Annotated in this window: 45 protein-coding genes and 1 pseudogene; 24 read left to right on the top strand and 22 right to left on the bottom strand. The window is 40.2% G+C overall.

The features are described 5' to 3' along the window. Positions 1–571 precede the first annotated feature (571 nt). Complete coding sequence (locus EXE29_RS13840) at positions 572–871, bottom strand: hypothetical protein (protein WP_120364853.1); 300 nt, start codon at positions 869–871, stop codon at positions 572–574. 214 nt (positions 872–1,085) lie between these two features. On the opposite strand from EXE29_RS13840, the gene EXE29_RS13835 reads away from it, so the two are divergent. After that, positions 1,086–1,721 carry a YczE/YyaS/YitT family protein gene (locus EXE29_RS13835; protein WP_120364852.1) on the top strand — a complete coding sequence of 212 codons (636 nt, stop codon included), beginning with the start codon at positions 1,086–1,088 and terminating at the stop codon, positions 1,719–1,721. A gap of 439 nt (positions 1,722–2,160) precedes the next feature. On the opposite strand, the gene tyrS is transcribed toward EXE29_RS13835, so the two are convergent. Beyond that, complete coding sequence (gene tyrS, locus EXE29_RS13830) at positions 2,161–3,393, bottom strand: tyrosine--tRNA ligase (protein ID WP_162368848.1); 1,233 nt, start codon at positions 3,391–3,393, stop codon at positions 2,161–2,163. Positions 3,394–3,456: 63 nt separating this feature from the next. On the opposite strand from tyrS, the gene EXE29_RS13825 reads away from it, so the two are divergent. Beyond that, complete coding sequence (locus EXE29_RS13825; protein WP_106986164.1) at positions 3,457–4,584, top strand: anhydro-N-acetylmuramic acid kinase; 1,128 nt, start codon at positions 3,457–3,459, stop codon at positions 4,582–4,584. Positions 4,585–4,645: 61 nt separating this feature from the next. Here the strand turns inward: EXE29_RS13825 and EXE29_RS13820 are convergent, their stop codons facing one another. The 4 genes from EXE29_RS13820 to EXE29_RS13805 all read right to left on the bottom strand — a co-directional run bounded on the left by EXE29_RS13820 (position 4,646) and on the right by EXE29_RS13805 (position 8,777). Further along, complete coding sequence (locus EXE29_RS13820) at positions 4,646–5,926, bottom strand: lytic murein transglycosylase (protein WP_106986165.1); 1,281 nt, start codon at positions 5,924–5,926, stop codon at positions 4,646–4,648. Between the two features lie 654 nt (positions 5,927–6,580). Beyond that, complete coding sequence (locus EXE29_RS13815; RefSeq protein ID WP_106986166.1) at positions 6,581–7,702, bottom strand: 5-(carboxyamino)imidazole ribonucleotide synthase; 1,122 nt, start codon at positions 7,700–7,702, stop codon at positions 6,581–6,583. A gap of 27 nt (positions 7,703–7,729) precedes the next feature. Next, positions 7,730–8,242 carry a 5-(carboxyamino)imidazole ribonucleotide mutase gene (purE, locus tag EXE29_RS13810; RefSeq protein WP_106986167.1) on the bottom strand — a complete coding sequence of 171 codons (513 nt, stop codon included), beginning with the start codon at positions 8,240–8,242 and terminating at the stop codon, positions 7,730–7,732. A gap of 193 nt (positions 8,243–8,435) precedes the next feature. Further along, the gene (locus EXE29_RS13805) at positions 8,436–8,777 is read right to left on the bottom strand and encodes a DMT family protein (protein ID WP_106986168.1); all 342 of its coding nucleotides are present in this window, start codon (positions 8,775–8,777) and stop codon (positions 8,436–8,438) included. A gap of 243 nt (positions 8,778–9,020) precedes the next feature. Here EXE29_RS13805 and mpl point away from each other — a divergent pair, with 243 nt between their 5' ends. Continuing rightward, complete coding sequence (gene mpl, locus EXE29_RS13800; protein ID WP_120364851.1) at positions 9,021–10,385, top strand: UDP-N-acetylmuramate:L-alanyl-gamma-D-glutamyl-meso-diaminopimelate ligase; 1,365 nt, start codon at positions 9,021–9,023, stop codon at positions 10,383–10,385. A 74-nt stretch (positions 10,386–10,459) separates the two neighbouring features. On the opposite strand, the gene EXE29_RS13795 is transcribed toward mpl, so the two are convergent. Further along, positions 10,460–10,930, bottom strand: a complete 471-nt coding sequence (locus tag EXE29_RS13795) for a BLUF domain-containing protein (RefSeq protein ID WP_117008001.1) — start codon at positions 10,928–10,930, stop codon at positions 10,460–10,462. 205 nt (positions 10,931–11,135) lie between these two features. Here EXE29_RS13795 and EXE29_RS13790 point away from each other — a divergent pair, with 205 nt between their 5' ends. Beyond that, positions 11,136–11,483 carry a hypothetical protein gene (locus EXE29_RS13790; protein ID WP_106986171.1) on the top strand — a complete coding sequence of 116 codons (348 nt, stop codon included), beginning with the start codon at positions 11,136–11,138 and terminating at the stop codon, positions 11,481–11,483. A 91-nt stretch (positions 11,484–11,574) separates the two neighbouring features. Here EXE29_RS13790 and EXE29_RS13785 read toward each other — a convergent pair whose 3' ends face one another. After that, positions 11,575–11,859, bottom strand: a complete 285-nt coding sequence (locus tag EXE29_RS13785) for a GNAT family N-acetyltransferase (RefSeq protein ID WP_106986172.1) — start codon at positions 11,857–11,859, stop codon at positions 11,575–11,577. Between the two features lie 413 nt (positions 11,860–12,272). Next, positions 12,273–12,554: a GNAT family N-acetyltransferase gene (locus tag EXE29_RS13780; RefSeq protein ID WP_120364850.1), complete on the bottom strand. Its 282-nt coding sequence runs from the start codon at positions 12,552–12,554 to the stop codon at positions 12,273–12,275. Positions 12,555–12,702: 148 nt separating this feature from the next. Between EXE29_RS13780 and EXE29_RS13775 the strand changes: the two genes are divergently transcribed. The 5 genes from EXE29_RS13775 (at position 12,703) to EXE29_RS13755 (ending at position 17,890) form a co-directional block, all read left to right on the top strand. Further along, entirely contained in the window at positions 12,703–13,884 is a 1,182-nt protein-coding gene (locus EXE29_RS13775) for a sugar transporter (protein WP_106986174.1), read from the top strand. 331 nt (positions 13,885–14,215) lie between these two features. Then, complete coding sequence (locus EXE29_RS13770) at positions 14,216–15,181, top strand: TerC family protein (RefSeq protein WP_117007999.1); 966 nt, start codon at positions 14,216–14,218, stop codon at positions 15,179–15,181. A 213-nt stretch (positions 15,182–15,394) separates the two neighbouring features. After that, complete coding sequence (gene guaD, locus EXE29_RS13765; protein WP_120364849.1) at positions 15,395–16,711, top strand: guanine deaminase; 1,317 nt, start codon at positions 15,395–15,397, stop codon at positions 16,709–16,711. A gap of 215 nt (positions 16,712–16,926) precedes the next feature. Further along, positions 16,927–17,454, top strand: coding sequence for a hypoxanthine phosphoribosyltransferase (hpt, locus tag EXE29_RS13760; protein ID WP_117007997.1), 528 nt, complete (start codon positions 16,927–16,929; stop codon positions 17,452–17,454). A gap of 178 nt (positions 17,455–17,632) precedes the next feature. After that, positions 17,633–17,890, top strand: coding sequence for a GlsB/YeaQ/YmgE family stress response membrane protein (locus EXE29_RS13755; protein ID WP_120364848.1), 258 nt, complete (start codon positions 17,633–17,635; stop codon positions 17,888–17,890). 79 nt (positions 17,891–17,969) lie between these two features. Here the strand turns inward: EXE29_RS13755 and EXE29_RS13750 are convergent, their stop codons facing one another. Then, a complete protein-coding gene (locus tag EXE29_RS13750) occupies positions 17,970–18,671 on the bottom strand; it encodes a DsbC family protein (RefSeq protein ID WP_120364847.1) in 702 nt (233 codons plus the stop codon). A 234-nt stretch (positions 18,672–18,905) separates the two neighbouring features. Here EXE29_RS13750 and EXE29_RS13745 point away from each other — a divergent pair, with 234 nt between their 5' ends. Continuing rightward, positions 18,906–19,172, top strand: a complete 267-nt coding sequence (locus tag EXE29_RS13745; protein ID WP_120364846.1) for a metal/formaldehyde-sensitive transcriptional repressor — start codon at positions 18,906–18,908, stop codon at positions 19,170–19,172. A 122-nt stretch (positions 19,173–19,294) separates the two neighbouring features. Next, entirely contained in the window at positions 19,295–20,479 is a 1,185-nt protein-coding gene (locus tag EXE29_RS13740; protein ID WP_120364845.1) for an MFS transporter, read from the top strand. Between the two features lie 71 nt (positions 20,480–20,550). Here the strand turns inward: EXE29_RS13740 and mnmE are convergent, their stop codons facing one another. The 5 genes from mnmE to rpmH all read right to left on the bottom strand — a co-directional run bounded on the left by mnmE (position 20,551) and on the right by rpmH (position 24,662). Then, positions 20,551–21,906, bottom strand: coding sequence for a tRNA uridine-5-carboxymethylaminomethyl(34) synthesis GTPase MnmE (gene mnmE, locus EXE29_RS13735; protein ID WP_106986182.1), 1,356 nt, complete (start codon positions 21,904–21,906; stop codon positions 20,551–20,553). Positions 21,907–21,999: 93 nt separating this feature from the next. Beyond that, entirely contained in the window at positions 22,000–23,766 is a 1,767-nt protein-coding gene (gene yidC, locus EXE29_RS13730) for a membrane protein insertase YidC (protein ID WP_106986183.1), read from the bottom strand. A 5-nt stretch (positions 23,767–23,771) separates the two neighbouring features. Further along, on the bottom strand, positions 23,772–24,092 hold the full coding sequence (gene yidD / locus EXE29_RS13725; RefSeq protein ID WP_106986184.1) for a membrane protein insertion efficiency factor YidD: 321 nt from the start codon (positions 24,090–24,092) through the stop codon (positions 23,772–23,774). A gap of 9 nt (positions 24,093–24,101) precedes the next feature. Then, positions 24,102–24,497, bottom strand: a complete 396-nt coding sequence (gene rnpA, locus EXE29_RS13720) for a ribonuclease P protein component (protein ID WP_106986185.1) — start codon at positions 24,495–24,497, stop codon at positions 24,102–24,104. 30 nt (positions 24,498–24,527) lie between these two features. After that, positions 24,528–24,662 carry a 50S ribosomal protein L34 gene (gene rpmH, locus EXE29_RS13715; RefSeq protein ID WP_000831329.1) on the bottom strand — a complete coding sequence of 45 codons (135 nt, stop codon included), beginning with the start codon at positions 24,660–24,662 and terminating at the stop codon, positions 24,528–24,530. Positions 24,663–25,322: 660 nt separating this feature from the next. Here rpmH and dnaA point away from each other — a divergent pair. The 5 genes from dnaA (at position 25,323) to EXE29_RS13690 (ending at position 32,117) form a co-directional block, all read left to right on the top strand. Next, positions 25,323–26,702: a chromosomal replication initiator protein DnaA gene (gene dnaA, locus EXE29_RS13710; RefSeq protein ID WP_117007991.1), complete on the top strand. Its 1,380-nt coding sequence runs from the start codon at positions 25,323–25,325 to the stop codon at positions 26,700–26,702. Between the two features lie 112 nt (positions 26,703–26,814). Beyond that, positions 26,815–27,963, top strand: coding sequence for a DNA polymerase III subunit beta (dnaN, locus tag EXE29_RS13705; protein WP_106986187.1), 1,149 nt, complete (start codon positions 26,815–26,817; stop codon positions 27,961–27,963). A gap of 24 nt (positions 27,964–27,987) precedes the next feature. Continuing rightward, positions 27,988–29,070 (top strand): DNA replication/repair protein RecF, encoded by a 1,083-nt coding sequence (recF, locus tag EXE29_RS13700; RefSeq protein ID WP_106986188.1) that lies wholly within the window; start codon positions 27,988–27,990, stop codon positions 29,068–29,070. Between the two features lie 48 nt (positions 29,071–29,118). Then, entirely contained in the window at positions 29,119–31,587 is a 2,469-nt protein-coding gene (gene gyrB / locus EXE29_RS13695) for a DNA topoisomerase (ATP-hydrolyzing) subunit B (protein WP_120364844.1), read from the top strand. Between the two features lie 167 nt (positions 31,588–31,754). After that, positions 31,755–32,117 carry a hypothetical protein gene (locus EXE29_RS13690; RefSeq protein WP_106986190.1) on the top strand — a complete coding sequence of 121 codons (363 nt, stop codon included), beginning with the start codon at positions 31,755–31,757 and terminating at the stop codon, positions 32,115–32,117. A gap of 398 nt (positions 32,118–32,515) precedes the next feature. Here the strand turns inward: EXE29_RS13690 and EXE29_RS13685 are convergent, their stop codons facing one another. Next, positions 32,516–34,453, bottom strand: coding sequence for an ATP-binding cassette domain-containing protein (locus EXE29_RS13685; protein WP_120364843.1), 1,938 nt, complete (start codon positions 34,451–34,453; stop codon positions 32,516–32,518). Between EXE29_RS13685 and EXE29_RS13680 the strand changes: the two genes are divergently transcribed. The 5 genes and pseudogenes from EXE29_RS13680 (at position 34,452) to erpA (ending at position 38,650) form a co-directional block, all read left to right on the top strand. Further along, complete coding sequence (locus EXE29_RS13680) at positions 34,452–34,640, top strand: hypothetical protein (RefSeq protein WP_117007989.1); 189 nt, start codon at positions 34,452–34,454, stop codon at positions 34,638–34,640. The genes EXE29_RS13685 and EXE29_RS13680 overlap by 2 nt on opposite strands. Positions 34,641–34,684: 44 nt before the next feature. Continuing rightward, positions 34,685–35,694 (top strand): annotated as a pseudogene (locus EXE29_RS13675) (putative solute-binding protein). A 249-nt stretch (positions 35,695–35,943) separates the two neighbouring features. Continuing rightward, on the top strand, positions 35,944–36,954 hold the full coding sequence (locus EXE29_RS13670) for a putative solute-binding protein (protein ID WP_117007988.1): 1,011 nt from the start codon (positions 35,944–35,946) through the stop codon (positions 36,952–36,954). A gap of 224 nt (positions 36,955–37,178) precedes the next feature. Beyond that, positions 37,179–38,192, top strand: coding sequence for a putative solute-binding protein (locus EXE29_RS13665; protein ID WP_106986193.1), 1,014 nt, complete (start codon positions 37,179–37,181; stop codon positions 38,190–38,192). Between the two features lie 122 nt (positions 38,193–38,314). Further along, positions 38,315–38,650: an iron-sulfur cluster insertion protein ErpA gene (gene erpA, locus EXE29_RS13660; protein ID WP_106986194.1), complete on the top strand. Its 336-nt coding sequence runs from the start codon at positions 38,315–38,317 to the stop codon at positions 38,648–38,650. Positions 38,651–38,707: 57 nt separating this feature from the next. Here the strand turns inward: erpA and EXE29_RS13655 are convergent, their stop codons facing one another. From EXE29_RS13655 to grpE, 4 genes are all read right to left on the bottom strand, one after another. After that, positions 38,708–39,091, bottom strand: coding sequence for a hypothetical protein (locus tag EXE29_RS13655; RefSeq protein WP_162368850.1), 384 nt, complete (start codon positions 39,089–39,091; stop codon positions 38,708–38,710). Between the two features lie 103 nt (positions 39,092–39,194). Further along, positions 39,195–40,106 (bottom strand): matrixin family metalloprotease, encoded by a 912-nt coding sequence (locus EXE29_RS13650; RefSeq protein ID WP_120364842.1) that lies wholly within the window; start codon positions 40,104–40,106, stop codon positions 39,195–39,197. Between the two features lie 170 nt (positions 40,107–40,276). Beyond that, positions 40,277–42,223 carry a molecular chaperone DnaK gene (gene dnaK, locus EXE29_RS13645; RefSeq protein ID WP_120364841.1) on the bottom strand — a complete coding sequence of 649 codons (1,947 nt, stop codon included), beginning with the start codon at positions 42,221–42,223 and terminating at the stop codon, positions 40,277–40,279. Between the two features lie 155 nt (positions 42,224–42,378). Further along, a complete protein-coding gene (grpE, locus tag EXE29_RS13640; RefSeq protein ID WP_120364855.1) occupies positions 42,379–42,918 on the bottom strand; it encodes a nucleotide exchange factor GrpE in 540 nt (179 codons plus the stop codon). Between the two features lie 802 nt (positions 42,919–43,720). Between grpE and EXE29_RS13635 the strand changes: the two genes are divergently transcribed. After that, a complete protein-coding gene (locus tag EXE29_RS13635; RefSeq protein ID WP_106986198.1) occupies positions 43,721–43,954 on the top strand; it encodes a hypothetical protein in 234 nt (77 codons plus the stop codon). Between the two features lie 300 nt (positions 43,955–44,254). Here EXE29_RS13635 and EXE29_RS13630 read toward each other — a convergent pair whose 3' ends face one another. Beyond that, complete coding sequence (locus EXE29_RS13630; protein WP_106986199.1) at positions 44,255–44,740, bottom strand: hypothetical protein; 486 nt, start codon at positions 44,738–44,740, stop codon at positions 44,255–44,257. Positions 44,741–44,937: 197 nt separating this feature from the next. Between EXE29_RS13630 and EXE29_RS13625 the strand changes: the two genes are divergently transcribed. Next, the gene (locus EXE29_RS13625) at positions 44,938–46,011 is read left to right on the top strand and encodes an alpha/beta hydrolase (RefSeq protein ID WP_120364840.1); all 1,074 of its coding nucleotides are present in this window, start codon (positions 44,938–44,940) and stop codon (positions 46,009–46,011) included. A 25-nt stretch (positions 46,012–46,036) separates the two neighbouring features. On the opposite strand, the gene EXE29_RS13620 is transcribed toward EXE29_RS13625, so the two are convergent. Then, the gene (locus EXE29_RS13620; RefSeq protein ID WP_120364839.1) at positions 46,037–46,708 is read right to left on the bottom strand and encodes an acetoacetate decarboxylase family protein; all 672 of its coding nucleotides are present in this window, start codon (positions 46,706–46,708) and stop codon (positions 46,037–46,039) included. Positions 46,709–46,798: 90 nt separating this feature from the next. Here EXE29_RS13620 and EXE29_RS13615 point away from each other — a divergent pair, with 90 nt between their 5' ends. Beyond that, a complete protein-coding gene (locus EXE29_RS13615) occupies positions 46,799–47,371 on the top strand; it encodes a peptidylprolyl isomerase (RefSeq protein ID WP_120364854.1) in 573 nt (190 codons plus the stop codon). Positions 47,372–47,518 lie beyond the last annotated feature (147 nt).

Raw genomic sequence — 47,518 nt, 5'->3', positions numbered from 1 at the left:
GAAATCATTGCAAGTACTAATTAACGATATATTTCACGTATGTACTTTTTTTCTACAGAAATGATAAAAAAAGCGCTTTTTTATCTATTTTTTAACCATTTTTATTTAAAAAAAACCTTTTATTAGGATTTTATTTTTCAAATTATCCATTTCACGCAAAATCATATTCGAGCTAATTTAGCCATAAAATGTATAAGTGATCAAAAAGACATCACATCCAACTATCAGAACTAGTTTTATATCTTCCCACGTGCTTCATAACATCAAATATTCAATCCATTTCAAGTTTTCACTAGACTAAAAACGCTTTGTTTAAATATTTTGAAGACATTGTGCTTTCAAGTCCTATTTTTAAAGCTCATATTTATTCTTCCCACAAATTTAATTTGCCACTCAATCTATACATCACATCCTTAATGCATCTATTCACGTATAGATATTTTTTAGGCTTGATTTGCATCTTATTCAGCTAACTTGATAGCAATAGACATTAAAAAAACAAAAGCATTTTAACGCCCATGTAGCCAAAACGCGTGAATCACCCTTTCTTCTTTATGCCTTCTGACTGACTCTATGTAGTCATCAAACATCGCTCAGCGACCGGTCGCTTACATACATGCGCCATCACTTCCAATACCGTCTGATGCTTGCCTTGATAATCCTCAGCACAAAACATCATTTTTGCCCGCATGGGTAAACGCTCATGAATAAAAGCAAACAGCTGATAATGCGCGCCAACATCCATATTTAAGAAGATTTCTTGTATTTGCTTATATTGTGCCTGTTTCACTGCTTCTGGCTGATATTGAAATAAACAACGCATCACTGCATCAATCTGTTCATCATTATTGTCTGTATTGTAATACGCCATGTCTCCCCCGCTTTTTTATTGATTTATTTATCTATAAAGCCAAAGCTTCTGCCTCAGAAGCTTTGATTGCACGATCTTCTAGCGTGCAGATCGCATGTGCAATCATCATATATAACAATGGTTCGATAAAAACCGCCATATTTTATCCTTAAGGCGCATAGAGCCGATTTATTTTTTTACATAGACTGCTTTTTATTTTTTTGAACCCAAACTTATGCCTGTGCATTTCATCCCCCGCTTGATCCTACTACTGAGTGGCCTTGCGCTGATGGCATTTGGTGTCACGATGTCTATTCATTCCAATCTTGGCACATCGCCTATTTCGTCCGTTCCTTATAGCTACAGCTTCATCTTGAATATGAGTATTGGCACATTGACCGTGCTCATGCATATTCTGATGATTCTGATACAAATGGTACTACTCGGTAAACGGTTTCAATGGCATCAATGGTTGCAATTACCTGTAGGCATGATTTTTGGCACGTTCATTGATGTACTAATGTGGGCGACGCAAGGCTGGTCTATGCGTGTTTATGCGCTACAAATAAGCGCCTGCTTATTCAGTTGCCTCATCACAGCCATCGGAGTATGCCTTGTCGTGAAAGCAAATTTGGTGTTTTTAGCAGGTGAAGGCTTATATGCTGCCATCTCACAACGCTTTGGCTTTGAGTTTGGTCGCTGTAAAACCTATGGTGATATTGTATTGGTGTTGATTGCAGTCATCAGCGCATGGTCTGTACTGGGTGAAATTATTGGAGTTCGCGAAGGCACAATCATTAGCGCACTGGCCGTCGGCAGTCTAGTTAAACAAATGCTACCCAAGTTCGGCTTTCTTCAGTTTAATGAATAACAAAAATAGCACTACGGTCCTCAGCAAGTCTGGGGATTTTCATTTTTAAGCGCTAAAATTATGAGTTTGCAGAAATTTAAGAAAATAAAAAGGAAGAGATCTCTCCCAAAATCCCTCCCTCGGAGTTGAATCTTTATTCGATCCATCATGTAGTTATTATAGTTATTCTGCAGTATTTAAAAAAAGTCCCTTGGGGAAGAGACTAATAAATTGTGGAGTAATTATTATCTGTACCCTCTAGATATGCTAAAAATTTCTAGATGAATAAATACTATACATAAGGTATATAAAATGCAAGTTATTCGGAAAAATTTAATTGTTGTTTTTATAAGGTTTTTTTGAATTTACTTATCTAATTTACTAATATAAATATTCAATAAAAAAAGCAAGCCGAAGCCTGCTTTTTAATTCAATCACTTATATCAACTTAAGCGCGCTATCAGTCTACAAATATCACTTTAGCAATGGCCTTTTTGCTCGATTGCACGATTAAAGTCACGTTCTCTTTCACAGAAAAAGAGGCGTCTACTTCTTTCCAATCGACTTTTACAGCACCACGTGCAACTGCATCTTTGGCTTGAGCTGCATTTTTTACTAGACCTGCCGCACGCAAAATTGATGCAATAAACATTTCGCCACCAAATTCTGCACGTGATACGGTCACTTCTGGCGTACCCTCTGGTAATTCACCTTCAGTGATTAAGTTACCCGCACCTTTATGTGCACTGGCAGCCGCTTCACTACCATGGAAACGTTCCACCAATTCCAATGCAAGAATCTTTTTCACTTCTTGTGGGTTACGGCCTTCCGCCACTTCTTTTAAAAGTTGCTGAATTTCTTCAATAGATTTGAAACTTAACAGATCAAAGTAACGTTCAATCAAAGCGTCTGGCATTGAAAGTACTTTTTGGTACATCGCACCCGGTGCATCAAATACCGCAATATAGTTGCCTAATGATTTAGACATTTTATTTACGCCGTCTAAACCTTCAAGAATAGGCACTGTAATGCAGACTTGTGCTTCTTGGTCATAACGACCTTGCAATGTACGGCCCATTAACAAGTTAAAGGTCTGATCCGTACCACCCAGTTCAACGTCAGCTTGCAATGCAACCGAGTCATAACCTTGTACCAATGGATACAAAAATTCGTGAATAGCGATCGGCTGATGATTGTTATAGCGCTTAGTAAAGTCATCACGCTCCAACATACGCGCCACAGTTTGCTGTGAAGCCAATTGAATTAAATCAGCAGCAGTTTTTTGACCAAACCATTCAGAGTTGAAAACCACTTTGGTTTTTGCTGGATCAAGAATTTTAAATACTTGTTCTTGATAAGTTTTTGCATTTTCCAAAACTTTTTCACGTGACAAAGGTGGGCGCGTTGCGCTTTTACCTGTTGGGTCACCAATCATCGCAGTATAGTCGCCAATCAAAAAGTAAACTTCATGACCTAAATCTTGGAATACTTTTAATTTATTAATTAAAACTGTATGACCTAAATGCAAATCAGGCGCTGTAGGGTCAAAACCCGCTTTAATTTTTAAAGGACGATTTTGCTTTAACTTCTTCAGAAGGTCTTCTTCAGAAATAATTTCGTGAGTGCCTCGTTGGATGAGGGCAAGTTGTTCTTCAGCCGGCAGGAAATTTGACATCTCAAAACCCAAATACATCAGTTATTCAATTTGTGCGATATACTAACACTTTTTCAGCACTTTGCAGGCTTAAGAATAATCATGACCGCGATCTATATTGGAGTAATGACGGGCACCAGCATGGATGGCGTCGATATTGCCGCTGCTTCTTTTGATCCCTTGCAACTACATGCCACACTCACCCTTGAGTTTGATCCCGATTTACGTGATGAACTGATGGCGCTCACCTTACCAAGTGACAACGAAATTGATCGCATGGGGAAAGCAGATGTCGCTTTGGCCACCATGATTGGTGAAGGCATTAATCGCTTAATTGCAGAAAATAATTTAGATAAAACCCAAATTAAAGCCATTGGCTCACACGGACAAACCATTCGTCACCGCCCTGAACATGGTTTTACCCTACAAATTGGCGACCCCAATATCATCAGTGAAATTACGCAACTCCCTGTTATTTCTGATTTTCGTCGCCGTGATATGGCTGCCGGTGGCCAAGGCGCGCCATTAGTCCCTGCCTTTCACCAAGATGTTTTCCAACACAATAGCATTCATCGTGTGATTTTAAATTTAGGCGGCATTGCGAACGTCAGCCTTCTACCCGCAGGTAATCCAGATGGCGTGTATGGCTTTGATACTGGTCCTGCAAATATTTTAATGGACGCTTGGTGCCATCGTTATACGGGTCAAGCTTATGATGAAAATGGCAATTGGGCGGCCTATGGTACGCCTATTCGTAGCCTACTCGATCGACTTCAAGCACACGACTTCTTTGCCAAAGAACCACCAAAAAGCACAGGCCGTGAAGACTTCAACTTAGAGTGGTTAGACGAACAAGTTGCTGATTGGCGTAGCGATCTTGAATATGATGAATTAGAAGATACACCTGAAAATATTCAAGCAACCTTAATGAAGCTCACCACCCGTGCAATTAAAAAAGCGATTTACCGCTCAGACATGCCTACAGGTGAAGTCTATGTATGTGGAGGTGGCGCGTATAACTCACATTTACTTGAGCAATTACGCTGGCGTTTACGCAAACACCAATGGACAGTACAAAGCACAGCCGATCTTGGTTTAAGCCCAACATGGGTAGAAGCAACTGCCTTTGCATGGTTGGCGATGCGCTTTGTTCAGCAACAATCTGGCAACCTTCCCGCTGTGACGGGTGCAAAAGGCTATCGCGTACTGGGTACAATTACCGCGGTATAAAAGCCAAAATATGGCATAAAAAAGCCTGCTGATGCAGGCTTTTTAAGTTAATGCGAAAAACTCATTTTAAAATGAATTTTGCGTTTTCAGTTCGAAATGCTTTTAAAACCACTTGCCCAGCACGACCCGTCGGACTTAAACCCAACTTCATTTGTTCTTGGCGAATCGCCTGACGGGTTTTATCACCAATTAAGCCATCCACATTGCCAATGTCATAGCCTTTATTGAGCAAATATTGCTGTATTTCACGGCGCTCTGCTCGTGAAGTCCCTGCATCATCTGTTGGCCATGCAGTACTAAACGAACCTTTACCCTGTAAACGATCTGACAAATGTGCAATTGCTAAGGCATAACTTTCAGCTGCGTTATAACTATAAATAGCATCGAAGTTTTTAAAGACTAAAAACAGCGGGCCATTTTCACCTGCTGGCATCATTAAACCGGCTTGTGAGCTTTCAGTTAGGTTGCCTTGAATGAGCGGTGAACCGTCTGCGCGTAATACACCACGATTGACCCACGATGCCAATGATTTTTTATTGCGTCGGCCTTCGCCCCCTAAATAAGTTCCTGCTGGCACTTTAACTTCAAAGCCCCAAGGTTGCCCTGTTTGCCAACCGCGCTTACTCAAAAAATTCGCTGTAGATGCTAATGCATCAGGCACACTGGAGACCAAATCACGTCGACCATCGCCATCAAAATCAACAGCAAGCTCATCATAAGTGGATGGCATAAATTGCGTATGACCAAAAGCACCCGCCCATGAACCCTTTAATTGGTCTTCACGAACATCACCACGTTGTAATAAACGCAGTGTAGTAAAGAACTCGCCACGGAAAAATCCCTGACGACGCCCCTCACAACTTAAAGTGCCTAAAGCCTGTAATAAAGGATAAGAACCCGCTATTTGTCCAAAATTGCTTTCTACGCCCCACACAGCAACCACAGTTTCAGCAGGAACACCGTAAGCGCTCGCCACTCGGTTTAATACATCTTTATGTTGCTGAAGCTTTTGCAGTCCAACCTGTACACGCTCATCGTCAACCAATCCAGATAAATAATCCCAAATTGGCGTTGAAAACTCTGGCTGGTAATTGAGTTTTTCTAAAACTGAATAATCTGGACTTAAATTTTGAGTATAGCGGTCATAAGTATTACCAGATACGCCACTCGCAAGGGCTTGCCCACGTAATTGGCTCAAACATGCTTGAAAATTTTGAGTTTGGGCTGGAGATTGAAATTCAGTTGAAGCTGTAACGACTTTTTGCCCATTAATAATTAATTCAGCATGCGCTGTCGTCAATGCAAACAATGTGCTGGTACACAATAAAATGAAAGAACGCATATCCGCCTTATTTTTCTGGATTTGTATTTAATTCTTAGCTTAACACCAGATGATGTATTTTTATGAGGGAATACGTAACTTTTGAATTCATTTTTAAATTTAAAGCAAAGTTTCGCTTTTAAATTCAAAAAACTTATCCACAGATCAGACTTAATGTTTTTTAAATTCAAAACACCAAAACAAAAATGAATTTAAATTTATTTTTAATAAATTTTTTTAAATTCAAACTTTCATCCACAAGCCACTTAATTACAAGATTTTGATAAATATATTATTTTTGAATGCATTAAACATGCTTTTACTTTGAATTTAAACTGCAATAAATTTAAATTCAAAACTTTGAATTTAAAAGTAGTGTTTTAAATTTGAATTTGTTTTTGAATTTAAATTCATTGTTGATATTTTGAATTCAAACTTAGCTTTTATTGTTCAATGCGTCTGAATAAAGAGGCAAGTTCGCTAAACAGTCTTTCAATTAAGTCGCACAGCAAGATGCCAATATTTATAGCAAATAGGTGAATTTATAATCAATTGCTTTACCAGCAAAACCGACCAAAGGCCTGTCTGCGTAAAAGAGGCGCAATGATGCCCGAAGTTAAGGTATAAAAAAAGCGATCACTGACGTGATCGCTTTTTTTTACAGCAACTGTACGTTTAGATGCTCATATCTTCGCTAAGCGCTAAAGGATTCGGTAAAATCTTCGCCAATTGACGGCATAAAGTGGTCAATTCAGCGCTGTCATTGGGCATTAAGGTAATATGGCCAATCTTACGACCTTCACGCTCTGACTTATTATAAAGGTGTAAATGCGCACCTTCTAAAGCCAAAACATCTTCAGATTTTGGATGTTGACCAATAATGTTCACCATTACAGTCGGACGAACCACAGCCGTTGAACCTAAAGGTAAACCTGCAACAGCACGAATATGGTTTTCAAATTGAGAGCATACTGAGCCTTCAATTGACCAGTGACCTGAGTTATGCACGCGTGGTGCCATCTCATTGGCATACAAGCCTTTGTCAGTCACGAACAGTTCAAGTGTTAATACACCGACATAATTCAAATGATTGAGCAGGCGAGTGATGTAGTCTTGCGCCACAGGCTGTAAATCAACACTGTTGGGTGCTGGGACAATCGAATGCGACAAAATGCCATTATGGTGATGGTTTTCAGCCAAAGGCCAAGTACGTACATCACCATCTTGGCCACGCACCGCAATAATTGACACTTCACGAGAGAAAGTCACAAAGCTTTCTGCAATGAGCTCACCCGCAGGGCCAAGCTCAGCCCATGCTTGTGCAATTTGATCTGCAGTGCGCAATACAAATTGGCCTTTGCCATCATAACCGCCACGTGATGTTTTGAGTACGATAGGTAAACCCAATTCAGCCACAGCAAGGTTTAAACCCTCAAGTGAAGTCACGGCTTTATACGGCGCAACTGGAATTGAAAGTTCATCAAATAAAGCTTTTTCAGACAAGCGATGTTGTGCAATTGCCAAGGCTTGACGTGGTGGGTGCAACGTTTTGCTTTTCGTTAGAACATCGACATCCGTTAATGGCGTATTTTCAAACTCAAGACTAAATACATCTGCACTGGCGATAAACTCTTGCAAGCCATTTTCTGCTTTGGTCGAAAATACTGGACCAAGCGCTGCCGATGGGCAATCTGTACTTGCTTCAAAAAAGGTGCATTGCACATTCAGTGGTAGGGCTGCTTGCGCCATCATACGACCCAACTGGCCACCACCAAAAATACCAATGGTTTTATCCATGATATAACTCCCGTATTAAGCTTGCTCTTAGTTCTGACCAGGAATGTTTTTGCTCGCAACTTTTTCAGTTTGAGCCGCACGGAAATCTACAACATTTTTTGCAATTTCAGGACGTGTTAAACCTAAAATTTGCGCTGCCATGATTGCAGCATTGGTTGCGCCAGCAGGACCAATCGCCAATGTACCCACTGCAATACCTGCAGGCATTTGTACAATCGAAAGCAATGAATCAACGCCGTTCAAAATTGAAGACTTCACTGGAACACCCAGTACTGGAAGATCAGTTTTAGCTGCACACATACCTGGCAAATGTGCAGCACCACCAGCACCCGCAATAATTACTTGAATACCGCGATCGCGGGCTTGCTCTGCATATTCAAAAAGACGGTCTGGCGTACGGTGCGCAGATACCACTTCCGCTTCAAATGGGACGCCAAGTTGCTTAAGCATATTGGCAGTGTGTTCGAGAGTTGCCCAATCTGATTGAGAACCCATGATAATTCCAACGAGAGGTGTGTCTTGTGAAGCGGCCGCATTCATTGCAATGTTTCCAGAGATTAGTTAAGAGAGATAAATCTCGACTAGAGCCAAGCTTTAATAAGAGCCCCATATTATAGACTGAATTTTCAGCTCACCAAAATCTTAGAGTCAAACTAAGCGCAGATTTTTATTATTTTTTTATCAAGCTTGGCAAAACTTAAATAAAAATAGGGCAGTAGCCCTATGATTTAAATTATTGGCTACGAAAGACAAAATACACACAGCCCAATAGACACAAGCCAGCCCACACATAATCGAGTTTAAATGGCTGTTTAAACAGAAAAATCATAAAAGGTACAAAGACCAGTAAAGTCACAACTTCTTGGGTAATTTTCATTTCCCCCATAGACCAACCTTGTTGGGCAAGGTAGCGCGTTGCAGGAATCATAAAACTATATTCTGCTAAGGCAATGATCCAACTTAATAATATAGCCTTCCATAGAGGCGCATCGTGCGGTAAAAACTTTAAATGACCATACCAAGCCAAAGTCATAAAACAGTTCGCAACAATCAATAATATAAAGGGCAGATACATTGGCTCAAATGTCTAGCAATAAGTGTGGCCATTTTACGTTTTTTCTCACAAATTTTTTAACCTGTTACTATTTTTTTATAACACAAAAAAAAGCGCAAAATCACGCAAGAATATTCTATGTCCAGTGACAAGAAAAACTATCTTTTCCCCAAGAGCCTTGCTATCGTTGCTTTCACATCAAATTAATCACGACAACAGCACCAATAATACGTGATGTGTCTATAAAAGCAGTGGAGTGAGCGTATGCATCTGCATATTTTAGGTATTTGCGGCACCTTTATGGGTTCTTTGGCGCTACTGGCGCGAGACCTTGGCCATAAGGTGACGGGTTCAGATCAAAACGTTTACCCTCCAATGTCGACCCAGCTAGAAAATGCAGGCATTACTTTAATTCAAGGCTATGACCGTAGCCAGCTACAACCACAACCTGATCTTGTAATTGTGGGCAATGCCATGAAGCGTGGCATTGATGTTGTGGAATACATGCTCAATGAAGGCATGCCTTATATTTCTGGCCCGCAGTTCCTCGCAGACTATGTCTTACAAGGTAAACACGTGCTGGGCGTAGCAGGGACGCATGGCAAAACCACAACAACGACGATGCTGGCATGGGTACTCGATCAAGCGGGTCTTGAACCAGGCTTCCTGATTGGTGGTGTGCCTTTGGGCTTTAGCGAAAGTGCACGCTTAGGCGCTGGGAAATACTTCTGTGTAGAAGCAGATGAATACGATTCAGCGTTTTTTGATAAGCGCTCTAAGTTTGTGCATTACCATCCAAAAACAGCGATTCTGAATAACCTTGAATTTGACCATGCTGATATCTTTGATGATTTAGCCGCGATTCAAAAACAGTTCCATCATTTAGTCCGTACTATTCCAAGTGAAGGTCGCATTATTGCGCCAATTACAGAAAGCAATATTGACGAAGTATTAGCACAGGGATGCTGGACGCCAGTCGTACGTACCTCTTTAGATGCAAATGAAAAAGCAGAACTTTATGCTGAGCAACTCTCTGCTGATGGTTCACATTTTAAAGTGCTACAGCACGGCACAGTCAAAGGCGAAGTGAAATGGAACATGACAGGCCAACACTCTGTAGCCAATGCCTTAGCAACGATTGCAGCAGCAGAGCACGTCGGTGTATCCATTGAAACTGCCTGCGAAGCACTGTCCAATTTTGGCGGTGTAAAACGCCGTATGGAATTGCTTGCTACCGTACGTGGCATTGAAGTTTATGATGACTTTGCACATCACCCAACAGCAATTGACACAACCCTAGAAGGTGCACGCAAACGCCTAGGCGAACGTAAGCTCTGGGCGATTATTGAACCACGCTCAAACACCATGCGTATGGGCAGTCATAAAGATGGCTTAGCACATTCAGCACGACTGGCCGATGAAGTTATTTGGTATCAACCTGAAGGTTTAGATTGGGACTTAGAGCCTGTCATTCAGGCTTCACCGAATAAAGCGATGGTTGCGCGCACATTGGATGAAATCATTCAAAAAGTGACTACAGAAGCAGGCGAGGGTGATGCTGTGGTGATTATGTCGAATGGTGGTTTTGGTGGTCTGCATCAAAAATTAATTACGGCCTTAACAACCTAATCTAAAACATGGTGTAGCCGTTTTAAAGAAGCCCGTGAAGCGGGCTTTTTTTTATTTTTAGATATCTAAATCGATTAAAGATAAGGTTTATATCCTCGTGTGCGGTAACCTTGCATGCGTTTGAGTTTCGGCTCGCTATTCTGTAACCTTAGTAATAATTCTAAAAATACAGGAATTTGTTCTGTCTTCAGTTCATGTGGTAAAAATGCATTCAATCCGAACCTTTTGAACAGCGTTCCGATCGAACTATGTTTATTTACATATTTCATAGACCATTCAGAAAAATGAAGCCGATCAATCACACGATTTTCAAAACGGATGAGATTTGTGTGGCGAGGATCGCTCGCAATTTTAGCGTAGACTTTTTCTAAAATTTCCGCCTCTGCTTCAAGACATTGGAAGAATCTACCTTCCGCATAGTACAGTACCCCATAGATTGCATGTGCCTGATTAAAATTTCGAGCAGAAACTAAAATATCACTCAGATCCTCAAGTAAATCCTTTTGATTCTCCTGACGAGTACTGGCATAGCACAGCTGCATCATAAGTTTAATCCTTAACTGAGCGCGAAGCGCTTCGATTTTTAAAATTCTAATTTGTTTATTTTTTAATCAAATGTAATTTTATACTTACGTCCATTTATGCCAACTACATCTCAATTTTGCAAACAACTTTAGATAAAATAGGCTCAATATTACACACTGGTCTTTGCTGGTGCTTTTACCTCAAAAACAATAAAAGAGGTTATCTATGCTCCCCAACATCTTTAAAACATTTGGATTAATAACAATTGCAGGCATTTTGGTACTGGTTTTTCATCATTTAGGCCTCAATGAACTGCTAAATGTCCTTATTACTTCGATTGCACTCGGTGCATTACTTCGTTATTTCATTGGCCAACGTGGCTATTTGATTGCAACAGTTGCAGGCTTCAGCGCAGTGCTGTTTTATCACAGCGCATTTGATCTGCTTCAAATGATGTTAGCGAGCATACTACTGGGCTACAGCGCAATTGATATGTTGCAATGCTATACTCAATCTCGTAAATCACAACGTCGCTTGCCACTGAGCCCTGACCGTGAGTTTTTAAATTATTAACTGTCGCGGAATAATTTTTATTACGTATATCGAGTGTTGCAACATTTTATGAAGCACCTCTATAAAACCCAGCGCTACTTCCAGAAGCTGTTTAAGCACGCAAATCCGCAAGGCTTTTGTCGCGTTTAAACATCACATCAACATAAGAGCACGCTGGAATAATTTTCAAATGCTTTTCACGCGCATAATTAACCAGACTATCGAGCATTTCACGGGCAGCGCCCTGACCACGTAATGAATGATCCACCCATGTATGATTGGCAACAATTTTATGTTCGTCATTCCATATATAGCTAATTTCTGCGACACGCTCGCCGTCTTCATTTAACTTGAAAAATTCACCCTGCTGACCATTGTCTTGATGCTGAAGCTGCATTGTTATACTCCTGAATGCCGTCCAAATGACATTTTTTAAATAAATGAATTAATCGACTAAACCATTAAAAAACGTTAAAAAATACCTGATTTCAGTGATATCAAATCTGACTAATTTTCTCTAAATTCATCAACTAAAGCTGTTCTTTTTTTGTTTTGATATTTTTTGGGGATTTCAATGGATTTATATCTTGCTAGTGTAGGATTTCTTATACTGATTGCAATCTTGCTGGCTGTATCAATGTACCGCTCACGCTTTTAAGTGAAATGCCTGCTCGACAGTAACAGGCATCTTGCGACGTCATTGATGTGTCAGACTGAATAATGCAATGTTCAGTTTTATCCGTTTATCTGTCTATTTTTCAAAGACAGTCAACGCTATCAGCTACATTCAGATCACTGAGACTGCGTGGCTTAAACCAGCACATCACGAATTTCTGGATCTTTGTCAAAAACAGATTTGGCAAAAGGGCATAGCGGTATAATTTTCACCTGACGCTCCCGTGCAAATTGCACCGCAGCATCAACCAAATGTCGACCCACACCTTGCCCACGTAAACTATCGCTGACCGCGGTATGATCAATAATAAATTTGTCTGTACCAGCCCAGGAATACGTCATCTCAGCTAATCGTTCACCCTGCTGTTCCACATAAAAAGCGCCTTTACTGCCATTTTCTAGATGCTGTACGATCATGTATCCGCCTATTTTTGTATGTGTGAAAATATAGAATCATTGATTTGTTCTTTGGTATTTTTTATTGATATTGATGTAGATATTCAATAGCGCTTAACAATTCTTCACCATAACCCTAGAATGGCGAAAATTCCCCAAATACCCGACTATGTCTAGCCCCAATTCCGATACATCTGCTACCCGTCAGTGGATCAGCGTGATTACGCTCGCTTTCGCTGCATTCATTTTTAATACCACGGAATTTATTCCCGTAGCACTGCTGAGCGATATTGGTAAAAGCTTTGATATGCCTGCCACCGAAACGGGCATTATGATTACATTATATGCATGGGTGGTCGCACCAATCTCTCTGCCGATAATGCTACTGACCAAGAATATTGAACGGCGCTTTCTACTCATGGCACTGTTTAGTGTATTTATTGTGAGTCATGTGCTGTCATATTTTGCATGGAGCTTTAATACACTACTGATCAGCCGTATCGGCATTGCATTTTCACATGCATTGTTCTGGTCAATTACTGCGTCACTTGCTGTTCGTGTCGCGCCTGAAGGCAAAGCATTTCAGGCGTTGGGACTGCTCGCAACGGGTACGGCGCTGGCCATGGTACTGGGTATTCCTTTTGGGCGTATGGTGGGTGAAGCCTATGGCTGGCGTAATACATTTGCACTAATTGCTATCGGTGCCACAGTCGTATGCCTAACACTGGCTAAAACTCTGCCATTGCTCCCAAGTCAAAATTCGGGCTCTTTGAGTAGCTTAAAAGAATTTATACACCGGCCTAGCCTCATGCTGGTGTTTGCACTGACCGTGATTGTGATTACAGCGCAGTTTACGGCTTATAGCTATATTGAGCCTTTTGCACTCAATGTAGCGCAGTTAAGCTCCACAGAAACCACCGCACTCTTATTAATCTATGGCGGGGCAGGTTTTATCGGCTCTTATCTGTTTGGTAAATTTGGCGCCAAATATCCACGTGTCAGCATTCCGATGTTCACGCTGCTATTGGCTGCTTCTATGCTATTAATGCTTCCTGCTTCTGCTAGTTTTATCAGCTTTAGCGCATTAAGCCTATTTTGGGGCATCGGCATTATTGGTTTTAGTCTGGCACTACAGTCACAAACCTTAAATTTAGCTTCTGATGCAACGGATGTAGCCATGGCAATTTATTCAGGCTTATACAATGTCGGCATCGGGGGAGGTGCCTTACTGGGTGGCATCGTTTCACTACAATTCGGGCTGAGTAATATCGGTATTATGGGTGGCATCTTGGCTGTAATAGGCACAGTACTGGCCGCCGTATTCGCACGGCGCAAAGATTTTCAAACTTAGGCAAACAGACCTACAAAAAATGCACAGATAAAGTTTGCTTCCTCAAGCAAAATCTGAGAAGATCGCCACAGATTTGAACACGCTTCAATCACTAAATTATGCAAGACAAGGGGAGTAGCCTCCTCCAAACCTAATCATTACATCAATGCTTAGGTGTCAGAATATCGTCATTACACTTTGCAAAAAGTCGGTATCTGAGCATTTTAGAGGACAAAATGTCTCTACTAAAATGTAGGCAAGACCTTGATCATGTTGTTACAGATGTTTTTATTCATCTGGCAACAGGTCAAGGTTTTTTTATGGCCGGTTGTTAGATGTGGAGGATACACACATGGAAACAATCGGCTCACTCTGGCTGTATTTGGCATTTTTCGGTTTAGTCACCGTGATGCTTATCATCGACTTTTTAGGCTTTAAAAATAACCAAGGCCAAGAAGTTAAAGTAAAAACAGCGGCCTATTGGAGTATTGCTTGGGTCTCAGTCGCAACACTATTTGGTGGCGGACTCTGGCTCTACTTACAACAAACCGCAGGTGTGGCTGTGGCAAATACCAAGGTCATGGAATACTTTGCAGGTTATCTGTTAGAAAAATCTCTTGCTGTCGATAACGTCTTTGTCTGGCTGATGATTTTTGCAGCTTTTGCAATTCCACCCGCATTACAACGTAAGCTTTTACTGTACGGCGTATTAGGTGCAATTGTCCTACGGACCATCTTTATTTTTATTGGTGCGTGGTTTGTACAAGAGTTTTCTTGGGTGCTGTATATCTTCGGTGCGTTCTTGGTTTATACCGGCTTCAAGTTCTTAAAAGGACAAGAGGAAGAGGATACCAATATCGAAGATATGGCCATTTTAAAATGGTTACGCAAGCACATGCGCATTACCCCGCAAATGCATGAAGATAAGTTCTTTGTCCGTCAAAATGGCATGCTTTGGGCGACACCTTTATTTTTGGTGCTTATTTTAGTTGAAGCTTCGGACGTGATTTTTGCGGTGGATTCTATTCCTGCAATTTTTGCAGTCACCACAGACCCGTTTATTGTATTAACCGCGAATTTAATGGCTATTTTGGGTTTACGTGCCATGTTCTTCTTATTGTCTGGTGCAGCTTCAAAAATGCATTATCTACCTTATGGTTTAGGGCTGATCTTGGTGTTTATCGGTTTCAAAATGTTGATGCTTGATGTCTTCCACATGCCGATTTGGATTTCTCTCGGCTTTATTGTGATTACCCTTGCGATTACCGCTTGGCTGTCCATTCGTCATAGTAAAAAATACAACGAAACGACCCTCTAAAGTGCGCAAAAAGCCTTCTTTCATAGGAGGCTTTTTTATGTCTATCTCGTCATCACCCACAGTAAAAAAAATAAGATACGCCTGAAATCCCATACCAATAATAGGCCAATCATTTAGGCCATACCGAAGCATTAAAGATTATGTGATGAATCCTCGTATGCTTGAGTTTTTCAGGTACAATCAATTGAAAAAATTCAAACATACAGGTTTAAAATGTCTTCTGTAATTGCAACGACAGCGATCCGTGGTCGCTTCCTCGACATTCAGAATACAGTTGCCCAAGCACGTGATATACACGACCAAGTGCGATATGTAGAGGATGGTCTACTCATCAGCCAAAATGGCAAAATTCAGTGGTTTGGAACTTGGCAAGACGGGCAGGCACGTTTAGCTGCACAAGTTGACGTGCAACATTATCCAGATCAATTGATCGTCCCTGGTTTTATCGATACACATATTCATTTTCCACAAACTGAAATGATGGGCGCTTACGGCGAACAACTTTTGGAATGGTTAAATACCTATACTTTCCCAACCGAATTACAATTTTCAGATCCTGCTTATGCTAAAACCATTGCAGAATTTTTTGTGCATGAACTCCTTAAAAATGGCACCACCACAGCTTTAGTGTTCTGTACTGTACATCCCGAATCAGTTGATGCCTTATTTGAAGCTGCAAGCAACTATCAAATGCGCCTGATTGCAGGTAAGGTCATGATGGACCGTCATGCCCCCGATGATTTATGTGATACCCCAGAACGTGCTTATAGTGAATCAAAAGCTTTAATTGAAAAATGGCATGGCAAAGGCCGTAACCTATATGCCATTACGCCACGTTTTGCTCCAACCTCGAGCCCAGAACAACTCAAACGGGCAGGGGAGTTAAAAGCAGAATATCCAGATGTGTATGTGCATACACATCTGAGTGAAAATAAAAGCGAAATTGAATGGGTGAAAGCACTTTTCCCTGCGCAAAAAGGCTATTTAGATGTCTATCATCATTTTGGTTTAACTGGCAATAAATCAGTCTTTGCACATTGTGTGCACTTAGAAGATGACGAATGGAACTGCATGCATGACACTGATTCTGCCATCGCTTTTTGCCCAACCTCTAACTTATTTCTCGGCAGTGGTTTATTTCCCTTACATACCGCATGGGAAAAACAGATCAAAGTGGGCTTAGGCACAGACATTGGTGCAGGGACTTCCTTCAACCAACTACAAACCATTCAAGAAGCCTATAAAGTTCAACAGCTACAAGGCAATAAACTTTCTGCATACGAAGCGCTGTATCATGCAACATTAGGTGGTGCAAAAGCTTTAGATTTAGATCAGACCCTAGGTAACTTTAATACAGGTAAAGAAGCCGATTTTGTGGTGTTGGATTTAAAAGCCACAGCATTACAGCAGCTACGCCAATCACGTGCCAAAAGCTTAGAAGATGCCCTATTTGCGCTTATGCTGATGGGAGATGATCGGAATATTCACGCAACCTATGTGTATGGTCAGCGGGTTTATTCGACCTGTTAAATTTGCATTTCCTTATAGCATGGTTAGGCATTCATCAGCGTGCAAAGTATTTTGACCTGATTAAATATGAGTAAAATCAATGTGCCTAACCATATTGCTTACATTTTCAACAGAAAAAATAATGCAAGGGCATCCAAGTTGTATTAAAATTAAGGCATATTTTTAGGTGTTGCTGGTCAACGCCTTTTTTATTTTTGTATTTTAGGTATCTACCCATGACAGTTCAAATGAGCGTGTTGATCTCCACTGAAGAAATTCAAGCCAAAGTTAAAGCACTAGGTGCGCAAATTGATGCACACTATGCCAACAGTGATAAAGAATTAGTTCTGGTGGGCCTGTTACGTGGGTCTGTTATTTTTATGGCAGATTTATGCCGTGCAATTAGCAAAGTTCATGAATTAGATTTCATGACCGTATCAAGCTATGGCAGTGGCACAGTATCAACACGTGACGTAAAAATTTTAAAAGATTTAGACGGCGAAATTCGTGGTAAAGATGTACTTGTGGTTGAAGACATTATTGACTCAGGCAATACCTTGAGCAAAGTGTTAGAAATTTTAGAAACACGCGGACCGAACTCAATTGAATTATGTACTTTAGTCAGCAAACCTTCACGTCGTGAAATCGACCTCGATGTCCGCTTTTTAGGTTTTGAAGTTGAAGATAAGTTCATCGTGGGTTATGGCTTAGACTATGACCAAAAATATCGCCACATTCCATTTATTGGTGAAATTGGTCTGTAATTCTATACCAGACATTTAAAAGTGGCCGAAGGCCACTTTTTTTTATTTCTTAAATTAATATGAACAAAAAAACAACAGTTTTTAGCTAAATTCAACTATTTATAGATGACCAATTAACTCAAGATGAAATAGAAACATGATGTAAAAACAATTACATGATAAGAAAAGGAGCTCACTTATGTGGTCACTCATTGTCGCGATTGTTGTTGGTTTTATCGCAGGTTTAATTGCCCGTGCGATCCATCCAGGCGAAGATAAAGCCAGCTTTATAGTGACGACTTTATTGGGTATTGCGGGCTCACTACTCGCCACGTACGGCGGTCGCTTACTCGGTATTTACGGCGAAAACTCAGCAGCTGGCTTTATTGCCTCAGTCATTGGTGCAATCATTATTCTCTTCATTTATAACATGGTCACCAAAAAATCCAGTGCTTAAAACGCAAACTGACGAAGCAAAAAAATACCCGTTTCGCACGGGTATTTTTTATCGTGTTTGCTCAAGCTAAATATTCAGCTTATTGACCAATTTGCTTTAAGCGCGCTTCGATCTCTGTAGCAGGATAAGCACCTAACATTTTCGCACCATCCGCAAAAATAATAGCAGGTGTACCATTTAAACCCAAAGTACGCGCCAATTGAATATTACGCTCAATCGGATTTGCACACGTTTTACTACTGGTGGGTTGTACGCCTTTACTAATCAAATTAGTCCAAGCATAAGCTGGGTCTTTTTCACAAAAAACTTGTTTAGACGGCGCTACAGATTGTGGCTTTAAAGGCAAAATAAATGTGTAAATAGTGACATCATTCAGCTTATTCAATTCTACTTCAAGTTGTTTGCAATACGGGCAATTTGGGTCAGAAAAGATCGCCAACTGGCGCTTACCAGTACCTCTTACAGTTTTAACTGCATCTTTGAATGGCAGGGCTTTCCAATCCACTTGTCCTGGTCGATACATAAGTGATTTGGTTAAGTTTTCCTGATCCTTAAGACGAATCATATTACCTGCCAATACATATTCTGCATCTTCAGTGATATAAACAACCGTGTCTCCAGCATAACCGCTATAAATTCCAGGCACTTCAGTTTTTTTAACTTGTTCGATATTTAATGCAGGATAGTTTTTTACCAGCAAAGCTTGTACAGAAGCTGCATCTGCCAACGCCCATTGCGACATTACACCCGCAATAATTAAGGCACAGGTCTTTTTGATCATTACGTTCACCACGTCATTTTTATGTTAAAGATTCTACTGATATTTATTGATTAGTTCGAAGTTTATTTTCAAATCCTTACCCAATTGCAACATCGTTTCACGTGGAACATACTGCTGTAGCCAAAACTTGAATAAAAATATGCATCATAAAAATAAATCCAAAGAAGCAGAGACTTGTTCATTTGAAAGAATTACTCATATACTCCCTTATAGTATATGAGTAAGGAATCAAACATGAGCCATTTACACCAAGATAAGAAGCTTTTAAACCGTGTAAAACGACTCCAAGGCCAAATGAATGCAGTTGAGCAAGCACTGCAGCACCCTGAGGCCGAGTGTATCGCTGTACTGCAACAAGTGGCCGCCATTAAAGGCGCCGTACATGGCTTAATGAATGAATTAATAGAGGCACATTTACGCCATCATGTGATAGGAACACACACTGAGACCAATGAAGAAGAATTGGCTGAGTTTATGCAACTATTGAAGCGCTATAGTTAAAATTTTAAATAGGATAAATTGACCCTAGACGCAGATCGCAAGTACACTAACTAAACACCCAACCATTTTCTCATATTCTGCATTTTACAATCAGAAAGTAGCCTATAGATGCGATCTGTTTCATGACAAATTCTCAATCTTGGCATCCATTTATGATGGTTAGCCTTGCCCTGATTATGGGTACCATTGGCACAGCACTCGCCAGCCCGTTGTATCCAATTTATCAGGAACTTTGGCATTTGCTACCGAGCCATATCACCTATATTTTTGTGGCTTATATGTTTGGTTGTCTGGCAACACTGCTATTTTTAGGCCGCGCCAGCAATAGTTTTGGCTTTATTAAAACTTTACAAGCAGGCATGATTTTTGTCATTGCTGGCTTAGCACTCTCTGCCATTGCCCCAGATGCACTATTTTTATCCTTTGCACGCTTTTTAGTGGGTATTGCTTCTGGCCTCATTAGTACTTCAGCGATGCTCGGTCTGATTTACACCATTCCAACCAGCTATAAGCAAAACGCACCACAAATGAGTTCGATTATTACCATTATCGGTTTTGGACTTGGGCCATTGATTGGCGGTGTAATTGCTCAGTTTTCTGCTCAGCCACTCATCACACCTTATCTTCCTATCATTGTAGGGGCGATTCTATGCTTGATTGGACTTTTTACAGTGAAGCATGTCCCTGCAGAAAAACAACCATTTTCAATTGCACCACATCTAGAATTGCCAGACAAAAAATATCACGGCCTGTTTTATATCGCAGGTTTTGCAGCATTCAGTGCCTTCGCATCTTTTAGCTTATTTGCATCCTTAGCACCGTCTTTTGTGAAAGATATTATTCCATGGCATGGCCCAATCGTCAGTGGTACATCTATTGCCAGCATTTTATTGGTATCAGCACTGTCGCAATACGCTGCCAAAAAAATGCTACCGCGCAAGTCGTTGAGATTGGGCCTCTCTACACTGATCGTGGGCTATATTCTGCTATCGCTCTGTGTTTCATTTCACTGGGGCGTGCTGTTTTTTATGAGTGTGTTCAGTGCTGGAATAGGGCACGGTTTGAGCCTACTGGGCGCATTTGGAATGATTCATAGTATGACTCAAACAGAGAATCGAGCAGCGGTGATGTCGACGTATTTGTTTATTGGTTATTTGGGCACAATTCTACCGATTATTGGTGTGGGGTACTTATCCGACCATTTTGGCTTTAGCATCGGTATTATCGGTTTTTGTATCTCAGTCGGTGCCCTGTGCCTCAGTTTATTGTTCTGCCAACGCAGCATGACCACGCCACTACAGCACTAAGCACAAACATACTTTCAAATAAAAGCCCTCAAATGAGGGCTTTTATTTTTAAAACAGCGAGGGAAACTGGCTTATTTTCCAATACAAAACGATCCAAAGATCTTGCCCAATAAGTCATCAGCACTAAAATCACCGGTAATTTCACCGAGTGCATTTTGTGCAAGGCGAAGCGACTCTGCGACCAATTCACCTGCGTGGTAAACCACCAATTGCTCACGTGCCTCTGCAAGATAGTGCTGAGTGCGCTTCATTGCGTCCAAATGGCGTGTTCGTGCAATAAAGGTATCTTCTTCTGGTTGGAAGCCTGCATGCGCTGTAACAGCATCTATCAGTGCTTGAACGCCTGTTTCTTGCTTCGCAGACACCGTTATATGGCGAAAGCCTTGATAATCGCTCAATGCTGACGTTGTTGCAGTTAAATCACATTTATTCCCAATCAACATTAAGCGCTTAGGCTCAATGTGTTCTGCAAAATAATCTTGCGCTAATTGTAGTGGATCTTCACCCTGACTTAAGTCATAAACCAAAAGCAATAAATCCGCCTGCTCAATTTCCTTAATCGCACGGCGTATGCCTTCTTTTTCAACCACATCACCCGTTTCACGCAGACCTGCAGTATCTGTTAGCGTAATAGGTAAACCATTCAGCGTGATTTTTTCATGTAAAACATCACGTGTCGTGCCCGCAATATCGGTCACAATCGCACGTTCAACACCTGCTAGAGCATTGAGTAAAGATGATTTACCAGCATTGGGTTTACCCGCAATCACCACTTGTAGGCCTTCACGGAGCAACTGTCCTTGGCGTGCTGATTGTTGCACAGCGCTGACAGAAGCACTCACCCCATCCAATAAACCTAAAATTTTACCATCAGCCAAAAAGTCAATTTCTTCTTCTGGAAAATCAATGGCCGCTTCTACATGTAAACGTAAGTGAATTAGATTTTCTAATACCGCATTCACTTTAGTTGAAAATGCACCTTGCAAAGAACGTACGGCCGAACGTGCTGCAGCTTGTGAGGTAGCATCAATCAAATCGGCAATGGCTTCTGCTTGTACCAAGTCCATTTTGCCATTTTCAAAGGCACGCATTGAAAACTCACCCGCTTTGGCAGCTACCGCACCGAGCTCTAGTAAGCGTGCAAGGAGTGCATTTTGAATGACAGGCCCACCATGACCTTGCAATTCAACAACGTCTTCACCTGTAAATGAATGCGGATTTGGGAAGCAAATCACCAAGCCCTCATCCATAATTTCGCCGTGAACATCTAAGAACTTACGAAAGCCTGCATAACGTGCTTTAGGCAATTCAGATTGGCACAGCGCCTCTGTAATTGCATACGATTTTGGCCCAGATAGGCGAATTACACCGACACCACCACGACCGGGCGGGGTTGCAATGGCAGCAATTGTGGTTCGGTTTTGCATAACATTCACCTAAAAAATTCTCAAATTACAAGCAAAGAAAAATCCGCCTAAGATTACCATCTTAAGCGGATTTATTCAGCCCATCAGCACTGCTTAGTTTGCTGAATCTGCGCCTTCACGTTTTAAACGGTCTTTTTCAACGCCTTTATTAATCAGGCCTTGTTGCAAGATCGTAATACTGTTGTTACAGATCCAGTACAGCACGAGGCCTGCAGGGAAGAACAACATAAATACCGTAAAGATGATTGGCATGATTTTGAACACTTTAGCTTGCATAGGATCTGCAGGCTGTGGGTTCAAACTTTGCTGGATAAACATCGTCAAGCCCATCAACAATGGCAGGATAAACCAAGGGTCCATTGCAGATAAATCTTGAATCCAACCTAACCATGGTGCATGACGAAGTTCAACTGACTCCATCAATACCCAATACAACGCAAGGAAAATTGGCATTTGTAATAACAATGGTAAGCACCCAGAAAGAGGGTTAACTTGCTCACGCTTGTACAAAGCCATCATTTCTTGAGAGAAGCGCATACGGTCTTCACCGAACTCTTCTTTCATACGTTGCATTTCAGGCGCAATCACACGCATTTTCGCCATAGAGCGATAGCTCTTCGACGACAACGGCCAAAGAATTAATTTCACTAGAATCGTCAATAAAATAATTGACCAACCCCAGTTGCCCACTAAACCGTGGAAGAACTGTAAGCCTAAGAATAAAAGCTTCGCAATTGGCCACAACCAACCATAATCTACAGTTTGGTTTAAACCAACAGCTAAATCTTTTAATTCAGACTGAATTTTTGGTCCTGAGTAGAATGTTGCATCTAATTCAGCAACCGTACCCGCAGGAACATTAATTGTTGGCGAAGTAAAACCAATGATGTTCATGTCATCTGTTGATTTACGTGATTCCAACTTCGCTGCATAAGGCTGACCATTGGCTTGCGTTAATTTAAGCTCGCCCGGAATCCATGCACTTACAAAATAATGTTGTACCACAGCAACCCAACCGCCTTTTGCTTCAACATTCAACTTTTCTTCATTGAAGTTAGCAAATTTTAGCTTGTTGTAATGCTCATCCGGTGTACCCCATGCGCCGCCAAGGAAGGTGCCCAAAGTGAAAATCCCTTGATCCGATTTACCTGGATCTTCTGAATTATCACGTTTGATTTGACCAAACATTTGACCTTGCCAATTTTGTGCACTGCGGTTCACCACTTTGTGATTCACAATAATCGGGTAATCACCTTGAGTGAACGTAAATGACTTGATAATTTCAATGCCATCTGCAGTTTTATACACCATTGGTACAGTAAGGACTTTGACCGCTTTACCATCTTTATCTTTAGACGCTTTTGCATCAGCTAAAGTATATGCTGATTTTTCAATCTCATAAGATGGTCGACCTGCACGGCTACTGTCGGGACCGTTTAGACCAATTAAGCCTGATTGTGCTACATACGTACGTTTTGCATCACTTTCGAGCATTACAAAAGGTTGGTCACTGTCTTTATTCTTGTCATGGTTGAGTAATTCAACACGAACAATATCACCACCCTTTGGATTAATCCAAAGATGATAAAGGTCAGTTTTTACAGAAATAAGCTGTTGGCTTACTGGTGCTGTTGCATCTGCTGTTTGTTGTGCTGGCACATTTGCTTGTGGCACATCAGTGGTCGCTGACGCCGCTGTTTGAGCATTTGGCAAATCGGCAGAGACTTCATGCGAAACAGCAGCAGCGGTTGGCTGTGCTTTAACTTCTGCATGACCGTAGTCTTTTTGCCAAGCCAAAATAAGCAAATAAGCGACAACAAACATGGCTCCTAGAATGGCAATCCTGGCCCATTGTTGCATATCTATTACCCCAAGTGGTTAGAGTGTTTTTGGTTCAATAAACGATCACGAAAGGGTACAGCAACGTGACGCGTTTGAGAATCTATTTGCTGAAATGAAATAAAACGAACTGCTTTGGCTGGCACTGGGTCATACCCTGAGCCACCCCAAGGATGACAGCGACAAATACGATGAACAGACAGCCAGACACCACGCACAGCACCATGCCGATGGATTGCTTCCAAAGAATACTGAGAACAGGTTGGAATATAGCGACAACGAGGCCCAAGTAAGGGACTAATCACTATTTGATAGAAACGAATGAACCAATGCAGTAGACGTACCATTGGTTGTCTCTACTTTTTCTGTGAGGAGGGAGCTGTTTTTGAATGCTTTTTGGCAATACGTTGAAGCTTTTGCCAAGCAAATTGTAATTGCTGATGCAATTCTGCATTTGGGACTGCTTCTATACCTACTTTAGGCATCACCACAATATCCAATACATCTAATTGCTGCTGATGCAAGCGAAAGCTTTCGCGAGCCAGACGTTTTACTCGATTTCTTTCATGTGCACGACGTACTTTTTTCTTAGCAACAACAATACCCAAACGGCTTTTAGGCTGTTCGGAAATTTTCGCAAGAAATAAGAAATGGGGCTGATGCACTTTAAAAAGCGCACCATCGAACACACTTTTATAGTCGTCAGCACAGTGTATGCGAACATCTGTGCTAAACCCATAAAGTGTTGTCATAACACCCAAGTCGTGTATAGCTTTAACAGATTAAACAGTTAAGCTATGACGGCCTTTTGCACGGCGACGAGCTAATACTTGACGACCAGCTTTAGTAGCCATACGAGCACGGAAGCCATGAACGCGTTTACGTTTTAGTTCAGAAGGCTGGAAAGTACGTTTCATATCGAAACTCCAAAAATGATCTTTCTATGAAGGTTCGCGATTTTAGTGCTCATTGCTTGAGCTGTCAATTAAAAACCAACTTTCTTTTAAAAACAAATTAAGTTAAGACAATAAAAGTGATCAAAATAAAAATGTGTTGTTTTATCGAATATCGGTTTACACACAGGATAAATCATTGTTTATTATGGTAAAATAAGATATTAACAACTTTAACCACAAAGTTATCCACAATAAGATTTAAATTTAAATTCCAACTTAGTTTTAAATTTGAATTTAAATCGCAATCTTAGTTATCCCCAGAAAATCGAGTTTCTATAAATAAATTCAAATTTATAAATTTAAATTTATTATTATTAGTGTTGAGTTTTTCTGTGGAAATCGTATTTTAAAATATAAAAAACAAATGTTTAAATTGTGAATAACTATGTTTTTATTTTTTTGATACATTGTGGATAACTTTATGTTATATTTTATCCACAGCTTGAGGATAAACTTATCCACACACGGTTTAAATTTAAATTTATGATCTAAAAATGGCTTATTTGATTAATTTCTGCTGAATTGTTCATGACAGATGTGGATAACTTGGTTAGAATGGCGACCCGCTTTGCGGGCTAGCATATTTTTTTATTGGCACAATGGAATGAATAGGGGTTTCACATGCTTTGGACAGACTGCTTAAATCGCTTGCGACAAGAGCTTTCGGGAAATGTCTTTACGATGTGGATCCGTCCGTTGGTGGCTGAAGAGTCAGAAGACACATTGCGCTTATATGCGCCCAATCCGTATTGGACGCGTTATATTCAAGAACATCATCTTGAGCTCATTACTATTTTAGCGGAGCAGTTGTCTGAAGGTCGGGTACGTAAAGTTGAAATTCAAGTCGATTCTCGTCCTGGGGCTATTTTATCTGCCAGTGAGCAACCTGCGACAACAACAGCAGCTTTAACACCTAGTCCTGCACCGATTGCGAAACCTAAAAAAGAACGTGAAGACAGTAGTGCAAAACAGATTCGTAAGCGTCAATTAAACCCTTTATTTAGTTTCTCTTTATTTGTCGAAGGTCGTTCGAACCAAATGGCAGCAGAAACTTGTCGTAAAGTGTTAACGCAATTGGGTGAATCTCAGCACAATCCATTATTTTTATATGGCCCGACGGGTTTGGGTAAAACACACTTAATGCAAGCTGTGGGTAATGCCCTATTACAAGCAAAACCGAATGCGCGCGTCATGTACATGACAGCTGAAAGTTTTGTGCAAGATTTTGTGAGCTCATTACAACAAGGCAAAGTTGAAGAGTTTAAAAAGAATTGTCGTTCATTGGATTTACTGTTGGTCGATGATATTCATTTGCTTGCAGGTAAAGAAGCCAGTTTGGTGGAATTCTTTTACACCTTTAATGCGTTATTGGATGAGTCGAAACAAATTATTCTAACGTCGGATCGTTATCCTAAAGAGCTTACTGAACTCGATCCACGTTTAGTGTCACGTTTTTCTTGGGGCTTGTCTGTGGGTGTGGAACCTCCAGATATTGAAACTCGAATTGAAATTTTGTTAAAAAAAGCTGAAAGCAATGATGTGGAATTACCACGAAATTGTGCTTTGTTTATTGCACAACAAGTTGTAGCCAATGTTCGTGAATTGGAAGGCGCTTTAAATAAAGTCGTTGCGATTTCACGTTTTAAAGGGACGCCAATTGATTTAGATGTTGTGCGTGAATCCTTAAAAGATGTTTTGGCCATTCGCGCACGAACTATCAGCACTGAAAATATTCAGCGCGTGGTGAGTGAATACTTCCGAATCCCATTAAAAGAGTTAGTCGGTCCAAAACGCACACGTATTTATGCGCGACCTCGTCAGCTTGCAATGGGGCTTGCACGTGAGTTAACAGGGGATAGTTTCCCTGAAATTGGTATGGCTTTTGGTGGGCGTGATCACAGTACTGTGATGCATGCGTGTGAAAAAGTTCAAAGCCTGCGTGAGGAAGATCCAATCTTTAATGAAGACTATAAAAACCTTCTTCGCTTGCTTCAAAGTTAAGGTGTTTTTGGTTAAATTCTATTCTTGCAATGCGGCCTTATCTGCCGCATAGTACACTGCTAAAAAATTAATTTTATTTGTTCTTAATCTTCAGTTTTTAGAGGAATGCATCGTGCGTTTAAAAATCGCGAAAGAAAGCTTACTGAATGTTCTATCACATGTCGTAGGAGCGGTTGAACGTCGCCATACCCTCAACATTTTATCAAACCTAAAAATTCAGGTGACTGAGCAAGCCCTGACCATTACTGGGTCAGATCTTGAAGTTGAACTTGTGGCATCAACCACTTTATCTGAGGGTGCATGCTTACAAGCAGGTGAGACCACTGTTCCTGCACGTAAGTTGGTAGATATCTGTAAATCTTTGCCATCTGCAGCATTAGTTGATTTACAAATCACAGAAGATCAACGTTGTATTTTAAAGTCTGGAAATAGTCGCTTTGTGTTGGGTACTTTACCTGCAGAAGATTATCCATTGTTGACTACAGAAAATACGCAAGGGACAGAAGTTACAGTTACACAGCGTGAATTAAAACGTTTATTTGAAAAAACCGCATTTGCTATGGCGGTGCAGGATGTTCGTTTTTATTTAACGGGTACATTGTTGGAAATTGATCAAAATCAATTGCGTGCAGTGACGACAGATGGTCACCGTTTAGCATTGTGTGAAACGACTGCTGTTTCTAATGCGTCACAGTTGGTACAAGCGATTGCACCGCGTAAAGCAGTAGGTGAGTTACAACGTTTGTTGAGCGTTGAAGATGAGCAATTGGCTTTGTTAATTGGTCGTGAATTGTTAAATGTGACGATTCGTATCCCAAGCCGCGACAAAGAACAACATGACATTATGGTGCGTTTCACGACCAAATTGATTGATGGTAAATTCCCAGATTATCGCCGTGTGATTCCACGTGGTGGCGACAAAAATGTACGTATTGCACATGATGTATTTAAGCAATCATTGCAACGTGTTGCGATTTTAAGTAACGAAAAACTGCGTGGTGTATTCTTGCATTTTAATGAAGATTCATTGCAATTGCGTGCGAATAACCCAGAGCAAGACGAAGCTGTTGAAGACTTAGCGATTCAATATTCAGATGCATCGATGGAAATGTCGTTCAATGCACAGTATTTGTTGGATGTATTGAGTGTGCTGGATGGTGATGATGTATTGATGACCATGACTGAGGCGAATCAGTCGGTATTGGTACAAGATCCACTACATCAAGATCAAACTTATGTTGTGATGCCAATGCGCGTTTAATTGATTTTTTAGACGTCCATTTATATGCATATTACGCGTTTACATATCGAACGTGTACGGAACTTAAAAACGGTTGCACTCTCAGGATTGCAGCCGTTTAATGTCTTTTATGGCCAAAATGGCTCGGGTAAAACCTCTGTTTTAGAAGCCATTCATTTGTTGGCAACAGGGCGTTCTTTTCGCACGCATATCCCCAAAAACTATATTCAAAATGCCTGTGCTGATGCCATTGTTTTTGCACAATCTGATACTGATAAAATTGGTATGCAAAAAATGCAAAGCGGTGAGCAACTGATTAAGGTGAATGGGGATCTGGTTGCAACTCAAGGTCAGTTGGCCAAAATCTTACCTCTACAACTGATTGACCCACAAAGTAGCGATATTATTGACCACGGTGCTAAGCCAAGACGACAAATGTTGGATTGGATGATGTTCCACGTGGAACCCGAATTTTATCCTGCTTGGCAATACTATTCACGAGCACTCAAACAGCGTAATAGTTTGCTCAAAGCACAGCGTCATTTAAGCCTCAGTGATTTAGAGCCGTGGAACCAAATGCTGAGTGATTATGGCGAAATTTTGCATCGCCAGCGTCAGGCTGTTGTGGAGCTGTGGAAGGGATATTTACAACAGGATTTAGCGCAGCTCTTGCCTGATCTGGAAATTTGCATGGAATACAGTGCGGGCTTTCATAGTGAAACTGGATTGTTAAATGATTTGACCAATGCGCACTATAAAGATCTAGAAAGACGTTATACCGAGCATGGTCCACATCGTGCAGATTTACGTTTAAAAACCCCGATGGGGGATGCTGATGTGGTGCTGTCGAGAGGGCAAAAAAAGCTCCTGATCATGGCTTTAAAACTGTCACAGATTGCAATGCTACATGCGTGTAATAAGGAAACTGTGGTATTATTAGATGATCTTACAGCAGAATTAGATTTAACCGCACAACAACGTTTAATTGAGCGATTAAGCCAACTTGGTAGCCAGGTTTTTATTACCACTTTAGATTGTGACGCAGTGCAACAGCACATGCATGATTTGTCTATTTCTTATCAATTATTCAATGTTAAAGACGGTAGCGTTCAGCTTGCTGTGCAATGACGATTTACCCATTTTTTGGATAGACCTATTTTTCACTAGGGAGAAACCATGAGTTCAGAAGAGCAATCTGTCTCTAATACAGAACAAACCAATGAAAAAGCTTATGATTCCTCTAGTATCAAAGTATTGCGTGGCCTAGATGCTGTTCGTAAACGTCCAGGCATGTATATTGGTGATACTGATGATGGCACAGGCTTGCATCACATGGTGTTTGAGGTCGTCGATAACTCTATCGATGAAGCTTTAGCGGGCCATTGTGATGAAATTCAAGTGACTATTCATGAAGATGAATCGGTTAGTGTATCGGATAACGGCCGTGGTATTCCAACCGATATTCACCCTGAAGAAGGTGTTTCAGCTGCAGAAGTTATTTTAACCATTCTGCATGCGGGCGGTAAGTTTGACGATAATAGCTATAAAGTTTCTGGTGGTTTGCACGGTGTTGGTGTTTCGGTTGTAAACGCTTTATCTGAAAAACTGCTACTTAATATTAGCCGTGCGGGTAAAACCTACGAACAAGAATATCACCATGGTGATCCTGTTTATAAGCTACGTGAAACAGGCGTAACAGATGCTTCAGGCACAACTGTACGTTTTTATCCGAGTGCAGAAACGTTTAGCCAAACGATTTTTAATGTCGATATTTTGGCTCGTCGTTTACGTGAATTGTCTTTCTTGAATGCAGGTGTGCGCATTGTTTTACGTGATGAGCGTATTAACTTAGAACATGTGTATGACTACGAAGGTGGCTTGTCTGAGTTTGTTAAATATATTAACCAAGGCAAAACGCATTTAAATGAAATCTTCCATTTCACCACCCAAGCAGAAAATGGCATTGGTGTTGAGGTTGCATTGCAATGGAATGATACCTACCAAGAAAATGTACGTTGTTTTACTAATAATATTCCACAAAAAGATGGTGGTACACATTTAGCAGGTTTCCGTGCGGCATTAACGCGTGGCTTAAATAGCTACATGGAAAGCGAAAGCTTACTCAAAAAAGAGAAAGTTGCAGTTTCTGGTGATGATGCACGTGAAGGCTTGACGGCGATTGTTTCGGTTAAAGTTCCAGATCCAAAATTCTCTTCACAAACCAAAGAAAAATTGGTGTCGAGTGAAGTGAAAACTGCGGTTGAGCAGGCCATGAATAAATCGTTCTCTGAATATCTTTTAGAGAATCCTCAAGCAGCAAAAGCCATTGCAGGCAAAATCATTGATGCTGCCCGTGCACGTGATGCTGCGCGTAAAGCACGTGAAATGACACGTCGTAAGAGTGCGCTTGATATTGCAGGCCTTCCTGGTAAATTGGCAGATTGCCAAGAGAAAGATCCTGCACTTTCAGAATTGTACTTGGTCGAAGGTGACTCTGCAGGCGGTTCTGCAAAGCAAGGCCGTAACCGTAAGATGCAAGCAATTTTGCCATTGAAAGGTAAAATCCTTAACGTGGAACGTGCACGCTTTGACAAGATGATTTCATCGGCTGAAGTGGGTACGTTAATCACAGCGTTGGGCTGTGGTATTGGCCGTGAAGAATACAATCCTGATAAATTGCGTTATCACAAAATCATCATCATGACCGATGCTGATGTCGATGGTTCGCATATTCGTACTTTGTTGCTGACCTTCTTCTTCCGTCAAATGCCTGAGCTTGTGGAACGTGGTCATATCTATATTGCGCAGCCACCGCTGTATAAGTTGAAAAAAGGTAAGCAAGAACAGTACATCAAAGATAATGATGCGCTTGAAACTTATTTAATTTCAAATGCGATTGATGAGCTCGAACTTCACGTGAGTGCAGAAGCGCCAGCCATTCGTGGTGAAGCTTTAGCTGGTGTGATTGCGGATTATCAAACCTCACAAAAAAGCTTGCACCGTTTAACTGTGCGTTATCCAGCAAGCTTATTAGATGCTTTGATTGCTGTGGAAGGCTTTAAGCTAGATCAAACTATTGATCGTGCTTATGTGGAGCAATGGGGCGAGAAAATTTGTGCTGCAGTTGCACAGAAACAGCCAAGCTTGCGTCCAGAGTTAACGCTTGAAGTGTTTGAAAAAGAACTGGCTGATGGTCAAAAAGTTGAAACCTATTTGCCTCGTATCACGATTTATATTCATAACTTACCGCACCCTTATTTATTAGATGCAGGTCTGTTGGGTTCTGGTGAATACGCTCGATTATTGAAGAACTCTCGTAGTTGGTTCACGCTGTTGGAAGAAGGTGCATACTTGCAAAAAGGCGATCGTAAAATTACGGTAAGTACTTTCCATCAAGTATGGCAACACATTTTGCAAGACTCGCGTCGTGGTATGATGATCCAACGCTATAAAGGTTTGGGTGAGATGAATGCGGAGCAACTCTGGGAAACTACGATGGACCCAGAAAACCGCAACATGCTACAAGTGACTGTGCAAGATGCAATTGAAGCAGACCGTATGTTCTCTTGCTTAATGGGTGATGATGTAGAGCCTCGTCGTGCCTTTATTGAAGAAAATGCTTTAAACGCAGATATTGACGCTTAATATTCAAGTAATGAAGTTAAAAAAAGCACCTAATATGGGTGCTTTTTTTATGCTAAATTAATCTAAATTTGTATAAAATATAATCATCTTGATTTTATCAAACTGACGCATTGCTATGTCATGATGTTCTTAAAATGAACGCAATGCTGTAAAAATGAGAGGTTGATATGATGGATAATCAGTTAGAACACATACGTGATATTTGGGTAAATGCTTTTTTTATAGGCAATTATGAGGTGCTTTTGCAGTATGAAGATGAGCATTTTAAAGTTGTTTATGAGCAAGACGGACGTACTGAAAGCAACTTCACACGCTACGATCGCATTGCACATGCTGTTAAAAATGGTGTGTGGAAACCTAAAAAACCCGATGTCGAATTTGAAGCTTATGAGTTTGATCGTGACCAAACCTCATGTAAAATTTTGATTGGGCTTGCCGAAAACCAGCAACAAATACAAGAATTATGGCAATTTGAAGAGACATGGAAAATAAAAGAATTGCGATTTTTAAAACAGAAAAGAGCAAAATAAAGCCTTAAAATCTATGTTTAGATCATTTTATTAAAAGTAATATGTGTAAAAATTGTGGATATATATAATAGTTATCCATAGAATTATTATGTGAAAAATAAAAAAATATCCACAATATGGTGGGCTGAGTGAGTATTCTTTGTTGTGATTTATTTTTGAATTTAAAATTTTAGCTTGGTACTTTTTAAATTCAAAAGATTCTTTAAGAATGAAAGAGCTTGTGGATATTTATTTGGGTGTACTGGGCGAAAGGTGAGGTAGCAAAAAATAGTTAGATCTCATGTCTGTATTGAGTCTTTATTTTAGGTGAATTTTATTGTTTAGTTGAATTAAAAAACCGCCGTGGAACATTAATTTCACGACGGTTGGTTTGTTTAAGTTAGACTAAACAATAGATTTTAATTGTCAAAACTACTTTCCAATTCCTCTAATTCCATCATTAATTCAAGCATTTGCTCTTCTGCTTGTTCTAATTTGGCTTTGAGTTCAGTTTGTTCATTCATTAGCTTCAGTAAATCGTCCTTACGGCTAGCATCATATAAGCCGGCATCACCCAGTAAATTTTCAATTTCTGTTAAGCGTGGTTGTAGTTTCGAAATTTGGCTTTCACATTTTTCAATATTTTTACGAATCGGGCGAGTTTGCTCACGTCGTTGTGCAGCTTCTTTACGTTGAGCTTCTTTATCACCTTTAGAGCTAATGACTTTGTTTTGTACTTCCGATTTGATTGGTGCAGCAGGTACATTCGCGGTTTTAAGCATTTCAGCTCGGGCTTGACGTAACCAATCTGCATAAGCACTTAAGTCGCCATCAAATTCACGGCATTTGCCTTGATGCACAAGTAATAGCTCATCACAGACACTGGCAATCAATTGACGTTCATGCGATACCAAGACCACAGCGCCTTCAAAATCAGTCAATGCCATCGTGAGGGCATGACGCATATCTAAATCTAAATGGTTAGTCGGTTCATCGAGAATCAGGACATTTGGACGTTGCCAGACAATCAGTGCTAAGGCTAAGCGTGCACGCTCACCGCCTGAAAAGCTTTCACTTGGCGTGTCCATCCGTTCACCACTAAAGCCAAAACTGCCCAAGAAGGAGCGGAGTGTTGCTTCACTAATGGTTTTTCCTGCAATACGTCCCAGTTGTAACATTGGGCTAGCATTGCCATCTAAGGCATCCATTTGATGTTGGGCAAAATAACCAATATTTAAAAGTTCAGAGGCTTTGCGTTGACCTTTGAGTAAGTTTAGATCGCCCACCAAAGATTTAATGAGCGTTGATTTACCTGCACCATTCATACCCAGTAAACCAATGCGACTATTTGGCGTAATTTGTAAGCCAACATTGGTCACAATGAGTTTATCTCCATAGCCAATATCTGCATGTTCTAGTTGCAATAGTGGTGAACTCATTTTAGTGGGTTCACGGAAGCTGAAGGTAAATGGAGTGTCCACATGTGCCGCAGATAGTTCCTGCATGCGTTCTAATTGTTTAATACGGCTTTGTGCTTGTTTTGCTTTGGTGGCTTTGGCTTTAAAACGGTCAATAAACTTTTGTAAATGTGCACGAGCTTCTTGTTGTTTTTCAAAAGCTTGTTGTTGTTGAGCTAGGCGTTCACTACGTGTAGTTTCAAAAGTTGAGTAGTTGCCTGTATAGAGCGTTAATTCCTGATTTTCGATATGTAAAATATGATCGGTGATCGCATCTAGAAAATCACGGTCATGTGAGATAAGCACCAAGGTGCCTTCATAGGCTTTTAACCAATCTTCTAGCCATAAAATCGCATCTAAGTCTAAGTGGTTGGTTGGTTCATCAAGTAATAATAGGTCTGAACGGCTCATTAACGTACGTGCCAAGTTCAAACGCATACGCCAACCACCAGAAAAGCTTGAAACATTCAATTGTGATTGATGCTCAAAAAAGCCTAAACCAGCCATAAGTTGCGATGCTTTAGACGGTGCAGAATAGCCACTGATTTCATCAAAACGACCATAGAGGTGCGCAAGTTCGTCATTGCCCAATTGTTCTGGATGTTCGAGTTTATGCTGAATATCCCAATACTCTTCGTCGCCAGACAATACAAAGTCGATGGCTTTCATATCTAACGCTTTAATTTCTTGAGCCATGTGTGCCACGGTCCAGATTGCTGGACGGGTTAAAGAACCATTATCAGATTCAATTCCACCCAATAAGGCTGAAAATAAAGTGGATTTACCTGCACCATTGACACCTGTTAGGCCAATTTTCCAACCTGGGTGAAGTTGCATGGATGCTTTTTGAAATAAAACACGGCCACCGCGACGTATAGAAAGTTGGTCTAACTGAATCATGAAATTAAAAACACAGCAAAAAGATGGCGCTATTCTAAAGGAAGCCTTCCAAAAAACAAAAAAACCGCAAGGCTTTGTAGCGAAAGTTGCAAGTGAATGTAAAAGTGGGGTGATTCAACAGATTTTAATAAAATATGTGAAATCCTCTAGGTTTATTACAAGAAGATGCTTATATTGTGAAAAATAAGTTTAAAAAATAAACAACACACATCAGAAAATAGGATAAAGCGTATGCAAAAAGGATTTTTGGCATTGTCTGTAACCACAATATTCATGTGTTCAATGGCTGTGCAGGCGAAACCCACGGTTTGTGTCTTCGATTTATTAGGTAAATCTGGAGAGTCTTATAAATTGTTGGAGGAGTGGTCGCTTGCCAGTAAAACTTGGGGTACAGATATTCAATTGGTGTCTTATCAAGATGAAGCGAAAGTAGATAGTGACTTTAAAGACGGTAAATGCGATGGTTTTTATATGACCTCCATGCGTGCACGGGCCTATAATAAATTTGCAGGTTCTATTGATGCTTTGGGGGGAGTGCCAAACAATGAAATTGCTCAAAAAGCCATTAGTTATGTACTTGATAAACGTAATAACCGTCGATTAATTAGTAAAGTGGGTAAAGAGAGCTACGAAGTTGCAGGCATTGGTCAGATCGGCTCAGCTTATATTTTTGTGAAAGATCGCAATATGAATCGGGTTGAGCAAGCCAAGGGTAAAAAATTCGCCATTTTACATTATGATCGCGCACAAAAACGCATGGTTGAACGTATTGGTGCTGTGCCTGTTCTGTCTGATATTTCTAATTTTATTCGTAAATTTAATCAAAACGAAGTGGATATTGTGGCAGCACCTGCCTATGCCTTTAAACCTTTAGAAATTGCGAAAGGCTTAGGGGCACAAGGTGCAATGATTGATTTTCCAGTAGTCAATGTGACTGCAGATTTGATTATTCGTCCTGAAGCTTTTCCAGAAGGTTATGGGCAAAACTCTAGAGCATGGTTTGTGAAGCAACTCCCGAAAAGCTTTGCGATGGTCAAACGTATGGAAGCTGAAATTCCTGCCAAATATAAAGTTGCGCTGAGCAAAGAATCACGAGATGAATATCAAAAACTTTTACGAGATGAACGTATTCAGTTAACTCAAATGGGAATTTATGATGCCACTATGATGACGGTGCTAAAAAAAAAGCGCGGTGTACAGTTGAGCGGACTAACTTTGAGTGTTCACTCGGTGGTGAGTAGTCATCATGTATTTTCTTTGTAAAGATTCATGAGCATCTTATAAATTTTGCTTTTCGATAAAAGTGCTAAGTATATTGATTTAAAATATATTTTATTTTTTTGCTGTGATGAAGATCATTAAAATTGGCAAAAGAGACCAAAATGACATGAATTAATTGAGTAAATGCTCTATTTTTTTAAAAATAACTTGCTTAAACTTTGTCATGAATGGATACCCATGAACAAAAAAATCTCAAAAGGATAAATACAATGAAAAAAGCCCTCCTGTCTTTGGCAACTTTCTCTGTGATTGGTTTCGCTAGCACAGCACAAGCTGAAAAAGTAGATATTTGCGTATTCGACTTGCTAGGTAAGTCGGGTGAGTCTTTCCAAATGGCGCAAGAATGGGCGCTGGCGGCGAAAGGCTGGGGCGCAGATATTAATCTGATTGCACGTCAAGATGAAGCAGTTGCAGATAACGACTTTAAAGCTGGAAAATGTGATGGCGTATTTATGACCGCAATGCGTGCGCGTCAATACAATAAATTTGCAGGCTCAATTGATGCACTCGGTGGTGCACCAAGCAATGAAATTGCAAAACGTGCCATTACTTTTGCTTTAGATAAGCGTAATGAAAGCAAAATGATTAGTAACTTAGGTGGTAAGAAGTATGAAGTTGCAGGGATTGCACCTTTAGGCTCAGCATTTATTTTCGTACGTGATAAGAGCATTAACTCCATTGAAAAAGCTGCGGGTAAAAAATTCGCAGTGTTAGGTTATGACGATGCACAAAAAATTATGGTGCAACGTGTAGGCGCTCAAGCGGTAATTTCTGATGTATCTAACTTCGTAGCGAAGTTCAATAATGGTCAGGTTGATATGGTGGGTGCACCTGCTTATGCGTATAAACCTTTGGAAATTTACAAAGGCTTAGGTACGAATGGTGCGATGTTTAACTTCCCAGTACTTCAAGTAACCGCTGACTTTATTATTCGTCCTGATCAATTCCCAGCAGGTTTTGGTCAAAAATCTCGTGATTGGTTCATTCAAAACTTACCAAAAGGTTTTGCAATGATTAACCGTTTAGAGGCGGGAATTCCAGCAAAATACAAAATGAATTTGACTGCAGAAGACAAAACCAAATATCAAAAACTTTTACGTGATGGTCGTATGGATATGACTAAACGTGGCATTTATGATCCTGCGATGATGAGTGTATTGAAAAAAGCACGTTGCTCTGTCGATAAGGCGAATTTTGAATGTTCACTTGGTGGTGAATAATTTGATTTTTAAGAAAAAAGCCTAGTTGTTCTAGGCTTTTTTTTATGCATATTTAAAGGCAGTTTTGCAATTGTATCTGGCCCAAAATTCTTAGATGATGCAGTTAAACAGCGTCAATGATGTAGATAAATTGGCGAACTTGTCTGGCATGGTTTGGTTGTTTTAAGCCATGCATATAAACACAATAATGAACTGATAAAAACAATGTAACAAGGATGAAAAAAATGCATAAAGTAAAAGCATTAAAAGTGTTAGGCCTCGGTGCAGGTTTAATGTTTGCCATGAATGCAGCTCAAGCTAAACAAGTCATGTGTGTATTTGATTTGGTTGGTAAAAACGGCGATGTATTTACACTCATGAAAGACTATCAATTGGCAGCCAAAAATTGGGGTGCTGATATTGAGCTACGTGTCGGCCAAAATGAAGCGGTAATCGCAGAAGATTTTAAAGCTGGAAAATGTGATGCGATTAGTGTGACAGGTATGCGTGGCCGTCAATTCAATGGATTTACAGGTTCATTAGATGCGATTGGTGCAATTCCAGACTTAAAATTAGCGGTAAAAATCATGCAAGGTTTGGCGAGCCCGACATTTGCCAAAAGCATGGTGAATGGCCGTTATGAGGTCGCTGGGGTTATTCCTGTTGGTGATGCATATTTATTGGTAAATGACCGTAGCATTAATACCGTTGCTAAAGCAGCAGGTAAAAAAATTGCGGTTTTAGACTATGATGAAGCACAAAAAATTATGGTACAGCAAGTTGGTGCGCAAGCCGTAAGTGCTGATGTAACAAACTTTGGTGCTAAGTTTAATAATGGTCAGGTTGATATTATTGGTGCACCTGCAGCGGTGTTTAAACCTTTAGAATTATATAAAGGTTTAGGAACTAAAGGCGCGATTGTCAATTATCCAATCTTGCAGGTTACGGGGAATATTATTATTCGCCCAGATAAATTCCCAGAAGGTTATGGGCAAAAGTCACGTGAATGGGTGAAAACACAATTACCACGTGCATTTGGTATTTTGGGTAAAATGAAGTCGGATATTCCAAGTAAATATTGGATGGATGTACCTGCAGCAGATCGTCCTGGTTATCAAAAAATGATGCGTGAAGCGCGTATTGATTTAACCAAACGTGGTGTATATGACAAGCGCATGATGAAGCTATTATGGCAATTCCGCTGTAAAGAAGATGCGAAAAACTTTGAATGTGCATTGCAGGATGAAAACTACAAATAAACCTGATAAATTTACTCTGATTTAACTTTGTTTTGCAAAGTATGACCATAGTTCGAGTATGCTATACTTGAATTATGGTCTTTTTTGATTTAAGACATCCCATTCAATTAGAGGAATCCACCATGAATGCACCTGCACTTGTGTTGACTGACAATGCCGCAAATAAAGTGCGCCAATTGCGTGACAGTGAAGGAAACCAAGACTTAATGCTCCGTGTATATGTTACTGGTGGCGGTTGTTCAGGTTTCTCTTATGGCTTTAATTTTGCAGAAAGCCAAAATGAAGATGATGCAGAATTTTTAAATGGCGACGTAAAAATGTTGGTGGACTCACTCAGCTATCAATATTTAGTTGGCTCAGTGGTTGATTATTTAGAAGGTTTAGAAGGTTCGCGTTTTGTGGTGCAAAACCCAAATGCGACGACAACTTGTGGTTGTGGTTCTTCATTCTCTATCTAAGCCTTTTGGCATTAAGATTCGCATAAAAAAGCCCTCTTCATGAGGGCTTTTTACTTTTTAATCTTTGGCATCAAATTTGATGGCTTCTAAAAGATCCAGCACAATGGTAGTGACATCTTGACTAAGGTCACGATTGTTAAAAATTTCATAGGCTGTAATTGAAACATCGGTATCACTTGGTAACAGCTTTTGTTCTTCTTCAATCAAATCTTGAATTGGCAATAAGGTTTGTTTGATTTCTAAATGCAAAATATCCTTAAATTCAATATTTTCATCTTCGAGTTCAATCATCTGCTCATTAAAAAATGGCAATAAGATTGAGTGGAGATATGGTTGAATTTCTGTGATATTAAAAATTTCGATATCACGCGTCTGTTCAATTGTGCTGATGTGGTCATTCACTTCAATAAGAATATGGTAGTAACTCACATTGCTCTCCAGTTATATATTCAGGCGGTGTGTATGATTTTAGATTAACATGAAATATAGGCTTTGTTGTGAAAGCTTATAGAAAACCTTATAAAAAATAAGGAATTTATAACTGCTAACGCGCCGTTAAGAGTGCTAAATCTGAAGGCTGTAATTGAAAATGCGCCAGATCTTGTGCCCCAAGCATCGGATACATTAAAGCTTTAGGATCTGAGTTATGCCCAAGTCCAAGTGCATGCCCTAATTCATGTGCTAGCGTTAAACGTAAATCATCTTGATTCTCAAATTGATAAATTTGAATTTCTTGCCCCATAAATACACCTTTGTGAAATTCGCGGGCAGGGAATTGCTGTTTGGCATGTGTCACATTTTGGTTAAAGCGATGAATATTGTGGTTATATTGGTCGACTTGCTGATTATATTGCGCATTCAATTGATTGAAGTAATCAATATCATTTTTGAGTTGCTGACTTTTCTCTTTGAGTTGCTGATATTGCAGGTCAATGCGTCTGCGATTTTCCCCCTGGCTGTCTTCGAGTCGACTCCAGCTCAGCCGTTGCTGATTCAGGCTTTGATATTCAGCATCGATCAGCACACGGCGCTGTTGAATGCTTGTGTGAAGTTGCTCTAAATAGGCTTGTGACGTGTTTAAGTTTTCAGAGACGCGTTGGTTTTTATTTTGCTCAGTGTTGAGCGTTGTCTCCATTTTTTTAAATGCATTAAAGTTGTCTTGTCGTTCATCATATACAAGATGAATTTTGAGTTGCGCATCTGGGTCATAGACAAAGAGCTTTTGCCCAGAGGCATTTTGCCAAAGATCGGCGGCTTGTTGAGTCAGTTCAATCAGTTCTTGCTGGCTAATACCAAAGCGTGGATCGACTTCGGCAATTTGATAGCGTAAGCGCGTGTCAAAAGGGTGGAGTATACGATCGGACAGCGAGTTATAGCGCAATTGATCATGTGTTTTGAGTTGATAACTCAACAGTCCAACAAATAACAGCACAATAGTAAGAATGAAGAAGCGCATAATGCAAGCACATGAACAATATAAGCTTAATGTATAATATTTAAACAAAAATAAGTAGTGATACCTCGCTTAAAGCATCGCTTTTTAATCGGCCTTACGATCATTCAGTACCGATGTATTAGATATAAAAAAACCGCGCTTTCGCGCGGTCTTTTATTTAAAGCGACAAATTATTTTTTGTCATCTTTAACTTCAGTGAACTCAGCATCTACAACGCCGTCGTCTGCTTTTTGCTGTTGTTGGCCAGCAGCATCACCTTGGAAAGCGTTCGGGTCGAAACCTTGAGCGCCACCTTGGCCTTGAGCAGCTTCATACGCACGTTGCGTAATCGGCATGATGATGTTTTGAAGTGCTTCAGTTTTCGCTTTGATTTCTTCTACGTCATTTTCTTTCGTAGCCGCTTCAAGCTCAGCTGATGCAGTTTCAATTGCAGTTTTTTCGTCAGCAGTTACTTGCTCGCCAAGATCTTTCACTGCTTTTTGAGCAGAAGATACCAGTGCATCAGCTTCGTTACGTGCTTTCGCTAATTCTTCAAATTTGCGGTCTTCTTCAGCATTCGCTTCAGCATCTTTAATCATCGCTTCAATTTCAGCATCGCTCAAACCTGAGTTTGCTTTAATTTGAATTGATTGTTCTTTGCCAGTGCTCTTGTCTTTCGCAGATACTTTCAAGATACCATCAGCGTTGATGTCGAAAGATACTTCAATTTGTGGCACACCACGTGGAGCAGGTGGGATATCACCTAATTGGAAGTTACCCAACAATTTGTTTTGCTGCGCCATTTTACGTTCACCTTGGAACACAGAAATGTCTACAGCTGGTTGGTTGTCAGCAGCAGTTGAGAACACTTGAGATTTCTTCGCAGGAATCGTTGTGTTTTTCTCGATGATTGCAGTTAACACACCACCCATTGTTTCAATACCAAGAGTCAATGGAGTTACGTCAAGAAGAAGTACGTCAGTTTTGTCACCTGAAAGTACCGCACCTTGAATCGCAGCACCCATCGCTACAGCTTCGTCAGGGTTCACATCTTTACGTGGTTCACGGCCGAAGAACTCTTGAACTTTCTGTTGAACCATTGGCATACGTGATTGACCGCCCACCAAGATTACGTCAGAGATGTCAGAAGTCGAAAGACCTGCATCTTTAAGCGCAATACGGCAAGGCTCAATAGTACGTTCAACTAAGTCAGCAACTAAACCTTCAAGTTTTGCACGTGTTACGTTGATCACTAAGTGTTTAGGACCAGTCGCATCTGCAGTGATGTATGGAAGGTTGATTTCAGTTGCATTTGAAGAAGAAAGCTCGATTTTTGCTTTTTCAGCAGCTTCTTTTAAACGTTGAAGCGCAAGAGGATCTTGTTTCAAGTTTACGCTTTGCTCTTTTTTGAATTCTTCTACAAGGAATTCAATTAACGCGTTATCGAAGTCTTCACCACCAAGGAAAGTATCACCGTTTGTAGACAACACTTCGATTTGTTGGTCGCCATCAAGGTCAGCGATTTCAATGATTGATACGTCGAAAGTACCACCACCCAAGTCGTAAACCGCAACTTTACGGTCGCCTTCTTTTTTGTCCATACCGAACGCAAGAGCCGCAGCAGTTGGTTCGTTGATGATACGTTTAACTTCTAAACCAGCAATTTTACCAGCATCTTTAGTCGCTTGACGCTGAGCATCATTGAAGTAAGCAGGAACGGTAATTACCGCTTCAGTTACTGTTTCACCAAGGTAGTCTTCAGCTGTTTTTTTCATCTTTTTCAAGATTTCAGCAGAGATTTGTTGTGGTGCAAGTTTCTTGTCGTTTACGTCAACCCAAGCATCGCCATTGTCAGCTTTGATGATTTTGTAAGGTACAAGACCGATGTCTTTTTGAACCGCTTGGTCTTGATACTTACGACCGATCAAACGTTTGATCGCGAATAATGTGTTTTTAGGGTTTGTTACTGCTTGACGTTTTGCAGATTGACCAACAAGGATCTCGCCATCTTTATACGCAATAATAGATGGAGTTGTACGAGCGCCTTCAGCGTTGTCGATTACTTTAACTTTGTCGCCTTCAAGTACTGCTACGCAAGAGTTAGTTGTACCTAAGTCAATACCAATGATTTTCGCCATTTGGATGTTTCCTCTAAAATTCTTTTATTCCCAAACTTTTCCCTTTCTCAAAGGGAAATTAAAAGGGATTTACTTGTTATCCGATATGAGAGCCAATCAAAAATTTTCAAGTTTAAATTCAGAAATATTTTTAAAAACTCTCGAATTTCTTGGGCTTATGCGCCAACCATAACCATAGCTGGACGTAATAAACGACCATTTAGGCTGTAGCCTTTTTGCAAAACAGTACCAATTTCATTAGCTTTTGCAGTTGGATCAATACCTACAGCTTGATGAAGATCTGCATTGAAGCCATTCACAGTATCTACCGCCACCACACCAAATTTCTCTAAAGTAGTGAGTAGAGATTTAAGTGTTAGTTCAACACCTTCAGACAGTGAGTTTTTCTCATCGCCTGCTGCTGCAATTGCACGTTCAAGATTGTCAACTGAATCAAGAAGTTGTTTAGCAAATTTTTCAAGCACAGTATCTTTGTGCTTTTCAGATTCACGCTGAATACGCTCAACACTTTTTTGTGCTTCATATACGGCATTTGCTGTACGTGCTTTTTCAAGCTTTAAGTTTTCTTCTAAATTGGTGATTTGCGCTTGTAAATCCTCAACTGAAACTTCTGCTTGCTCGTTTTCAGCTTGAGTTTGCGCTTCTGCTTGCTCTTGCTCTAATTCTTGAGCGTTTGGGTTTTGCTCAGTTGTCATTGATTTACTCCGTTTAAAAGGGTTCTTAAACATGTACAGTCCTTAGGCGTCAGGTCTAACCTCGTTAATTCTGAACTGCCATGATTTACTAAATGTCATGATTAAAGAAGAAATCGGGGCTGCTGTTAAAAATTCAAGCAGAGGCATGATAATTTTTACGCATCTTGTGAGAATTTATACAGAAACGAGCGATTTATTGATAACAACGCGATCTTAAAAATTACAATTTAGATTAAAAAGCATAAAAGGATCTAATAAAACGATTAATATCATAATTTTTATCAGTTTTCATTTTACTGTCATACAAGGCAATATAATCGAATCAACAGTCGTCATATTTTGAAGAGAGCGAGATATGACTTCTGTTTCCTTATATATGCCGTATAAATTTTGCTCTGGTTAATATTTATACATAAAAACGATTAAAACTATTTTATAAAGTATTTCTCAAAATTGTTATACATCTCTACTATAGATCTCAGATTCTATCGCTGTAGTTTCTTCTTTTAGTATATTTTGAATGTGTTTTTCAATGCTTATCCAACCTCTGGATAAGCTTTTTTTTTGCTTCATGTAAATGTCATTGGTATTGCAGGCGGTGCAGGCTAGGTTTGGTAGAGCTTTAACAAAATCATGCGAATACAGATGAACTATAGAATTAATATAACGTTGCAGAAGGTGTACTGGTCTACCTTCAAACTACTACTCAGCAGGTGGGTAGTAGGGCAATATTTTTTTCATAATCAGCATCGCAAAGAAACAACTTTGCGCTTTATTTGAATATGAAAGGAATTAAATAACGATGAAGAAAACAATGTTTATGCTGTCATTACTCACAGGCTTTACTTTATTTGCTGTGGGATGTTCATCTCAAGATACGGTGTCAGCACCTGAAACTTCACAATTAAATAGTGCACCTGCTCCGCAAGCACAATCAACAGCAACCGTACAAGCCGATCCGAGTGTGCAAAGTTCAGATGGTATTCAATCTGCACCTGCTTTAGAGGGGCAAGCACCACAAGCGACTGCGCAATAAACCGCATTTATCTCCGCATCAACTTTAATTTATTAGGTTGATGGTCCATTCAAAATAGACAGAAGAAAAGATGCCTCTTCTGTCTATTTCGCTCTGTATTATTATTATGCAATTCATACGAACCTAAACACTACGCTGTCACATAGGATAAAAATACTCGGCACTTTTATACGATTGTAGTGGCCATTATAAAAGTGATAGACCAATTATGGCCTAATGGTGGTGTATGAGAATGAGGCAAGGTTGCCATAAAAAAGCCTATAGCAATGCTATAGGCTTTTTTTGAAGTAATAACGCGATTTAATCTCGATTATCTTGTCGACGATCTTCCCAACGTTTACGTTGTTCATCACGTTGCTGATCTAGACGTTGACGGCGTTGATCAGCGGTTTGTTTGCGTTGCTCATAGTTACGGTCTTGTTCACGTTTTTTACGCTCCCATTCGGCACGCTTTTCACGTTCTTTTTGGGCTTGTTGGCGTTGTTGTTCATTTCGTTGGCGCTCAAGCTCATTTTGTCTGCGCTCCTGAATTTGTTGTTGCTGACGCTTTTGTTCCCATTGCTGACGTTCATAGAGCTGTTTACGTCGTTCTTGTTCTAGACGGTTACGTTGCTGTTGATATTCCCAGCGCTGGCGGTCTCTTTCACGATCGTATCGTGCATCATAACCGCGATCGGATTGGCGTTGATCGTAACGACCATCGTAATAACCATCTTCTGGAAATGCCACACATCCTACAGCCATAAACGCAGTGGCCAATGAAACTGCAATAATTTTAGTCGTCATAGTGATGTCCTCTATAAATGGGAGCAGCAAAATAACTCCACAAATTAAGAAATAATTGTCAATGACAAGTGATTTAAATAAGCTTAGCTTAATGAAATGATATCTGTGTATGCAGATGTTGTGACTTGTATACAAGTATGGTCACATAAGCATTGATCATGTAGAAAGTATGAAGAAAGCCAAGGAAAAAAATAGCAATGACCGCTTTTAATCAAAACTTGCAACAACTATTAGAAAAAGGCCAAGGCACGGCTGCACGCGCACTCGATAAACTTCCGAGTTTCGTACAAGATAGTTTAGCCAAAGCATTGGGTTATCCTTATATATTTCCAGATCTTGATCCTTTCATTAAATGCATGATGGCAGCTCAGCTGAAGCAGGGTCGTCAGGGTTTTATTGGCGCAGATTATGAAAAATCGCGTAAGCAATTTGATTTACAAATGCAGTCGTTACGCAATAAAGTTACTGCGGTGAAACATGTAGAGGACTTACGATTACCATTACAGAGCGGCACTGTTTTTGCGCGCCATTATCATCCTGCGCCAGGCAAAAAACTGCCTTTAATCGTGTTTTACCATGGCGGTGGTTTTGTTGTTGGAAGTTTGGATACACATGATGAAGCATGCCGTTTATTGGCTGTCCATGCGAAAGCACAAGTGTTAAGTATTGATTATCCGTTGGCGCCAGAAGTGAGTCCAAAGCAATTAATACAATGTTGTGAAGATGCATTGGCTTGGGTATTTCAAAACAGCAAACAATTAAAAGTTTTAAAAGGGCGTATTGCTGTTGCGGGAGATAGCGCAGGCGCCAATATTGCAACAGTTGTTGCACAGCGTACAGCACAAAAAGCTTATGCACCTCATGCGCAATTGTTGATTTATCCTGTTGTTGATTTTAAAAGCCGTCATCCTTCATTTTTTGCTTATAAAGATGGTTTAGTGTTGACGGGTGGCGATGTTGATCACGTCACTGCTTTTTATGCAGAGCAACATCAAGTTGAACTTGATGATCCACTCATTTCACCGACTTATGGCAAATTAAAAGGGCTTGCGCCAGCTTTTATTGTTACAGCAGGGCATGATTTATTGCATGATGAAGGCGAGATTTATTCACACAAATTACGCCAACAGGGTGTCGCTTTACATTATCAAGAATACTTAGACCAAACGCATGGTTTTATTAACTTAACGACTGTCTCTACACGTGCGAAAAAATATCACATCGAGCTGAGTAAGAATTTCCGTAAATTTTGGGATAAGAAAAATAGCTAAAGACATGGTTTCACGTGAAACCATCTTATCTGTCTTTTATTTTAGCTTCAGGAAATAGCAGGCTAAATTTCGGCACAAAAAAGCTCTGTAATAAGCGTGCTTGAGAAAAGTCTGGAAATAGCCCTTGGCTATCTGACCATTCTACGCCAGCTAATTTTGCAATATGCCCTCTAAACTGGGGGGCAAAGCTGTAGCGTTTATTTTGCCAAGTTTGTCGGATTTGCAAAATTGAAGATGGAATGTGATGACTATTAATATAAAACAGCTTAGGTTTTTTTGCTTTATATAGGGTTAAGGTGAAGTGTTGGCCTGCAACACGAACTGTACACGTGAGGCCAAGTTTTGTATCTCGCCATTCAAATTGTGCCAGTTCTTTTGGAATTCCCCAAAGCGTCTGTCCGTGAGTGACTGAAGCAAGTGTAGAAACATAGATTTTAGGAATAGAACTTAACACTCTCTTACTAATCAGTGGGTGATCCAAAATCAACAATTCATCATAAGCACCAACAGGTGAGCTTTCATAACGAACCAACATTATTTGAATCATTCTCCCAATTGGGGAAGGGGAATGATGGAGGATAGGTGATTGTTGAATAAAACGAGGTGTTACCCAGTAATTTAAAATAAAACCAGTGCCTTGTAGTTTCCAAGGAGGCGGGGATTGAATCACTTCTGTAGTCATTGCTGGTATCTGCATTTTTTTCTCATTTTGATTAATGCTTTATTTCTCATGAAAGACTAAAATACATACAGTGACAAGCACAACTTCATATAGATGAGTGAGCAAATGTTAAAACATACTTTTTTTGTATTGACGGCAACGTTAAGTAGCTTTGGTGTATTCGCACAAAATACATTGGTGGAAATGAATACCAACGTGGGGAATATTGAGATTGAATTGTTTAATGACCAAGCACCAATTTCAGTAAAAAACTTTGAAGACTATGCAAAATCCGGTTTTTATAATGGCACAGTGTTTCATCGTGTCATTCCAGGCTTCATGATCCAAGGTGGTGGCTTAGAAAGTAATTTGGTCGAAAAGACGATAGAAAAAGCCCCTATTAAAAATGAATCTTCAAATGGTTTGAAAAATAAACGTGGCACATTAGCGATGGCTCGTACAAACGATCCTAACTCCGCACGTAGCCAATTCTTTATTAATACCGTGGATAACGACTTTTTAAACAAAAGTGCTATGAATGCTGGATATGCCGTGTTTGGTCAAGTGACAAAAGGTATGGATATCGTCGAAAAAATTGAAAAAACAGCAACTGGCAATCGTGGCATGTACCAAAATGTACCAACACAATCGATTGTTATTCAAAGTGTGAAGATAAAAGCACCAAAAGAGAGCAAGTAACTAAAAAAAAGCCCATTCATAAAAAATTAATATTAAATGATTAAAATCATGTGTTTGGGCTTTATTATGTATAAATATAAAACAAAACAGTGTGTAAAAAAGAAACACACGGTAAAACAAGTGATTAAAAGCACTTGCAATGATTCT

This window comes from Acinetobacter sp. WCHAc060006 (genome assembly GCF_004209135.1).
Lineage (GTDB): Bacteria > Pseudomonadota > Gammaproteobacteria > Pseudomonadales > Moraxellaceae > Acinetobacter > Acinetobacter cumulans.
The sequence above is the reverse complement of the archived record's forward strand: the minus strand, read 5'-3'. Positions and strand labels throughout refer to the sequence as shown.

Bases quoted from the DNA above. Each gene is read 5' to 3' on its own strand.
- EXE29_RS13840 (WP_120364853.1), bottom strand. From the start codon at position 871: ATGGCGTATTACAATACAGACAATAATGATGAACAGATTGATGCAGTG.
- EXE29_RS13835 (WP_120364852.1), top strand. From the start codon at position 1,086: ATGCCTGTGCATTTCATCCCCCGCTTGATCCTACTACTGAGTGGCCTT.
- tyrS (WP_162368848.1), bottom strand. From the start codon at position 3,393: ATGTATTTGGGTTTTGAGATGTCAAATTTCCTGCCGGCTGAAGAACAA.
- EXE29_RS13825 (WP_106986164.1), top strand. From the start codon at position 3,457: ATGACCGCGATCTATATTGGAGTAATGACGGGCACCAGCATGGATGGC.
- EXE29_RS13820 (WP_106986165.1), bottom strand. From the start codon at position 5,926: ATGCGTTCTTTCATTTTATTGTGTACCAGCACATTGTTTGCATTGACG.
- EXE29_RS13815 (WP_106986166.1), bottom strand. From the start codon at position 7,702: ATGGATAAAACCATTGGTATTTTTGGTGGTGGCCAGTTGGGTCGTATG.
- purE (WP_106986167.1), bottom strand. From the start codon at position 8,242: ATGAATGCGGCCGCTTCACAAGACACACCTCTCGTTGGAATTATCATG.
- EXE29_RS13805 (WP_106986168.1), bottom strand. From the start codon at position 8,777: ATGTATCTGCCCTTTATATTATTGATTGTTGCGAACTGTTTTATGACT.
- mpl (WP_120364851.1), top strand. From the start codon at position 9,021: ATGCATCTGCATATTTTAGGTATTTGCGGCACCTTTATGGGTTCTTTG.
- EXE29_RS13795 (WP_117008001.1), bottom strand. From the start codon at position 10,930: ATGATGCAGCTGTGCTATGCCAGTACTCGTCAGGAGAATCAAAAGGAT.
- EXE29_RS13790 (WP_106986171.1), top strand. From the start codon at position 11,136: ATGCTCCCCAACATCTTTAAAACATTTGGATTAATAACAATTGCAGGC.
- EXE29_RS13785 (WP_106986172.1), bottom strand. From the start codon at position 11,859: ATGCAGCTTCAGCATCAAGACAATGGTCAGCAGGGTGAATTTTTCAAG.
- EXE29_RS13780 (WP_120364850.1), bottom strand. From the start codon at position 12,554: ATGATCGTACAGCATCTAGAAAATGGCAGTAAAGGCGCTTTTTATGTG.
- EXE29_RS13775 (WP_106986174.1), top strand. From the start codon at position 12,703: ATGTCTAGCCCCAATTCCGATACATCTGCTACCCGTCAGTGGATCAGC.
- EXE29_RS13770 (WP_117007999.1), top strand. From the start codon at position 14,216: ATGGAAACAATCGGCTCACTCTGGCTGTATTTGGCATTTTTCGGTTTA.
- guaD (WP_120364849.1), top strand. From the start codon at position 15,395: ATGTCTTCTGTAATTGCAACGACAGCGATCCGTGGTCGCTTCCTCGAC.
- hpt (WP_117007997.1), top strand. From the start codon at position 16,927: ATGACAGTTCAAATGAGCGTGTTGATCTCCACTGAAGAAATTCAAGCC.
- EXE29_RS13755 (WP_120364848.1), top strand. From the start codon at position 17,633: ATGTGGTCACTCATTGTCGCGATTGTTGTTGGTTTTATCGCAGGTTTA.
- EXE29_RS13750 (WP_120364847.1), bottom strand. From the start codon at position 18,671: ATGATCAAAAAGACCTGTGCCTTAATTATTGCGGGTGTAATGTCGCAA.
- EXE29_RS13745 (WP_120364846.1), top strand. From the start codon at position 18,906: ATGAGCCATTTACACCAAGATAAGAAGCTTTTAAACCGTGTAAAACGA.
- EXE29_RS13740 (WP_120364845.1), top strand. From the start codon at position 19,295: ATGACAAATTCTCAATCTTGGCATCCATTTATGATGGTTAGCCTTGCC.
- mnmE (WP_106986182.1), bottom strand. From the start codon at position 21,906: ATGCAAAACCGAACCACAATTGCTGCCATTGCAACCCCGCCCGGTCGT.
- yidC (WP_106986183.1), bottom strand. From the start codon at position 23,766: ATGCAACAATGGGCCAGGATTGCCATTCTAGGAGCCATGTTTGTTGTC.
- yidD (WP_106986184.1), bottom strand. From the start codon at position 24,092: ATGGTACGTCTACTGCATTGGTTCATTCGTTTCTATCAAATAGTGATT.
- rnpA (WP_106986185.1), bottom strand. From the start codon at position 24,497: ATGACAACACTTTATGGGTTTAGCACAGATGTTCGCATACACTGTGCT.
- rpmH (WP_000831329.1), bottom strand. From the start codon at position 24,662: ATGAAACGTACTTTCCAGCCTTCTGAACTAAAACGTAAACGCGTTCAT.
- dnaA (WP_117007991.1), top strand. From the start codon at position 25,323: ATGCTTTGGACAGACTGCTTAAATCGCTTGCGACAAGAGCTTTCGGGA.
- recF (WP_106986188.1), top strand. From the start codon at position 27,988: ATGCATATTACGCGTTTACATATCGAACGTGTACGGAACTTAAAAACG.
- gyrB (WP_120364844.1), top strand. From the start codon at position 29,119: ATGAGTTCAGAAGAGCAATCTGTCTCTAATACAGAACAAACCAATGAA.
- EXE29_RS13690 (WP_106986190.1), top strand. From the start codon at position 31,755: ATGATGGATAATCAGTTAGAACACATACGTGATATTTGGGTAAATGCT.
- EXE29_RS13680 (WP_117007989.1), top strand. From the start codon at position 34,452: ATGAAATTAAAAACACAGCAAAAAGATGGCGCTATTCTAAAGGAAGCC.
- EXE29_RS13685 (WP_120364843.1), bottom strand. From the start codon at position 34,453: ATGATTCAGTTAGACCAACTTTCTATACGTCGCGGTGGCCGTGTTTTA.
- EXE29_RS13670 (WP_117007988.1), top strand. From the start codon at position 35,944: ATGAAAAAAGCCCTCCTGTCTTTGGCAACTTTCTCTGTGATTGGTTTC.
- EXE29_RS13665 (WP_106986193.1), top strand. From the start codon at position 37,179: ATGCATAAAGTAAAAGCATTAAAAGTGTTAGGCCTCGGTGCAGGTTTA.
- erpA (WP_106986194.1), top strand. From the start codon at position 38,315: ATGAATGCACCTGCACTTGTGTTGACTGACAATGCCGCAAATAAAGTG.
- EXE29_RS13650 (WP_120364842.1), bottom strand. From the start codon at position 40,106: ATGCGCTTCTTCATTCTTACTATTGTGCTGTTATTTGTTGGACTGTTG.
- dnaK (WP_120364841.1), bottom strand. From the start codon at position 42,223: ATGGCGAAAATCATTGGTATTGACTTAGGTACAACTAACTCTTGCGTA.
- grpE (WP_120364855.1), bottom strand. From the start codon at position 42,918: ATGACAACTGAGCAAAACCCAAACGCTCAAGAATTAGAGCAAGAGCAA.
- EXE29_RS13635 (WP_106986198.1), top strand. From the start codon at position 43,721: ATGAAGAAAACAATGTTTATGCTGTCATTACTCACAGGCTTTACTTTA.
- EXE29_RS13630 (WP_106986199.1), bottom strand. From the start codon at position 44,740: ATGACGACTAAAATTATTGCAGTTTCATTGGCCACTGCGTTTATGGCT.
- EXE29_RS13625 (WP_120364840.1), top strand. From the start codon at position 44,938: ATGACCGCTTTTAATCAAAACTTGCAACAACTATTAGAAAAAGGCCAA.
- EXE29_RS13620 (WP_120364839.1), bottom strand. From the start codon at position 46,708: ATGCAGATACCAGCAATGACTACAGAAGTGATTCAATCCCCGCCTCCT.
- EXE29_RS13615 (WP_120364854.1), top strand. From the start codon at position 46,799: ATGTTAAAACATACTTTTTTTGTATTGACGGCAACGTTAAGTAGCTTT.